Raw genomic sequence first — 56761 nt, 5'->3', positions numbered from 1 at the left:
GACTGATCGGCGCGGCGGCTGCTCATTCGTCTGCGTGCGTCCCGTGAGCCCCGTGGGCTTCGACGTCGGGGAAGACGTAGTCAGCCGCGCGTGCGGCCCACGCCGAGCCGGCGGCCACCAGGACGAACCCGAGCGCGGCGACCCACGGCCCGAACGTGACTGACGCGCCGGTCGGGAGGCCGGACAGGGTCGGTTCGTCGTTTCCGGTGGAGGACATGAGTGTCCACACGAAGGCGAGATGAGCGGCGAGCACCACCAACGAGACGACGGCGCCCGCGGCGGCGAAAGCCCCGAGCCGCGTCACGGCGGTGACCCCCACCAGGAACAACAGCACGACGAGGCCGAGGAAGAGCACCGGGGCGACACTGCGCACGTCGATGATCTCCGTGATGCCCAGTGCGGTGATCTGGTCACCGCCGTCCGTGTGCAACCACGGCAGGTAGAGGCTGACCAGTGCGAGGGCGAGGCCGGCGACGGCGATGAGGGCGCCGACGCGGTTCCTCACGTGCGGAACGACCTTCGTCCGGGACGGGGTCCGGGTGGGCAGCGGGGAGCGGTGTGGGGAGGGGGGCGTATACGCGGTCACTGTTATCACCCTTCCGGCGCGGATCGCGTGTGTGGTGCCCATCACATATTAACCGGGAAACCGCTGGAGAGCCACCTCGCGCGGGGTCAGCGGCGCCGGTTGGTGCGCCGCGTCGGCTCGGCCGTCATCGGGTCCTCCGGCCACGGGTGCCGCGGATAACGGCCGCGCATCTCGGCCCGGACCGCTGGGTAGGCCTCCCGCCAGAAGAACCCGAGGTCGCGCGTCACCGCGAGCGGCCGTCCGGCGGGCGAGAGCAGGTGGACCGTCACCGGGATGCGGCCGTCGCAGATGCGCGGCGAGGTGGTCCAGCCGAAGCACTCCTGCAGCTTCACCGCGAGCACCGGCGGGTCGTCGGTCCCGACGGCGGGGTAGTCGACGCGGTACGACGACGAGGAGGGCACCTCCAGGCGGTCGGGCACGAGCTCGTCGAGCCGACCGGCCTCGGGCCACGGCAGCAGGCGTCGCAGGGCCGGGCCGAGGTCCCGTCCCGCGAAGCGGGAGCCATGGGCGAGGGCGTCGATCTCCGGGGCGAGCCAGTCGTCCAGCCGGCCGGCGAGTCCCGCCGCGGACACGTCCGGCCACGGCGCGCCGAGCTCGCGGCGTACCAGCGCGAGGCGGCACCACAGGCGGACGGCGTCGTCGTCGGGATCCAGTGCGGCGAACCCGCGGGCCCGGATCGCCGCCGACACCGCCTCCCGGGCGGCCGCGGGGGAGGGCCGCACCGGAGTGGAGGAGAGTTCGATCGCCCCGAGCCGGCGGATGCGTCGACCCGTGACCGCACCCCGGTCGAAGACGGCCGTCTCGTCGTCGTCGAGGAGGTGCGAGGCCGCACGCTCAGCGCCCTCCCGGTCAATCGGGGCGGCGGCGCGGATCACCGCGCCGGCCTCGCCGGCCGCGCGCCCGGCCGCACGTCCCACCTCGGCGACGGCGAGCCAGTCGTGGCCCGCCAGCCCGGAACCCGGCGGCAACACCGCGCCGGTCCCGGAAGTGAAGGTGTACTGGTCGCCGCGTCGGCGCGCGATGCGGTCCGGGTGGGCGAGCGCCACGACCGTCCCGACGGCGTCGTCCGACTCCATCCCGGCCGGGTCCGCGCCGCCGGATCGTCCGCTGACCATCCGCTCCAGTCGCCGGGCCTCGCGCTCCCACGTCGCCGCGTCCGGCGCCCGCCCCGCGCGCAGCGCACGCAGATCCGCCGTCAGGTCGCCGCCGGGGGAACGGCGACCAGACGCGAGCAGCGCGACCACCTCGGCGGCCACCTCCGCACCGACGAGTCCCGCGCCGTCCAGCAGTGCGCGGGCGTGACGGGGATCGGCGGGCACCCGCGCGAGGTCGCGCCCGCGGTCCGTGGCGCGTCCGTCGGCGTCGAGCGCCCCGAGCCCGCGCAACACGCTCTCGGCGCGGGTGATCTCCCCGGCCGGCGGCTGATCGGGCAGCGCCAGGCCCTCCGCCCGGGGCGCGCCCCAGCAGGCCACGTCCAGCGCGAAGGTCGTCAGGTCCGACGTCGCGATCGCCGCCGTGCGGTGGGCGGCCAGTCCCGCGTACTCCTGCTCGGTCAGGCAGCGCACCGCGAGCCCGGGGCCGAGGCGGGCGGCGCGGCCCGCGCGCTGCACGCACGAGTCGCGCGACGCCGACACCGTCACCAGCCCCGTCATGTCCCGTGCGATGTCTCGCCGCGGCTCGCGGCTCAGGCACGCGTCCACCACCAGCCGCACCCCGGCCACAGTCAGTGAGGACTCCGCCAGGTCGGTCGACACCACGATCCGCGGCAGCGCCGTGTCGCCTTCGCCGCTCCGGCTCCGGGAACCGGACACCGCCCGGTCCTGGGCGGCGGCGTCCAGCCCGCCGTGCAGAGGTAGAACCTCGACCGCGTCCCCCAGCCGCGCGGCGAGCGACCGCACCACGCGCTCGATCTCGCGCACACCCGGCAGGAACACCAGGGCGTCGACCCCGCTCACGGTCACCTCGTGTGCCGTCACCGCCGCCACGTGATCGAGAAAGCCGTCGGCGACCCCGCGGGCGTCCAGGCGGGCGGTCGGCGGTGGGGCGTACCGGATCTCCAGGGGGTGCGATTCCGCAGGCACGTCGACGACGGGCGCCGCGGAACCCGCCCCGGGCTCCTCGGCCGCGGTCCCGCCGCCGAGCAGCCGGGCGAAGCGTCCCGCCTCGACCGTCGCGGACATCGCCACCACCGGCAGGTCGTCGCGCAGCTGCCGCACCTCACACAGCAGTGCGAAGGCCAGGTCGGACTCGACGTCGCGTTCGTGGACCTCGTCGAGCACCACGGCCCCGACGCCGGGCAGGTCGGGATCGGCGATCAACCGACGCACCAGTACCCCCGGAGTGACGAACTCGACGAGGGTGTCCCTGCCGACGCGCGAGTCCCCACGGACCGTGTAGCCCACCACGCCCCCGGGTCCGGTCCCCGTGAGTGCAGCCAGTCGCCGCGCCGCCGAGCGGGCGGCGACCCGACGGGGCTGGGTGACGATCACCCGTCCCGACACCCCGTCGGCGACGGCGACCGCGGGCGGGACGAGGGTCGTCTTGCCGGTGCCGGGCGGTGCCTGCACCACCGCGGTACCCGCCGTGGCGAGGGCGTCCCGCAGGGCCGGAAGAGCCCGGGCGAACGGCAGACCGCGGCCGATGCGGTCGAGATCGAACGCGCTCACGGGGCCTCGCCGCCGATCGCGTAGCTCATGGAGATGACCCTAGTGGCCGGCGAACCGGCCCGATGCGTGGCGTTCGCTGACGGCGTACACGATCATGCAATCGATCCCCGACCTGCCGCGTTGAACACTGGTGACGGGCCTCGTGCTGCTCCTGCGGTGCAGAGCGCCAGAACCGGCCACTACAGTGGTGAAAAACCGAGGAATGTGAGGTAGCACGATGTTCGAACGGTTTACCGACCGCGCGCGTCGCGTCGTCGTCCTGGCCCAGGAAGAGGCCAGGATGCTCAACCACAATTACATCGGCACCGAGCACATCCTGCTGGGTCTCATCCATGAGGGTGAGGGAGTGGCCGCCAAGGCCCTCGAGTCCCTCGGGATCTCGCTGGAAGCGGTGCGGAGTCAGGTCGAGGAGATCATCGGCCAGGGCCAGCAGGCGCCCAGCGGGCACATCCCGTTCACGCCGCGCGCCAAGAAGGTGCTGGAACTGAGCCTGCGGGAGGCGCTCCAGCTCGGCCACAACTACATCGGCACCGAGCACATCCTGCTCGGCCTGATCCGCGAGGGCGAGGGCGTGGCCGCCCAGGTGCTGGTCAAGCTCGGCGCCGACCTCACGCGGGTCCGCCAGCAGGTCATCCAGCTTCTCTCCGGTTACCAGGGTAAGGAGGCCGAGGCCTCCGGGACACCCGCGGGCACCGGTGGCCGCGAGTCCGGGACCCCGTCCTCGTCGACGGTCCTGGACCAGTTCGGCCGCAACCTCACCCAGGCCGCCATGGAGGGCAAGCTCGACCCGGTCGTCGGTCGCGCCAAGGAGGTGGAGCGCATCATGCAGGTGCTCTCCCGGCGCACCAAGAACAACCCGGTGCTCATCGGTGAGCCCGGCGTCGGTAAGACCGCGGTCGTCGAGGGCCTCGCGCAGGCCATCGTCAACAACGAGGTCCCCGAGACCCTCAAGGACAAGCAGCTCTACTCGCTGGACCTGGGCTCACTCGTGGCCGGTTCCCGCTACCGCGGTGACTTCGAGGAGCGTCTGAAGAAGGTGCTCAAGGAGATCAACCAGCGCGGCGACATCATCCTGTTCATCGACGAGATCCACACGCTCGTCGGCGCGGGAGCCGCGGAGGGCGCGATCGATGCCGCGTCGATCCTCAAGCCCAAGCTGGCCCGCGGTGAGCTGCAGACCATCGGTGCCACCACGCTCGAGGAGTACCGCAAGCACATCGAGAAGGACGCGGCCCTCGAGCGGCGCTTCCAGCCCGTTCAGGTTCCCGAGCCGGGCGTCGAGCTGTCCATCGAGATCCTCAAGGGTCTGCGGGACCGCTACGAGGCGCACCACCGCGTCACGATCACCGACGCGGCGCTGGCCGCCGCCGCCCAGCTCGCGGACCGGTACATCAACGACCGCTTCCTGCCGGACAAGGCGATCGACCTCATCGACGAGGCCGGTGCCCGCATGCGCATCAAGCGGATGACGGCTCCGCCGGACCTGCGCGAGTTCGACGAGAAGATCGCCGAGACCCGCCGCGAGAAGGAGTCCGCGATCGACGCGCAGGACTTCGAGAAGGCCGCCGGCCTGCGCGACACGGAGAAGAAGCTCATCGCCGAGCGCGCCGAGCGCGAGAAGCAGTGGCGCGCCGGTGACATGGACGTGGCCGCCGTGGTGGACGAAGAGCAGATCGCCGAGGTCCTGGGCAACTGGACCGGCATCCCCGTCTTCAAGCTCACCGAGGAGGAGACCACCCGTCTGCTCCGCATGGAGGACGAGCTGCACAAGCGGATCATCGGCCAGGAGGACGCCATCAAGGCCGTCTCCCGGGCGATCCGCCGGACGCGTGCCGGGCTCAAGGATCCCAAGCGTCCCTCGGGCTCGTTCATCTTCGCCGGCCCGTCCGGCGTGGGTAAGACGGAGCTGTCCAAGGCGCTCGCGAACTTCCTGTTCGGTGAGGACGACGCGCTCATCCAGATCGACATGGGCGAGTTCCACGACCGCTTCACCGCCTCGCGGCTCTTCGGTGCGCCCCCCGGGTACGTCGGTTACGAGGAGGGTGGCCAGCTCACGGAGAAGGTGCGGCGCAAGCCGTTCTCGGTCGTCCTGTTCGACGAGATCGAGAAGGCGCACTCCGAGATCTACAACACCCTCCTCCAGGTGCTGGAGGACGGCCGTCTCACCGACGGTCAGGGACGCATGGTGGACTTCAAGAACACCGTGCTGATCTTCACCTCGAACCTCGGGACCAAGGACATCTCCAAGGCCGTCGGGATGGGCTTCCAGTCCTCCGACAACACCGAGGACGCCTACGAGCGGATGAAGCAGAAGGTCAACGACGAGCTGAAGAAGCACTTCCGCCCGGAGTTCCTCAACCGCATCGACGAGATCGTGGTGTTCCACCAGCTCACGCAGGAGCAGATCGTCCAGATGGTCGACCTCATGATCGGCCGTGTCCGGGACGCCCTGAAGACCAAGGACATGGACATCGAGGTCTCCGATCGGGCCAAGAGCCTGCTCGCCAAGCGCGGGTTCGACCCGGTCCTGGGCGCGCGGCCGTTGCGTCGCACGATCCAGCGCGAGATCGAGGACACCCTCTCGGAGAAGATCCTCTTCGGCGAGGTCGCGGCCGGCGAGCTGGTGAAGGTCGACGTCGAGGGCTGGGACGGCGAGTCCGAGCGCACCGAGGACGCCAAGTTCACCTTCACCGGTGCTCCCCGCCCGGACGCCCCGCAGGACCGCCAGGGCGAGGAGATCTCGGCGAGCGTGGCGCCCACCGGCGAGGCCGGCCCGGGCGACTCCCTGCCGCCGAGCTCCGGCTTCGGTGGCGGCGCCACCGGAGGCCCCTCGGGCAGCGGCGGCGGCGCTGCTCCGGCCACCACCTGATCGCCTCCGGCGCCTGACATAGTGAAGGCCCCCGCCACACGGCGGGGGCCTTCCTGCGTCTGCGGGTGTCCACGCCGGTGGCGCGGAACCAGGCGTCCAGCAATCGGGCGATCACCAGCACGTGGTCTCCCGCCTCGAGGACGGCGCCCAGGGCTCGACGAGGAGATCCCCACGTTGAAAGCTCAGCAACGCGGGATCCTCACCGCGGCCGGACAGCTGCAGGACCTCCCGTACGAGAACGAATTCTCCACCTTCGTCTTCCTCCAGCCCGCCGAGGCGGGTTCGGCCTTCGCGCGCGGCGACGCCGACGCGTGGGCGATCTGGGATCCCTACACCGCGATCGCACAGACGACGTCCGAGACGAGGACGCTCGCGTCCGCGGCGGGCGCGGGCAACGGCTTCTGGTTCAGCCTGGCCTCGCATGACGCGCTCGGCGACTCCCGCCGCCAGACGGCGATAGCGGACCCGCTCGTCCGCCTCGCCGAGGCGGGCACGTGGACCGCCGAGCACCCGCAGGAGTGGGCGCGGTTCTACGGCGAGGCGGTGGGCCTGACCCCGGAGGCGGCGGAGTTGTCCCAGGGCCGCAGCACGCGACAGCCGGTGGCGCTCGCGGACACGCTCGCCCGCTAGCAGGAACTCGCGGACGTGTTCACCGAGGACGGTCAGATCGATCCGGTGGACGTCGCGGCACTCGCTGACGACCGCTTGGCCGAGGACCTCGCTCCGGTGGTCGGACCGCTGCCCTGAGCCCGCCGCCGCACCGGCCGCCGCACCCGCCGCACATCCGCGGGCCCGGTCAGGCGGTGACGCGGTGCCAGAGGGGGGCGATCGCTGCCCAGCCGACCATGCCGACGGTGGAATACAGCAGGGCCCACAGCACGCACCCGACGGTGACTGCGGGCAGGTACCTCCGCAGTGGCATCACGGTGAAGCCGGCGCTGAAGTTGATGGCGGTCTGCACTCCCACCGTGAGGAAGGACAGTGGTACCGCGAGTACGCCGTAGCGGGCGGACAGCCGCTGGGCGCGCTGCATGGTCGGTCCCTCGAGCCGGTGGGCGAACCGCCCGCTGAGCCGGCCGCCGCGGAGCGCGCCCCGGCCGAGCCAGTAGGTGGCGTTGGCGCGCAGCATGACGATCACGAACAGCGTGCTGAACGCGAGGGCGAAGGGCTGCTCGGCGATCCGGTCCATACGAGGGATGCGCGGCGTGCGGTGCGGGAGGCGCGGCTGGTATCAGGCGGAGGCGGAGGGCTTGACGTCCATCACGACGTCGAACTCCAGCAGGTTGGCACCCTCGGCGACGGGCTCGCCCCGCTGGCCGGCGTGGGCGGCGCGGGCGTCCCCGTCGCGCCAGGCGGCGAACGATTCGTCGTCCTCCCACATGGTCACCACGAAGTAGCGGGTCTCCCCGCCGGTGGGACGCAGCAGCTGGAAGCCGAGGAAACCGGGGGAGTTCTCCACCGTGTGGGCGCGCTCGGAGAAGCGGCGCTCGAGCTCGGCACCGGCCTGCGGCGGGACGTTGAGGGCGTTGATCTTCACGACGGCCATGCAGGTGAGCCTACCCTCAGTCGGCTACGCGGGCAGTGAGTACCGTTCCCCGGTCCGCACCACGAGTCCGTCGGCCAACAGGGAGTCCAGCGCGCGGTCGCGTTGGACCGTGTCCGGCCACACGGCGACCAGACGCGCGGCGGTGGCGGTGCCGTCGCCGTCGCGCAGCACGTCCAGCAGTAGGCCGCGCACCTGCCGGTCGGTGCCCGCGTACGTCTGCGCCTTGCGGCGGGGCCCGTCCCACGCGGGTCTGCCGGCGGCGACCCACGCGCACGATGCGGCGAGCGGACAGGCGTCGCAGTCGGGGCTCCGCGCGGTGCACACGAGCGCGCCCAGTTCCATCATCGCGACCGAGAACGTCACCGCCTCCTGGCATTCGTCGGGGAGCAGCGCCTCCACGGCGGCGAGGTCGCGCCGGATCGACGGCGGCCCGGCCTCGGCGACCCCGTTGACCGCCCGGGCGACGACGCGCCGCACGTTGGTGTCGACCACCGGTACCGCCTGCCCGTGGGCGAAGCAGGCGACGGCGCGCGCGGTGTAGTCGCCGACACCGGGGAGCGTGAGGAGGTCTTCGACCTCGGTGGGGACCTCGCCGTGGAACTTCTCGACGACGACGGCAGCGCACTCCCGCAGTCGCAACGCCCGCCGCGGGTAGCCGAGTTTGCCCCACATGCGGATCACGTCCGCGGGGGCGGCGGCGGCGAGTTCGGCCGGGCCCGGCCACCGCGCGAGCCAGTCGCGCCAGACCGGCTCGACCCGGGCGACGGGCGTCTGCTGACTCATCACCTCACACAACAGGATCTCCCAGGCGCTCACGCCGTCCTCGCGCCAAGGCAGGGGACGGCCGGCACCGGAGAACCAGGAGAGCAGGGAGGGAGTGTCGATGCCGTGGGCCCCGGGGGAGGTCACCGATGATCCCTCCGGAAGGTACGTGCACAATGTGAGACATGCCTCATACCAACCCGATCAGTGCCTGGGCCTCGCTGCGCGACGGCAACCACCGGTTCGTCGAGGGCCAGATGCGTCATCCGAGTCAGAATACCGAGCGGCGCGAGAAGCTCGTCGCCGCGCAGCACCCCAAGGCGGTGCTGTTCGGGTGCTCCGACTCGCGGGTGGCGGCCGAGATCATCTTCGACCAGGGTCTCGGTGACCTGTTCGTCATCCGCACGGCGGGTCACATCATCGACACCGCGGTGCTCGGGTCCATCGAGTACGCCGTGTACGTGCTCGACACCCCTCTGATCGTCGTGCTGGGCCACGACAGCTGTGGCGCGGTGAAGGCCACCACGGACGCGTTGGCGACCGGGGAGATCCCGCCCGGTTTCCTGCGTGACGTGGTCGAGAAGGTGTCGCCGTCGATCCTCAACGGCCGTCGCGAGGGACTGAGCACGACAGACGACTTCGAGGCGCGCCACGTGCTGGAGACGGGCGAACTGCTCAAGCAGCGGTCCAAGATCATCAGCGACCGGATCGACGAGGGCCGCCTGGCGATCGTCGGGGTCACCTACAAGCTCTCCGACGGTCACGCGTACCTCCGCAGCGCCATCGGAGACGTCCAGGACGTCCCGCACGGCCCGGGCGAGGAGATGGTCGCGGTCTAGCGGCCACCCACCGGCGGTGCCGTCTGGGGGACACGCCGCGCCGCAGGTCCGACGGGGCGCGGGCTCGGCTCTAGAGTTGGGCACGTGCACGAACCCCAGGGCCCCCTTCCGCGTGAAGTCTATGTGCGTCGCCGCGTCGCCGCGGTGGTCGTCGCGGTCGTCGCCGCCCTGGTCGTGGTGCTCGCGCTCTTCCTCGCCTCGCGGGACACCGGCACGGACACCCAGGAGACCGCCACCGGCGACGCGGGCTCCACTGAGCCGGTGGCCACTTCGGAGACGTCGACCACCGAGACCTCGTCGCGCGACGACGACGGTGGTGCCTCGCGGGGCCGGTGCGCGGACGAGGACCTGCGCCTGGACGTCTGGCCCGCCGAGCCGAACGTGGCGGTGGGGCAGGACGTGCGGTTCTTCGTGAACATCGTCAACGTCTCGGACACCACCTGCGACCGCGATCTGGCGGAGGCGCCGCTGTCGTTCGAGGTGTACCGCCTGGACGACAACTCCAAGGTGTGGTCGAGCATCGACTGCACGACCCCGCGCGACGAGGACGAGGTCGAGTTGCGTCCCGACGAGCCCGAGCCGCGGCAGATCGACTGGACCGGCCGCCGCTCGGCGGAGGGCGCGTGCTCCGAGGCAGACCGCACGCCCGTGGAGGTGGGCGCGTACCAGGTGTACGCGCTGGTCGGGAACGTCTTCAGCCCGGCGGCCACGTTCAACGTCGTCGAGGCCCCCGAGTCCTGAGCCGCGCCCGGGTCAGACGATGCCCAGGCCCGTGAGGCGCTGGTGGACGTGCCGCGCCCACAGCGCGCCGACGCCCTCGACGTCCGCGAAGTCCGACTGCTCGGCCGAGAGCAGCGCCGGGACCGAGCCGAAGCGCTCGACGAGGGCCGTGATCTGCACCGGCCGCAGGCGCGGGATGTGCGTCAGCATGCGGTACCCCCGGGCGGTCACGTGGTCGTCGAGATCCTCGGGCTCGGCCGGCAGCCCCAGGCAGCGCGCCACCGGAGCGGGCAGGAGGAGGTCGGCGTCGGAGAGTGCGGCCAGCCGCTCGAGCCCGACCTCGATCTGCTCGGCGGTCGGGACGGGGCGGCGATCACCGTCGACGGGCTCGACCCGCAGGTGGTCGGCCACGAGACCCCGCAGTTCATCCGGGGTGTCGGAGAGCAGCTCCTCCAGCTGGAGAGCGGTCTGCCGGCCGTACTCGCCCATCTCCACGGTGAGCTCGGCGAGCTCGGCGCCCAGGCGCTCGAGGCGGAGCAATCGCTGGGCCATGGCCACCACGTCGCGGACGGAGGCGTAGTCGCCCATCTCCGCCCGGTCGAGTCGGGCGCGGGCGCGGGCGGCGTGGGCACCGTGACGCTCCATGGTCGCGACCGTCTGGTCGGCGCGCGCGAGCAGCACGACCGGGTCCGCGAGCACGCGGGCCAGACCGCCAGCGTAGACGGTGACCGTGGTCATCGACGCCGAAACGGCGACGGTGGGCACGCCGGTGTGCGCGGCCGTCCGCTCCGCGGCGCGGTGTCGGGTGCCCGTCTCGACGGCGGGCAGCGAAGGATCCGGCACGAGATGGACGTTGGCACGGGTGATGCGGGAACCATCGGTGGAGAGCACGACCGCGCCGTCCATCTTGCTCAGTTCTCGCAGGCGGGCCGGGGTGAACTCGACGTCGAGTTCCACGCCGCCGTCGCAGACGGCCCGGACGACCGGGTCGTCGCCGAGCACCACGAGGCCACCGGTGCCGCTGCGACGGATCCGGTCGAGTGCGTCACGCAGCGCCGTGCCCGGGGCGAGACGGCGCAGCACGGCGCGCATCTCGGGGTCGACCGACGAACCGTCAGCCGAGCGGGCGGAGAGGGCGGACGTGTCAGTGCCCCTCGGACTCGCCGACGAACTCCGCCGGACGGGTGTACTCGCCAGCCTCGAGGATCTCACCGACGACGGCGGCCCTGGTCTCGATGCGGTCGCCGTTCGAGAAGGAGACGGTGGCGGGCACCGAGGTGCCGATGTGCAGGTCCTCCGCCGACGGCAGGGTGGCGGTGGTCTGCTCGACGCACACGCCCTCGACCGGGACGGGCTCGGCGTTCTCGCGGGCGTCGACCACGATCGAGCAGCCACGCTCGAGCGGCTGAGTCTCACCGAGTTGGACGGGGGTCCCGTCGATCTGGACGCTGTCCAGGGAGACGGGCTCACCCAGGCCGTGGCCGCTGAAGGAGGCGACGAAACCGACGCGGGCCTCCCCGCCGTTCTCGGGGACGACCACCTGCAGGTCGTTGACCGCGAGGTCGCCGGCCTCACCGCGTCCACCGTCGACCGCGGCGACCTGGTTGGCCGTCTGCGAGACCTGGCCGGCGCTGCAGGCCGACGCCCCGAGGGCGGCGCCCACGGCCAGGACTACGAGCGCGGTGCGGCGCAGGCCGGTGTTCGGTGAAGTCACGTCAGGCTCCTCGGGGATGGTCGTCTCTCAGGCCGGTCTCATCGTAGTCCACTGCGGGTCCGGACCTGCGGCAGAGTATCCCGTTCCCGCCCCCGCGAACGTGCCGTCACGCCCGGCAGGTTGCTGACCTGCGCAAACGGAAAACGCCTGCACTGAGGGCGTGCTAAGATAGGTAAGTCGAAAGGGGAAAGCCACTCATGGAGTTCAAGGTCGGCGACACCGTCGTCTACCCGCATCACGGCGCCGCCACCATTCAGGCGATCGAGATGCGGACGGTCAAGGGCACCGAGAAGGAATACCTCGTCCTCAAGGTCTCACAGGGCGACCTCACGGTGAAGGTACCGGCCGAGAACGCCGAGTACGTGGGCGTGCGCGACGTCGTGGACCAGGCGGGTCTCGACAAGGTCTTCGAGGTCCTGCGCACCGAGCACGCGGAGGAGCCCACCAACTGGTCCCGCCGCTACAAGGCCAACGGCGAGAAGCTCGCCTCCGGCGACGTCAACAAGGTGGCCGAGGTCGTCCGTGACCTCTGGCACCGCGACCTCGACCGCGGCCTGTCCGCCGGCGAGAAGCGGATGCTCGCCAAGGCGCGCCAGGTGCTCGTCGGTGAGCTGGCGCTCGCCGAGCGCTCCGACGAGGAGCGTGCGGACGCCCTCCTCGACGAGGTGCTGGGCTCCGCCGCCCCGGCGTGACACCCGCCGCCCACCAGACGGCATGACGGGTCAGCGCACGCCCGGGGACGCGCCCGGACACGGTATCGACGGCCACCCCGCCCGCACGGGCAGGGTGGCCGCCGTCGTCCCCGCGGCCGGATCCGGCGTCCGGCTCGGAGCAGGACTGCCCAAGGCGTTCGTCGAGCTACACGGTCGCACCATGCTCGAGCGGGCCGTCGCCGGCCTGCTGACCTCCGGTGCCGTCGACGACGTCGTCGCCGTGGTCCCCGCGGACCGCGTCGCACAGGCCGAGTCGGAGCTGGCCCACCTCCGGGACGACGACCACCTCGTCGTCGTCACCACCGGGGGCGCGGAGCGCACCGACTCGGTGCGCAACGGTCTCGCGGCGCTGACCGCCCACCGACGCCGCCCCCGCGCGGCGGTCTACGACGTCCTGCTCGTGCACGACGCGGCGCGCTGCCTCACGCCCCCCGACGCGATCCGGCGCGTGGTGACGGCCGTTCGCGGCGGCGCGGTCGCGGTGGTCCCCGTCCTCCCGGTCGTCGACACCGTCAAGCAGGTCGACGCTGACGGCTACGTCGTCGGCACTCCCGACCGTGCCGCCCTCCGCGCCGTTCAGACGCCCCAGGGCTTCGCGCCCGACGTCCTGCTCGCCGCCTACGACGCCGCCGGGGACGTGACCACCGACGACGCAGGACTCGTCGAGCGGACCGGCGACCGCGTCGCCACGGTCCCCGGCGACCCGCTCGCGTTCAAGATCACCACCGCCGATGACCACGCCCGGGCCCTCGCCGAACTCGACCCCGGTGCGCCCGCCCCCGGCGCGCTCGTCCACGTCGGCCCCCAGGAGGAGAAATGACCGGACCCGTCATCCCCCGAGTCGGGATCGGCACCGACGCCCACCGCGTCGAACCGGGCAAGCCCTGCATGATGGCCTGCCTGCACTTCCCCGACGACCACGGCTGCGAGGGGCACTCCGACGGCGACGTCGTGGCCCACTCCCTGATCGACGCCCTGCTGTCGGCCGCCGGGCTCGGCGACCTCGGTGCTCTCGTCGGAACCGGGCGGCCCGAGTACGACGACGTCTCCGGCGAACGACTGCTGCGCGAGGCGTGCGACGAACTGGCTCGGCACGGATGGATCATCGGCAACGCCGCCGTCCAGATGGTCGGCAACCGCCCCAAGATGGGCCCCCGACGCGTCGAGGCCGAACGACGGCTCGGTGAGATCATCGGCGCACCCGTCTCCGTCTCCGCCACCACCACTGACGGAATGGGCTTCACGGGACGCGGCGAGGGGGTCTCCGCCGCCGCCACGGCGCTGGTCTACCGGGCCTGACGCGGGCGCACCGGTAGACTCGGGCCCCGTGACGCTCCATCTCTACGACACCGCCACCCGCTCCCTCCGGGAGTTCACCCCCGTCCGGGAAGGGCACGCGTCGGTCTACCTCTGTGGAGCCACCCCCCAGGCCGTCCCCCACATCGGCCACGTCCGCTCCGGTGTCGCGTTCGACATCCTGCGCCGCTGGCTGCTGTCGACCGGCTACGACGTCGCGTTCGTGCGCAACGTCACCGACATCGACGACAAGATCCTCACCAAGGCCGCCGAGAACGGACGCCCCTGGTGGGAGTGGGCCGCCACCCACGAACGCGAGTTCACCCGCGCCTACGACGCGCTCGGCGTGCTACCGCCGTCCACCGAACCCCGCGCCACCGGGCACATGACCCAGATGATCGAGTACATGGAACGCCTCATCGAGCGCGGGTACGCCTACCCGGCCGAGGGCAGCGTCTACTTCGACGTCGCGGCGTGGTCGGCCGCGCCCGAGGGCGACTACGGGCACCTGTCCGGCCACCGGCTCGACGAGGTCGACCAGGGCGAGTCCGCCGACCTTCGCGGCAAGCGGGACCCCCGCGACTTCGCCCTGTGGAAGGCCGCCAAGCCCGGCGAACCCAGCTGGCCCACCCCCTGGGGCGACGGTCGGCCCGGCTGGCACCTCGAGTGCTCGGCCATGGCCACCTGGTACCTGGGCGGCACTTTCGACATCCACGGCGGCGGGCTCGACCTGCAGTTCCCGCACCACGAGAACGAGGCCGCGCAGTCCCACGCCGCCGGCGACGGATTCGCCCGCTACTGGCTGCACAACGGCTGGGTGACGATGGCCGGCGAGAAGATGAGCAAGTCGCTCGGCAACGTGCTCAGCGTGCCGAACATCCTCACCGCCGTCCGGCCGGTGGAACTCCGCTACTACCTCGGAAGTGCGCATTACCGCTCGATGCTGGAATACTCTCCCGAAGCACTGCAGGAGGCGGCCGCCGCGTACCGGCGGATCGAGGCGTTCGTGCAGCGGGTGGACGAGGCCGTCAAGTCGGGCACGGGGCCGGACGCCGGGGTGCCCGTCGGTGAGTGGACGGAGGCGTTCGCCGCCGCGATGGACGACGATCTGGGGGTGCCCGCCGCGCTGGCGGAGATCCACGGTCGGGTGCGGGCCGGCAACACCGCGCTGTCGGCGGGAGACACGGAAGCGGCGCTTACCGCGGCCTCGTCCGTCCGGGCGATGACCGCGGTACTCGGTGTCGACCCGCTCGACCCGCAGTGGACCTCCGCCGCGGGCGGCGATGACGCCGCCCTCACCGCCCTCGACCTCCTCGTCCGCGCGGAGCTCGAGGCCCGCGCTCAGGCACGGGCCGACAAGGATTTCGCCACCGCCGACGCCATCCGTGACCGACTGGTCGCGGCGGGTATCGAGGTGGCCGACACCGCGGACGGCCAGAAGTGGTCGCTCGCCCACCGGAAGGACTGACATGGCAGGTAACTCGAGTCGGCGCGGAGCCATCCGCAAGTCCGGCACCAAGAAGGGCCAGGTCGTCGGGTCGGGCGGCCAACGGCGCCGAGGACTGGAGGCGCGTGGCGCCACCCCCAAGGCGGAGGACCGGACCTACCACCCAGCACACCGCCGGGCCAAGGCCGCCAACCGCAAGGCCGAGGGCGCGCAGCAGCGCCGCCGCCAGGCACAGAAGCAGGCCGACGGCCCCGAGTACGTGGTGGGCCGCAATCCGGTGCTGGAATGCCTCCGAGCCGGCGTTCCCGCGACCGCGCTGTACGTCGCGATCGGCTCGGACGCTGACGAGCGGCTGACCGAGGCCGTCCACCTCGCCGCCGGCAAGGGCATCTCCATCCTCGAGGTGCCGCGCACCGACCTCGACCGCATGGTGTCGAACGGCATGCACCAGGGCGTCGGCCTCCAGGTGCCGCCTTACCAGTACACCGACCCCGCTGACCTGCTGGACATGGCGATGGGTTCCTCCGAGCCCGCGCTGCTCGTGGCCCTGGACAACATCACGGATACGCGCAACCTCGGCGCCGTCATCCGCTCGGTCGCGGCCTTCGGCGGGCACGGGGTCCTCATCCCCGAGCGTCGCAGTGCCTCCATCACGGCCGTCGCGTGGCGGACCTCCGCCGGCGCCGCCGCCCGGCTCCCCGTCGCCAGGGCGACCAACCTCAACCGGACGCTGCTCGACTGGGCCAAGGCCGGGGTGCAGCTCGTCGGCCTCGACGCCGGCGGTGACGTCTCGCTGGACGACTACGACGGCACCGGGCCCACGGTCATCGTGGTGGGCTCCGAGGGCAAGGGTCTGTCCCGGTTGGTGCGTGAGAACTGCGATTCGATCCTGTCGATCCCGATCGCCTCGGAGGTGGAGAGCCTCAACGCCTCCGTCGCGGCGGGCGTGGTGCTGTCGGAGTTCGCGCGGCAGCGGCGCGTCAAGGGCTGACGGCGGCTGGCCGGCTGACCGGACTCGCGGTCGCCGGCTGACCGGTGCGCTCGGACCCTCCACTTCGGTTCACGGGCAGCCGCGCCTGTACATGTCACCCCGCCCGTCGGCATGGCGTCTCGCGTCCGCGGATGTCACGCGGCCCGTCGACATGGCGTCTCGCTCGGGCATCGGGGCTGGCGAGACGCCATGCCGACGCGCGGCTGTGTTCTGGCCGGGCAGTTTCGGGTGCGAGACGCCATGTCGGGGAGCGGCTGCCCACGGGGCCGGGCAGTTTCGGGTGCGAGACGCCATGTCGGGGAGCGGCTGCGAGTGGCGCGGGCCCTGTTTCGTGCTCAGGCCCGCGGGCGGTGGGGTGACCGGCAGCGGTCGAACGCCGCGCGCGCGTACTCCCACGTCTCGACCCCGTAGTAGAGGTGGCCCGCGATCATGTAGAGCGCGGCGAGTCGCTGGTACGTCCACGCCCGGTCGAGAAAGGTGTCGTCGACCCGGCCGACGTACCGGGCCAGGACGCCCTCGACGAAGCGCGGGCCGTATTCGTACAGTTCGGCGAAGTCCACGGCCGGGTCTCCCAGGCACATGTCGGTGAAGTCGATGAGCCCCAGCTGGCCGGGGGCGGAGTCCCGGTCCCAGTACAGGTGGCGCGAGTAGACGTCGTTGTGGAGGAACACCCGCGGCAGCAGGGTGGACTGTAACGCGCCGACCTCGTCGCAGATCTCGTGGGCGGTGCGCATCTCGTCGGGGGTGAACACCGACGGCAGGTCGTGGGCGACGATGCCGCGCACGAAGTCCAGGTTCTCGGGTTGGTAGGAGTACGGGACCCGGTCGAGCGGCGGGCCCGAGACGTCCTGGATGTGCAGCGCGGACAGGAGTGCGCCCAGCTGGCCCGCGATGACCGTCTTCTCAGGGTGGGGCAGGCTGTGCAGCAGTTCCGGGGTGAGGCGCTGACCGCGCACCAGCGGGTAGCCGGCGAACCGCCCGTGTTCGGGAGCGTGCGAGTAGCGGGGGAGTGCCGCCTCCACACGCCCGGCGAGGTGCTCCAGGACCGCGATCTCGGTGGGCAGCTGGGTGAGCGCCTGCTCGTCGTCGGGGAAACGGAAGACCAGATCGCGGTGCCCGAGGGCGTCGTCTCCGTGGCAGCCGTGGCAGATCACCACGACGTGGTCCCAGCCCTCGTCGACCCGCTCGGCGCGGTCCCAGCTCAGTGTGGGGTAGTCGGCGCGGATGGCCGCGAGCCCGGCGGCGGCGGGATGAGCACCGGGGCCACCATCAGGATGAGCACCCGGGCCGGTAACCGGAGAGCCGGCGCCCGCGGGGCCACCATCGGGGTGAGCACTGTGGTCGCTGTTCACGGCTCACACGCTAGTACCGGGGGTCAGCGCCGGACCGCCGCCACCGCGCGACATGCCAGGTAGATGACGAACGAGACGGTGGTGACGAACACCGAGACGGGCACGCCGGGGGCGAGCGAGAGCAACATCCCGCCCACGGCGGCGAGCTCGGCGAAGAGGATCGTCAGCCCGATGGCCTTCGCGGGGCTGGAGGTGACGGCGGCCGCCGCGGCGGCGGGGGTGATGAGCAGGGAGAGCACGAGCAGCGCGCCCACCACCTGTACGGCCTGCGCCGCCGCGAGCCCCACGAGCACGGCGAAGATCATGTTGAGCGCCCGCACGGGCACACCGCGCGCCGCGGCCACCTCGGGGTCGGCGGAGGAGAACACGAGCGGCCGGTACAGCGCGATGAGCGCCACGCAGATGATTGCCGCGACCACCGCCATCTGCACGAGGCCGTTCTCGGAGACACCGACGATCTGCCCGGTGAGCAGGGAGAAACTGGTGCCGGACCGCCCGGGATAGAGGTGGATGAACAGCACCGCGAGCCCGAGGCCGAACGCCAGCACGACCCCGATCGAGGAGTCTCGTTGGGAGGCCCGCGAGCCCATGATCCCGAACATCAGCGCCGCGATCACCGACCCCACGATGGCCCCCAGGCCGAGGTTGAGCCCGAACAGCAGCGCGGCGGCGGCACCGGTCAAGGCGAGCTCGCTGGCGCCGTGGACGGAGAACGACATCTGCCGCATGATGATGAACGGTCCGATCGCGCCGGAGAGCAGGCCGAGCAGCGCGATCGCGGCGAGACCGAAGATCACGAAGTCCTGCTGCAGCAGGTAGGCGGTGGTCTCGGTGTCGGCGATGGACTCGACGATCTCGAGCAGGCGGTCCATCAGTGCGCTCCGTCCCCGGTGTGGTCGTGGTGGTGTCCCGTGGTCCAGGGCTCGGTACACAGGTGCTGGGTGTCGCCCACCACGATGATCTGTCCGCGCACGCGCAACACCTCGACGGGGGAGGAGTACAGCTCGGACAGGACCTCGCTGGTGAACACCTCGTCGGGAGTGCCGATGCGGTGCCGCCCGTCGACGAGGTAGACGATCCGGTCGACCATCGGCAGGACCGGGTTGATCTCGTGGGTGACGAACACGACCGCCGTGTCGTGCTCGCGGCGTCGGTGATCGAGGACGGAGGCGACGGTGCGCTGACCGGTGAGGTCCAGGCTGAGCAGCGGTTCGTCGCAGAGCATGACACACGGGTCGGCGGCGATGGCCTGGGCGACGCGCACACGCTGTTGTTCGCCTCCGGACATCCGCCCGAGCGGCTTGTCGGACAATGTCGTGGCCTCGAGGCGGGCGAGGGAGTCGGCGACGATGCGGCGCTTGTCGGCGCGCCGGGACGGCCGGCCGGGTCCCCAGCGGGTGCCGTCGATCCCGAGGGCGACGAGGTCGCGGCCGCGCAGGGTGATGCCGGGGTCGAACGCGCGTTGCTGCGGGACGTAGCCGAGGTGGGTGGCGCGGTCGCCCGGCGGCCGGCCGTCGACGAGGACGCTTCCGGCGTCGGGGCGGTGCTCGCCGAGCAGGACTTTGAGCAGGGTGGTCTTGCCGGCGCCGTTGGGCCCGAGGACGGCGACGAACTCGCCGGGCCGCACATCGAGGTCGAGGTCGCGGATGAGGGTGCGGCCGCCGCGCGAGACGGTGACGCCCCGCAAGGAGACGACCGGACCGGGCCCGGGGGCGCCGCGCTCGTGGTCGGCGGACGGGTCGGCGGCGGGGTCGGCGGCGGGGTCGGTGCCCGTCGGGTCGGTCTCCATCCGATCAGTGCCCGACGTCGGCCACAGGGGCGGCGTCGGCGAGCGCGCCGGCCACCCGGTCGACGATCCCGGTTATCCAGCTCAGGTAGTCGGTGCCCTCGGGGAGGGTCTCGGTGAGGTCGACGACGACGAGGTCCGCCTCCTCCGCGGCGTCGCGGACGCGGGCGGTCACGGAGGTCTCGGTCTGGGTGTTGAAGGCCAGGAAGGCGACCCGTCGCTCGGCGAGCAGATCGAGCAGGGCGGCGAGGTCGACGGCGGACGGGTCGGTGTCGTTCTCGACGGAGGCGAGGAACCCGCGCGGCGTCAGGTCGGTCAGGTGTGCGGCGTCGAACAGGTGCGCGCCGACCCGCTCGGTCTGGGCGTACGGGAAGTGGCCGCGGTCGTGGATCTCCTCGAGCTCGGCCTCGAGTGGCCCCAGGGCGTCGGCGAAGGCGCGGGCGTTGGCGCGGTACTCCTCGGCGTGCTCGGCGTCGATCGCGGCGAGTTCCTCGCCGACGCGCTCGGCGACGGCCGCGACGGTGGGCAGGCTGAACCACACGTGCTCGTTCTCGTCGGCGCCACCGTGCTCGTGGCCCCCTTCTCCGTGGTCGTCGCCGTGCTCCTCGCCGGCGTGCTCGTCGTCGGAGTGGTCGTGGCCGGCGTGGTTGTGGCCGGCGTGGTCGTGGCCGGCAACGACGCCCCCGGTGACGCGCGTGAACTCGTCGACGGCCCGCACGACCGGCACGTCGTCGGCGTTCTCGAGCGCGAGGTCCACGAATCCGTCGTATCCGGCGCCGTTGTAGATCACCAGGTCGGCGGTGCCGACGGACGCCGCGTCCGCCGGGCTGGCCTCGTAGGAGTGGGGATCGGCCGCCGGGTCGGAGATGACGGACTCCACCGTCGCGTTGTCGCCGGCCACCTGCTCGGCGATGTCGGCGTACACGGTCGTCGAGGCGACCACCTGGGGGCGGTCGCCGTCGTCGGTGGCGGCCTGACCGTCGGCGCCGCAGGCGGCGAGCGTGCCCGCGCCGAGCAGGGTCACCGCGAGCGCGGCCAGCGCTCGGCGTGGGGGGATGCGCTTCTGGCGGGGGGTCGACGACACGAGCACCACTCTCGTAGTAATGGGAACCGTTGTCGTTAAGTGTAGAACCGCGGAGGCCGCGGCGTGTGAATCCGGGGGTGCGAGACGCGTGTGGGCCGGTGCGTGACGGGACGTCGTCGACGCCTGCGGCGAGGGCGGCCGCGCACGCCGCGATGTCAGCTGCGCAGGTCGGCGAGGGTACCGAGCAGCTCGACGACCGCGGGGATGTCGGCCACGCGGTGGGCGGCCGCGGTCTCGCCTTCCCCGACCTTGATGCCCACGTCCTGCGGGCGTAGGCGTGCGAAACCGCGCTCGTCCGTGACGTCGTCGCCGATGAACAGCGCGACCTCGGCGCCGGTCTGCTCGACCATCTTCTCGATGGCCGCGCCCTTGCTCGCCTCGCGGACGGCGATCTCGACCACGTTCTTGCCCTCGGTGACGAACACCCCGTCGAGAGCGGCCGGCCCGGCCATGGCCTCGGACTGCGCACGGTCGCGAGCAGCGGGATCCGGCACCGGCCGGACGTGCAGGACGGCGGCGGTGGGCTTGGTCTCGACGTGGGCGCCGGGGGTGCGGGAGACGATGTCCTCCAGCTCGGAGCGCACCCGCTCGAGCAGCGCCACCTCGTCGTCGTCGAGGGGCGAGTCGAAACCGCCCTCCCACTCCGACCCGTGGCTCCCCACCAGCACCACCGGCGCGCCCGCGCCGCTCACCTCGGACAGTGCGGCGCGGTTGCGGCCCGACAGCAGCGCCACCGTCGTGCGGGGCAGGTCCGCGAGGCGCGCCAGCGCGTCCACGGCACCGGGCGCGGGCACAGCGCTGGTGGGGTCGTCGACGAACGGCGCGAGCGTGCCGTCGTAGTCGCACGCCACCACCAGGGTGGGCGCCGCGGCAGCGCGTCGGAGGGCCTCGTCGAGCGTCTCGGGTGGCGTCATGTGGCTCAGGATAGGCGCGGTGGCGAAGCGAAAAACCCTCTACTGGCGATGTGACGCGTGCTACGTTAAGAAAACCCATAGGAACCACCAGTCGGGCGTGGCGATCACGCACCGGAGAGCGCACGAGGATTCGGGCACACGGGTGAGCCTGGTGTCCGACCGCGATCGGAAGGTTGAAGACCATGGCACCATCAGCGCTGAGAACATCCGTCCGCCGTCGTTCGAAGGGCGTGGTCGCCGCCGTCGTGGTGGCCGGGCTGGCGCTCACGGGGTGTACCTCGACGAACACCGATGACGACTCCAGCCTGCTGCAGACGCTGCAGGAGCGCGGCAGCGTGACCGTCGGCTTCGCAGGGGAGGCACCGTACTCGTTCATGGAGAACGGAGAGCTGACCGGCGCCACCGTCGCGCTGCACCGGGAGATCTTCGGCAACCTGGGCATCGAGACCGTCGAGGGCGTGAACGCCGACTTCGGCGCCCTGATCCCCGGCCTGCAGGCCAACCGCTTCGACGTGGTCAGCGCGGGGATGTCGATCCTGCCGGAGCGCTGCGAGCAGGCCGCGTTCAGCGAGCCGGAGTTCAACTACACCACCGCGCTCATGGTCGAGGAGGGCAACCCGATGAACCTCACCGACATGCAGTCGGTGGCGGACAGCGGGGCGCGGCTGGCGACCATGACGGGCGCGATCGAGTCCGACTACGCGACCGAGCTGGGCATCGACTCGATGCAGGTCGCCACGCCGCAGGACGGGATGGACGCGGTGACGTCCGGGCGCGCCGACGTCTTCGCGCTGACCGGGATCTCGCTCAACTGGATGAAGAACAACAACCCCGACGCGCCCGTCGAGGTCACCCAGTCGTTCGTCGCCGAGATCAACGGGGTGCCGCAGGTCGGCGCCGGCGGCACCGTGTTCCGCACCGACGACAAGGACCTGCTGGACGCCTACAACGAGGAACTGGCGAAGATCACCTCCGACCCGGAGAAGTACCTCTCCATCGTGGGCGAGTTCGGCTTCACGGAGGAGGAGCTGCCCGATCCCGAACTGACGACCGCCGACCTGTGCGCCGGGGCCGAGTAGCCGGCGGTGGACAGTAATATCGATTCCTTCCTGGAGGCGTGGCCGCGTCTCCAGGAAGGGATCGTCACCACCATCTATCTCACTCTCGGTGGCGCGGCCCTGGCGTTCGCGCTGGCGCTCGTGCTGGGTGTGGCGGCGGGCTCCCGTTTCATGCTCATCCGCGGGGTGTCGAGGACTATCGTCGAGTTCTTCCGCGGAACCTCCCTTTTGGTGCAGCTGTTCTGGCTGTTCTTCGTCCTGCCGCTGCTCGGCTACGAGCTCGACCCGCTGTTCTGCGGGATCCTGGCGCTGGGGCTCAACTACGGGGCGTACGCGGCCGAGGTCGTCCGCGGGTCGCTGGCCGCCGTGCCGGCCCCGCAGTGGGAGGCCGCACTGGCATTGAACTTCACGTCGTGGCAACGCCTGTACCGGATCGTCTTCCCGCAGGCGTGGGTGCAGATGATCCCGCCGCTCAATAACCTGCTGATCCAGCTGCTCAAGGGCAGCGCACTGGCCAGCTTCATCCTGCTCCAGGACCTGACCTTCCATATCGGCGAGCTGCGGCGGGTCACCGGTGACACCGTCTTCGCCTTCGGGATCGGTCTGGTGCTGTACTTCCTCATCGCCTACGTCCTCACCCTGTTCATGAACATGCTCGAGGTCGGCGCGAAGTCCCGACTCGGTGTCGGGCCGTCGATGCGTGAGGTCCTGAGTCTGCGTCCCGAACGGGTCGACGAGGCAGTGGGGGTCGGACGATGAGTGTCGACTGGAGTTGGGAACGCGCCGCCGAGGCCGTGCCCGTCCTGCTCGAGGGCTTCAGGATCACGCTGCTCGCCACCGTGGTCGGATTCCTCATCGCCGCCGCACTGGGACTGGTCGTGGCGGTGCTCCGTCGGGCCGCGCCCGCGGTGATCACGGTGCCCCTGCGGATGGTGACCGAGTTCATCCGGCTCACCCCGCTCGTGGTTCAGCTGCTGTTCGCCTACTTCCTGCTCCCACAGTTCACCGCGCTGCAGATCGGCATCGGCGTGATCGGCGTGCATTACGCGACCTACATGGCCGAGGTGTACCGCGCGGGCATCGACGCCGTGCCGCGGGGGCAGTGGGAGGCCGCGCAGGCGCTGTCCCTGCCCGCGGGCCGGACGTGGCGGGCGGTCGTGCTCCCGCAGGCGATCCGCAACACCGTCCCGGCGCTCGGCAACTATGCGATCTCGCTGTTCAAGGACACCCCGTTCCTCTTCGCCATCACCGTGGTGGAGATGGTCACGGCAGCGCAGCAGTACGGCGCCCGGAACTTCCAGTACCTCGAGCCGATCACGCTCGCCGGCGTGATCTTCCTGCTCGCGAGCTACCCGACATCGATTCTCATCCGGAGACTGGAGAAGTCCCTTGCCTACTGACGACACCACCCCGGCCGGCGACGCCGCCCCCGCCGGTCACACGCCATCGGCCGGGCCGGGGTCCACGGGCGCCGACGACGCCCCGATGGTGGTGTTCGAGAAGGTGGTCAAGAAGTTCGGCGGCCACACCGTCCTGGACCACCTCGACTTCACCGTGCGGCGCGGCGAGCGCGTGGCACTGATCGGACCGAGCGGATCGGGCAAGACGACGATCCTGCGGCTGCTGATGACGATCGAGTCGGTGGACGACGGCGTGATCTGGGTGGAGGGCGAGCCGCTGACCCACCAGCTCAGGGACGGCAAGCTGGTCAAGCCCTCTCAGAAGCATCTGCGCGCCGTCCGATCGAAGATCGGCATGGTGTTCCAGCAGTTCAACCTGTTCCCCAACATGACGGTGCTGAGGAACATCACCGAGGCGCCCATCCACGTCCTGGGCAGATCGAAGGAGGAGGCGGAGGCGCGGGCGCGGGAACTCCTGGCCACCGTGGGGCTCTCGGACAAGGAGAACGCCCACCCCACCACGCTCTCGGGCGGCCAGCAGCAGCGGGTCGCCATCGCCCGCGCGCTCGCGATGGACCCGGACATCCTGTTGCTCGACGAGGTCACCTCGGCCCTCGACCCGGAGCTGGTCGCGGACGTGCTCGGGGTCCTCCGGATGATCGCCGAGTCCACCGACATCACGATGCTCATCGTCACCCACGAGATGGGCTTCGCCCGCGACGTCGCCGACCGCGTCCTCGTGTTCGACAAGGGCAAGATCGTCGAGGAGGGGACGCCGGAAGCGATCTTCACGGACCCGCAGCAGGAGCGGACCCGCACGTTCCTCAAGGCCGTCCTCGACCGCTGAGTCCCGCGGGCCGACCGGACCTTGACCGGGCGCCGCCGCACTGTACGATTGTCGACAATCAGACGGTTCGGTGGAAGGTGCCCGCATGACAGTCACCCTGACGGCGCTTGAGCTCGCCGAGTGTTTCCGGGACGGCGCGTACTCCCCGGTGGAGTCGGCCGAGGAGGCGCTCGACGCCATCGAGCGGGTGGACGGGAGGATCAACGCCTTCTGCCACGTCGACCGCGAGGCGACCCTCGCCGAGGCCCGTCGTTCCGAGGAGCGGTACAGGAGCGGCGCGCCGCTCGGTCCGCTCGACGGGGTACCCACGTCGATCAAGGACATTTTCTACACCCGGGGCGTCCCGACCCTGCGGGGCTCCCACCTGCTGGCCGACAAACCGGGCGCCACCGATCCGGCGTCCTGGCCCGACGACGCCCCGGTGACCTCCGCGGTCCACGAGGCCGGATGCGTGGTGATCGGCAAGACCACGACCCCGGAGTTCGCGTGGAAGGGCGTCACCGACAACACGCTCACCGGGATCACCCGCAACCCGCATGACCCGGCCCTGACCCCGGGCGGTTCGAGCGGTGGGGCGGCGTCGGCGGTCGCCGCCGGGCTCGGGCAGCTCGCACTGGGCACCGACGGCGGCGGCTCGGTCCGGATCCCCGCCGCGTTCTGCGCGATCGTCGCGCTCAAGCCCACCTACGGGGTCATCCCGATGTTCCCGTCGAGCCCGTTCGGCACGCTCGCGCACGCCGGGCCGATGACCCGCACGGTGTCCGACACCGCCGCGTTCATGGACGCTCTTCTGCGTCCCGACCCGCGGGACTGGTCCGCCGTCCCCGCGCGCGCCACCACGCCCGGCCCGGGCGGGTATCTGGCCGCGGCGACCGAGGGGACGCGGGGCGACCGCCCGCTCGAGGGCCTGCGGGTCGCCTACAGTCCCACGCTGGGCTTCGGTCGGAACGATGCCGACGTCGAGCGCGAGGTCACCCGCGCGGTCGGCGTCCTCTCCGAGCTCGGGGCGCACGTCGACACCGCCGACCCGGGCGTGACCGACCCCGTCGACGCGTTCCACGTCCTGTGGTTCGCGGGCCTGGCCGCGGTCCTCGCGCCGCACGGGCCGGACGCGATCGAGCGCGTGGACCCGTCGATGCGCGAGGCCCTGGGCCGGTATCACGACTACTCCGCCGCCGACTATCTCGACGCGGTCGCCGTCCGCATGGCGCTGGGGGCGAGGATGGCCGATTTTCACCAGCGGTACGACATCCTCATCACGCCCACCACCCCGATCCCGGCCTTCGCCGCGGGGTCGGACGTGCCGCCGGGCTGGCACAGCCCGGACTGGACCTCGTGGACGCCCTACACCTATCCGTTCAACATGACCCAGCAGCCGGCGCTGAGTGTCCCGTGCGGGATGACCGACGCCGGGCTGCCGGTGGGCCTGCAGGTGGTGGGGGCCCGCTTCGAGGACCGGCTCGTCGTCCGCGTCGGCGCCGCCCTCGAGGCCGCGCTGGGCAGGGTGGTGCCGACGCCCCGGGTCCACGCCGGCGGTGCCGGGGGCGATGACCGATGACGACACCCGTCCCGGAGTCGGCCACCGGGCCGGCCGCAGCATCCGCCACCGGGCCGGCCGCAGCACCCGCCGCGGAGTCCGCCCCGGGCCTGGCCCCCGTCGTCCGCGAGTCGACTCCGTCGCTCATCGCGCGCACGCTCCGTCGTGCGATCTCCGACGGCACGTTCGGCCCGGGCACCCAGCTCGGCGAGGCCGCGTTGGCGCGTTCGCTCGGCGTGAGCCGCGGCCCCCTGCGCGAGGCCATGCAGCGGTTGACGCAGGAGGGCCTCCTGGTCTCCCACCGCAACCGCGGGCTGTTCGTCGCCGACCTGACCCCCGAGGCCGTCGAGGACATGTACCTGCTGCGCACGACGGTGGAGACGGCCGCCCTCGACCGCGTACTCGACCTGGGACTGGGGGCCGACACGGCCGACGCGCTCGACGCCGCCGTCGACGCGATGGCCGCCCTCGCCGCCGAGCCGCGATCGGCGGCCATGGTCGCGGCGGATCTGGACTTCCACCACGCCCTCGTCGAGGCCGCGCGGAGCCCGCGACTGTCGCGCGTGCACGAGACGGTGCTGGTCGAGACGAGCATGTGCCTACACGCCATGCGGGGTACCTATTCGGACGCCGCGTCGCGGCTCGCCGAGCATCGCGCGATCGCCGACGCGGTACGCGCGGCCGACCCGGGCCCGGCCCGCGCGCTGCTGGTCGACCACATGAGGGACGGTCTCGCGCGGGTCCTCGGATCCGGCCAGGCCGTCTGACCACCCCCGGCGCGCGGCCGTCTGACGCGCACCTCGACACCGGCGATGACCAGCGGAAAGGCGTTGATGGCCGTGATCGTCACGCGCATGAAGGAACTTTAGCGGTGCCGACCCATCCCACCCGTGGGGGTGTGCCGAATCACCTCCGATGTGACGGAAGCTGGAACGGACGGTGGGAGGGAAAGATGCAGCACAGCGTGTTGACCAAGACCGACGAGCAGTGGGCGTGGGCAGATCTCGGTCGGTGTCGGGACATTCCGGACCTGTTCTACAACGGGGAGGATGAGGCCAAGGCGACGCGGCGCCGCAAGCAGACCGCGGCCAAGAAGCTCTGCGCGCAATGCCCCGTCATCGACGCCTGCCGCCGCCACGCCACGTACAACCGTGAGCTGTACGGCGTGTGGGGCGGGATGACCGAGGCCGAGCGCCACCGCCAGGCCGGCCGGGTGCGCACCGGCTAGACCCTCCCTGTGTTCGCGCGACACCCGAAATTCGCTACTCGGACGCCTGATCCGCTACCCCTGTGGAGGTAGCGGATCCGGTGCCGGGGTAGCGGATTTTCTTCGCTCTCGCCCCCGGTCGCCCTGTCAGCGCACGGGGATCGCGACGAGCTTGGTCTCGAGGAATTCCTCGATCCCCGTCGTCCCGCCCTCGCGGCCGAGCCCGGACTGCTTGATCCCGCCGAACGGCGCTGCCGGGTTGGAGACGACGCCCACGTTGATGCCGACCATGCCGGCCTGGAGCCGCTCGGACATCGTCATCGCGCGGTCGAGATTCTCGGTCATGACGTACGAGACCAGCCCGTACTCGGTGTCGTTGGCCAGCGCGACGGCCTCGTCATCGGTGTCGAACGGCACGAGCGCGGCGACGGGGCCGAAGATCTCGGTGGACATCAACCTGGCGTCCGGGGTGACGCCGGTGAGGACGGTGGGCGGGTAGAAGAAGCCGGGGCCCTCGCCGCGGGTGCCGCCGGTAAGCACCGCGGCACCGCGGCTCACGGCGTCGTCGACCAGCTCGGCGACCTTGTCGACGGCCTTTTCCTCGACCAGCGGTCCCACGTCGGTGCCCTCGGCGGTGCCGTCGCCCACGGTGAGGGAGGCCATCCGCTCGGTCAGTCGGCGACCGAACTCGTCCAGCACCGACCGGTGCACGAGGATCCGGTTGGCGGACGTGCACGCCTCGCCCATGTTGCGCATCTTGGCGGCCATGGCGGCGTCGACGGCGGTGTCCATGTCCGCGTCCTCGCAGACCACGAACGGGGCGTTCCCGCCGAGCTCCATGGAGGTGCGCAGCACGCCGCGCGAGCACTGCTCGAGCAGCTTCCGGCCTACGGGTGTGGAGCCGGTGAAGGAGAGCTTGCGGGCGATCCCGGAGTCGATCCACGGCTCCACCACGCCGCCGGCGTCGGTCGTGCACACCACGTTGAGCACGCCCTCGGGCAGACCGGCCTCGCGCAGGACGTCCACCACGTACAGGGAGGTCAGCGGCGTGAGGTTGGCGGGTTTGAACACCATGGTGCAGCCGGCGGCCACGGCCGGGCCGATCTTGCGGGTGGCCATGGCCAGAGGGAAGTTCCACGGGGTGATGAGGATGGACGGGCCCACCGGCTCCTGCGTCACCATGAGTCGGGTCTTGCCGTCGGGGGAGCGGCGGGCGTCGCCGTGGATGCGGGAGGCCTCCTCGGAGAACCAGCGGAAGAATTCGGCGCCGTAGCTGACCTCGCCGCGCGCCTCGGCCAGCGGCTTGCCCATCTCGGTGGTCATGAGGAGGGCGATCTCGTCGGCGCGGTACACCAGCAGCTCGTAGGCCCGGCGCAGGATCTCGGCGCGCTCGCGCGCGGGGACGGCGGCCCAGCTCTCCTGCGCCCGCCCGGCAGCGGAGATCGCGGCGGTGGCGTCGTCGGCCCCGCCGTCGGCGAGGGTGGCGATGGCCTCGCCGGTGGCCGGGTTGACCACGTCGAACGTGGCGCCGGAGGCGGCGTCGCGCCACTGCCCGTTCACGTACACGCCGGTGCCGAGTCCGGCGATGATGTCGGTGACGGAGCGGGTCATTAGGGCCTCCTGGTGGTGGGCGGGATGGTGGCGTCGGGATCGGGGCTGGAGGGGTCGGAATCGGCGGGATCGGGATCGAGGAGTTCGAAGAGGTGTCGCCCGGTGCGGCCGAGTTCACCGGTCTGGGTGGCGCACGAGAACCCGTCGGTGAGGACAGGCGCGTCGGGGTCGGCGCGCAGGGCGGGTGCGAGGGCCTGTTCGGCGACGGCGGCGGTGACGGCCTCGTGGCCGGCGGTGAAGCCGAAGTCGCCGGCGACGCCGCAGCAGCCGGTGGCTTCGCGGACCGAGCCCACGCCGAGGGCGGCGAGCGTCGCGCGTTGCACGCGGTTGCCGAACGTCGCGTATTCGTGGCAGTGGGTCTGCACGGTGACGCGGTCGGGCGCGGTGCCGCCGGGCCAGGCGGGCGCCCGGCCCTCGGAGGCGAGGCGGCCGAGGTGGTCGGCCGACGAGCGGATCCGCGCCGCGACGCGCCGGGCCGCGTCGGCGTCGGGGGTGTCGGCGAGGAGGTGGGGGAGGTCGCCGCGCAGCGTGGCCGCGCAGGACGGTTCGACGACGACGACGGGCACTTCCGCCCCGTCCGGCCCGCGGATCGCGTCGAGGTGACGCGTGGTCGCGCGCATGGTGCGTCGGGCGGCGTCCAGTCGGCCGGTCGTGACGTGGGTGAGGCCGCAGCAGTGGCCGGCCGAGCAGGCGACGGAGGTGTGCGAGCCGCCCAGGACGCGGGCGGCGGCGCCGGCGACGTGCGGGCGCAGTCCCCGGGTGAACGAGTCGAGGAACAGCACGACCTCGGCCGAGGTCCGCGCAACCGCCCGGCCGCCCGAACCGGCGACCGCGCCCGTACCGGCAGCGGATCCCTTGCCCGATCGCCGGGCCAGGTCGCGCACGTGCCACACGCTGGCCGGGACCCGGGCGAGCTCGTCGCGGAGCTGCCGGGCCGAGGCGAACCGCGGCAGCGCGCGCTCGCCGGTGATTCCGCCGAGCCGGGCGCCGGCCCGCCCGAGCGGGGTGGCGAGCAGGGCGTTGAGCGGCCCCGCGGCGCGGGTGGTCCCGCGCAGCCACAGCGGGAGCAGGCCGAGGGAGTAGTGGACGCGCGGCCGGACGCGTCGGCGATAGCGGCGGTGCAGCGCCTCGGCCTTGAACGTGGCCATGTCGACGCCGGTGGGGCAGTCCGAGGAGCACGCCTTGCAGGCCAGACACAGCTCGAGCGACTCCTCGACAGCCGGGTCGTCCACGCCGATCGTGCCACGCACGACCTCCTGCAGGACGCGGGCCCGACCGCGGGTGGAGTCCTTCTCGTCGCCGGTCGCGCGGAAGGACGGACACATCACGCCGCCGGTCGACGTGCGGCAGCGGCCGACCCCGATGCAGGCCTGCACGGGGTGAGCACCGTCGGCGGAGGTGAGCAGTCCCAGGTCACGCCGGCCGATCCCGGGCCCGACGCCGGCCAGGGCGAGGTCGGCGTCGATCGGCCGGGTGGCGGTGAGGCCACCGGGTGCGAGCAGCCCCGCGGGGTCCCAGATGCGCGCGAAACCCTCGAACGCGCCCAGCATCTCCGGCGAGTACATCAGCGGCAGCAGTTCCGAACGGGCGCGGCCGTCCCCGTGTTCACCGGACAGGGAGCCGCCGTGGCGCACGGCGAGGTGGGCGGCGTCGGTGCAGAAGGCGCGGAAGACCGCCCGCCCGGCGTCCGAGCGCAGGTCGAAGGTGATCCGGATGTGCATGCATCCGGCGCCGAAATGGCCGTACATCACGCCGGCGAGCCCGTGCCGTGCGAGCAGTTCGCGGAACTCGGCCAGGTAGTCGGCCAGCCTCTCGGGCGGCACGGCCGAGTCCTCCCAGCCGGGCCAGGACTCGATGGTGGCGCCGGTGGCGGGATCGGTGAGCCGGGAGCTCAGGCCGGCGCCGTCCTCGCGGACCCGCCACAGGTCGGCGCGGGTCACCGGATCCGTCACGACGAGGGCCTCGAGGGCGTGACCGTCCCGGGCCAGCTCGTCGGCCACGCGCGTCATCCGGGCCCCGAGCCCACCACCGGCGCCGCCCGCCTCGTCGTCGAGCTCGTCGTCGTCGTTCCCGTCGTCGTCGAGTTCCACGAACAGCCACGCGCGCCCGGAGGGCAGATCGGCCACGGCGTCGGCGCCGCGGCGCTGCCGCATGGTCGCCACGATCACCTCGTCGATCCCCTCCACCGCCGTGGGGCGGTGGCGCAGGATCGCCGGGACGTCGCGGGCGGCGTCCACGACGTCGGCGTACCCCACTACCAGCAGGCCGGTGCGCGCGGCCCGGGGCACGGCGCGCATGGTCGCGGCGGTGACGATCGCGCATGTGCCCTCGGAGCCGACCAGCGCGCGGGCCACGTCGAAGCCCTCCTCCGGCAGCAGGTGCCGCAGGTGGTAGCCGGAGACCTGGCGGGGGATGCGGCCGAGCTCGGTGCGGATCGCGGCCAGATGAGCGGCGGCCAGGTCGCGCAGCTCGGCCGTGAGGTACTCGGCGCGCGCGGCGGCGGCCGCGTCCCCGGCGTCGGTGGCCTCGACGCCTCGGCGCGTGGCGGTGAGGCGCAGGCCGTCGGCGGTGACCAGGCGCAGCGCCTCGACGTGGTCGGCGGTCCGGCCGTGACGCACGGAGTGGTTCCCGCACGCGTCGTTGCCGATCGCCCCGCCCAGGCACGCCCGCGACTGGCTCGAGGGATCGGGGGCGAAGGTCAGTCGCGAGTCGGTCGCGGCGTGAACCGCGGCGCGCAGGGCGGTGAGGACGGTGCCGGCCTCGGCGGTGACCGTCCGCGCAGCCTCGTCCACGGCCAGCACCCGGTGCATGTGCCGCGACAGGTCCAGCACCAGCCCGGTGCCGACGGAGTTGCCGGCCATCGAGGTACCGCCGCCGCGGGCGGTCGCGGGTACGCCGAGGCGGTGGCACACGGCGAGCGCGGTGGCGACCTCGGCCTCCGAGCGGGGGAAGAGCACCGCGGCCGGGGTGACCCGGTAGTTGGAGGCGTCGTAGGAGTACTCGGCGACCCGGCGGCGATCGGCCTCCGGGGCCAAACCCGCGGCGGTGAGCGCGTCGACCAGCTCGTCAACCGTCACCGTGGACCCGCCGGACCCGCCGGCGCGGCCGGGCGCGGTCGCGTCGACGCGGGCGGTCACGCCGCCCCGTCGCGCACCCGGTGCACGGCCCGGGTGAAGCGCTCGACGCCGGCGTCGACCTCGGCCTCGGTCACCACGAGCGCCGGGATGAGGCGCACCACCGACCCGGTCGGCCCACACGTCAGGGTGAGCAGCTCCTCGTCCACGCACGCCTGCTGGACGGCCGCCGCCAGGCGCGCGGCCTCGAGCGCCCCGGCGCTGCCGGCGGGCGCGCCTGCGTCGCCGAACTCGACACCCAGCATGAGCCCGGTCCCGCGGATGTCGCAGATCTCGCTCACGTCCGCCAGGCTACGCCGCAGACCCGCGAGCAGCTGGGATCCGCGGTCTGCCGCGCACTGGACGAGGTTCTCGCGCTCGACCACGCCGAGCGTGGCGACCCCGGCCGCGGCCGCCACGGCGTTGCCGCCGTAGGTGCCGCCCTGGGATCCGGGCCAGGCCTTGGCCATGAGGTCGGTGGACGCCGCGATCGCGGAGATGGGGAAGCCCGACGCGATGCCCTTGGCGGTGATGATGACGTCCGGGACCAGGCCCTCGGTGTGCTGGTGGCCCCAGAACCGGCCGGTGCGCCCGATGCCGGCCTGGACCTCGTCGAGGACCAGAAGCGCACCTGCCGCGTCGGCGCGCTCACGCAGACCCTGGAGGTAGCGCGGGGGAGTGGCCATGTACCCGCCGTCGCCGAGGACGGGTTCGATGAGCAACGCCGCGATCTCGCGGGCGTCGACGCGGGTGGCCATGAGGTAGTCCAGCTCGGCCAGCGCGAAGTCCACGGCGTCGTCGGTGGTCCAGCCGTGGCGCAGCGCGTGGGGGAACGGGGTCATCACCACGCCGCCCATGAGCGGGGAGAAGCCGGCGGAGAAGCGGGTCCCGGCGGTGGTGAGGCTCGCGGCGGCCACCGTGCGGCCGTGGAAGCCGCCCTGGACGGTGACGATGTTCGGCCGGCCCGTGGCCATCCGCGCCAGCCGCACGGCGGCCTCGACGGCCTCGGAACCCGAGTTGGCGTAGAACACCGAGTCGATGCCGGCCGGCAGGTGCTCGCCGAGCTTGGCGGTGAGCTCGAGCAGCGGCTGGTGCATGACGGTCGTGTACTGCGCGTGGATGATCTTCCCGCACTGCTCCCGCGCGGCCGCCACGACGTCGGGGTGGCAGTGGCCGGTGCTGGTCACGCCGATGCCGGTGGTGAAGTCCAGGTAGTCGCGGCCGTCGGTGCCGTGGATCCACGAGCCGAGGGCGTGGTCCACGACGACGGGCGTGGCCTGCTTGAGAAGGGGCGACAGGTGCGCGGTCATGCGGTCAGTGTGTGGCCGCGCCCGGTCGATTGTCAACAATCCGACGATTGCGGATTCCCGCCGCGCGGCCGCGTTACGGTGTCCCCATGACGCCGCATCCCGATCCCGACCGCGCCGCCCGCCCGACCGTCGTCGTCCTCACCGCCAACGGCGTCGCCCCGCCCTCCACCCTCGAGGAGATCCGCGACCTCGCCGACGTGCGCGAGTGCACGGCCGACACCCTCGCCGACGCGCTCCCGGGCGCCGAGGTGTTACTCCTGTGGGACTTCTTCTCGGAGGCGCTGGCCTCCGCCTGGCACGCCGCCGACTCGCTGCGCTGGGTGCACGTGGCCGCCGCCGGCGTCGACAAGCTGCTCTTCGACGAACTCCGCGACTCGGACGTGCTGGTCACCAACGCCCGCGGAGTGTTCGACGAGCCGATCGCCGAGTACGTCCTGGCCTGCGTCCTGGCGCACGACAAGCTCCTGCACCAGACCGAGGCCCTGCAGCGCTCGGGGGTGTGGCACCGCCGGGAGACCACGCGAGTGGCGGGCCGGCGCGCCCTGGTCGTGGGCACCGGCGGGATCGGCCGGGCCACCGCGCGGCTCCTCCGGGCGGTCGGGCTCGACGTGGCCGGGGCGGGACGTCGACCACGCGACGACGACGAGGACTTCGGCCGCGTCCTGGACTCGGCCCGCCTGGTCGACCATCTCGGCGACGTGGACCATCTCGTCATGGTGGCGCCGCTGACGGAGGCGACCCGGGGGATGCTCGGGCCCGCGGAGCTGGCCGCCCTTCCCGACGGCGCACACGTGGTGAACGTGGGTCGCGGACAGCTGGTCGATCAGGACGCTCTCACGGCCGAGATCGTGTCGGGCAGGCTCTCCGCGCATCTGGACGTCCTCGTCGTCGAACCTCTCCCCGAGGGCGACCCGCTCTGGACGTTGGGGGGCGTGCACATCAGCCCGCACATGTCCGGCGACGTCGTGGGCTGGCGCGACACGCTCTCCGCACAATTCCGCGATCACCTGCGCACGTGGCTCGCCGGCGGCGAGCCAGGTCCCGCCGTGGACAAGAGTCGAGGATACGTCAGCGGCTGAGAGTTGTCCGAGATCGTCGCCACGGATACGGTCGGCCCCACGAGGGCGGCACCCCTCGTTTTCCCGAGTCAGCCGGGGTTTTCAGGCTGAGGAGAGAAAGGAGTCGTAGTGACCATTGCCGTTGATGACTACCAGACCCGCGTGGCCGGGCGCCCGGAGATCGTCGAGCGCCGGGACCCCGTCATCTGGGGGAGCGGCCAGGATCCCGAGGTGCTCGAGTTCGAGGAGAAGGGATACGTCCAGCGCGAGGGCGCCCTGGACCAGAGCCGGATCGACGCCTGCTGGGAGGAGCTCCGACGGTTCGGGGACGACCCCGCGATGAAGGACGATCCCCGCATCATCCGCGAGGAGGGCGGCCGGGCCGTCCGGTCGATCTTCGACGTGCACGAGCTCAGTGAGGTCGTGTGGGAGGCCGTCGAGCAGTCCGGCGCGATCGATCTGGCCCGCCAGATCCTCGGATCCGATGTGTACGTTCACCAGAGCCGGCTCAACTACAAGCCCGGCTTCGCCGGCGGCGCGTTCTACTGGCACTCGGACTTCGAGACGTGGCACGCCGAGGACGGCATGCCCAAGCCGCGCGCCTGCAGCGCCTCGATCGCGCTCACGCCCAACGAGACCTACAACGGTCCGCTGATGATCATGCCGGGCACGCACAAGTACTACGTCCAGTGCGCCGGTGAGACGCCCGAGGACTACTACAAGGAGTCGCTCGTGACGACCGCGCCGAAGGTGGGCGTTCCGTCCGAGGAGCACATCACCGAGATGTACCGCGAGCACGGACTCGACGTCCTCACCGGCGGCGCGGGCTCCATGACGATGTTCGACTGCAACGCGCTGCACGCCTCGGGTGGCAACATCACCCCGCTGCCGCGCGCCAACGTGTTCATCGTGTTCAACAGCGTCGAGAACGAGCTCGCCGAGCCGTTCGCGGGCACGCCGCCGCGCCCGGACTTCCTCGCGCGTCGGCCCTGAGGTCTCACGCCCCGCCCGGGGGGTCCAGGCCGACCTCCCGGGCGGCGGCCGTGAACGCCGCGACGAACGCCTGGAGCGGGCGCCTCCGGGCGTCGCGGCGGCGATGGGTGATCGACACCGTCCTGGTGAGCCCGTCCCTCAGCGGCAGAACGTCCACGTCGGCCGCGAACGTGGTCAGGCCGAGATCGGAGGCGAGCGTGACGCCGAGGCCGGCGGCGACCAGGGCCAATGCCGTGGACTGCTCGCCCGCCTCGTGGCGCACCTCCGGCTCGAAGCCCGCGTCCCCGCACGCGATCCGCACCGCCCGGCCGAAGTGCGAGCGCGGGTGCGCGACCACCCACGGCGCCCCCGCGAGGTCGGACAACGACACCTGCGCGGTCGGCATCGACCCGCGCGGCACCACCGCGTGCAGGGCCTCCCGCGCGATCGGCAGCCGCACGAGGTCCGGCACGTCCGCCATCGCATAGCTCGAGTAGTCCAGCACGAACGACAGGTCCAGCGAGCCGTCGCGGACCGCGCCCGTCGTGTCCTCCGGGGCCAGTTCGCGGCTGCGCACGACGATTCCCGGATGGTCGCGGGACAGGATCGCGATCCCGGCCGGCAGCAGCGTGGTGGCCACCGACGCCCATACCCCGGCCGTGAGCGTCGTCCCGACGCCCGCCCTCGCCGACTCCATCGCGTGGCCCGCGTCCTCCACCGCGGACAGGATCGTGCGCGCGTGCTCCGCCAACACGAGTCCCGCCTCCGTCAACGCGAGACCACGACCCCGCTTCTCGAACAGGGGCGTCCCCGCCTCGCGCTCGAGCAGCGACAGCTGCTGCGACACGGCCGAGACGGTGTACCCCAGGCCCGCGGCGACCGCGGTGACGGTGCCCCGTCGCTCCAGTTCGTGGAGCAACCGCAGGCGGTGCAGGGACGGCTCCATGCCCCGAGAGTAGGAGCCCCCGGGTCGAACGTGCAGGAAAAGTGAACGGTCGGGTCCACGAAGTCTCGCTGGACCCGCCCGGGGACGCGGACCCATGCTGGGGACACCCCCGCCGGACCCGCCGACGGACGAGGTCGCCGAGGAGGCGAGCACCATGACATCCATCGAGATCCCGGGCACGACCGGCCACACGGGGGCCGGCCCGCAGACCGGGCCCGCCGCACAGGCCGTCTCCGCACCGGCCACGGCTCCGGCCCTGACCCCGGCCACGGCCCCGGCCCCGGCCGAGACGTCGAGTACCCGCCGCGAACCCTACTTGCGCCTGCACTGGGAGGACGATCAGACCTGCGCCCGCGGCTATCTCGTCGTGGACACGCTCGTCGGCGGCCTGGCCACCGGCGGCACCCGCATGCGCGCCGGATGCACCCTCCGCGAGGTAGAGGACCTGGCGCGCGGAATGACCCGCAAGACCGCGGCCTTCGACTTACCCGTCGGTGGGGCCAAGGGCGGAATCGACTTCGACCCCAAGGACCCGCGAGCCGTCGAGGTGCTCGGCCGCTTCTGCGAGGCGATGCGCCCGTTCCTCGACCGGCACTGGGTGACCGCCGAGGACCTGGGCGTGCCGCAGCACCTCATCGACGAGGTCTTCGGCCGCCTCGGCATGAGGCAGTCGTACCACGCGGCGATCGAGCGGTCCGCTGACCCCGCGGCCACGGCCGATCGGATCTTCCGCGGGCTCAACGCCGAGGTCCCGGGTGGGCTCCTGGGCGACGTGATCGGTGGCTACGGCGTCGCGCAGGCGTGCCTCGCGGCAGCGCACGTGCGCGGCTGGGACATCGAGCGCACGTCGGTCGCGATCCAGGGCGTCGGCACCATGGGCGGTGGCGCCGCCTGGTATCTGCACGAGGCCGGGATGCGGGTGGTCGCGCTCGCCGACGCCGCCGGCACACTCTACGACCCCGCCGGCCTCGACGTCCCGGCGCTGCTGGCGACCCGCGACCGCTTCGGCGAGATCGACCGCGCCGCCGTACCCGCCCGGGTGCAGCGTCTGGACCGCGACAGCATCCTCGGCATGGACGTCGACGTCCTGGTTCCCGCCGCCGTGTCGTACGCGATCACCGCCGAGAACTGCGCGCAGGTCACGGCGCCGATCGTCGTGGAGGCCGCGAACGCCGCCACGACCGCCGATGCGGAACTCGACCTCACGACCCGCGGTATCGCGGTGCTGCCGGACTTCATGGCCAACGCCGGCGCCGTCGCCTGGGCGTGGTGGCTCATCCTCGGCGAGGTCGACGACCGGCCCGAGACGTCGTTCCTACGTCTCGGACGGGAGATGACGGCGAAGGTGGCGGACCTGCTCGCCGGCTGGGACCCGACCAGCGGCCCGCTGCGGTGGGCGGCCGACGTCTCCGGCGCGATCCGGACGGTGCCGCCGGTCGTCGTGCCCTGACCGCGGGCCCGGGCTCCCGCCCCCGAGGCGCCCGGGCCCCGCACCCGCCGCAGCCCGCACGGCCAGGCTCCCCGTTCCCGGGACCCCCGCAGCGCACCCGCCGCAGCCCGCACGGCCAGGCTCCCGGTTCCCGCGACCGCCGCAGTGCACTCGCCGCAGCCCGCACAGCCGCACGTCTCTATGGCGTCTCGCTCGCCCCGAAGGGTGGGCGAGACGCCATCGTCAGGCGCGGCTGCGGTTCAGGCGTACAGGCGCGGGAGCGAGACGCCAAGAGCGGGAGCGGCTGCGTGGACACGCGCGGGAGCGCGACGCCAGGCGCAGGAGCGAGACTCCAAGTTGAGGAGCGGGCCGCCGGGCGGGGGAGCGGCTGGGCAGACACGCACAGGAGCGAGACGCCATCGTCAGGAGCGGCTGCGTGGAAACGCGTACGGGCCCCGCCACATAACGCGCTGTCAGACTGTGCGGCCCTATCCGGTGGCGGAGTCGGCTTCACCGGCCTCGTTGCCGTTCCCGTTTCCGATCGCCGTGTGCAGGCGCGCGCGGCGGGGCGAATCGTCGGTGCCCAGCAGCAGGTCGATCGTCAGCGCCAGTCGGGCGGCGACGTCCGCGGCCGACGACCGCCGGGTGAGCCACGAGACAAGGTTGGACATCCACACGTCCGAGACCACGCGCGCGATCGAGAGTTGGAGTTCGTCCGGTTCGCCCTGTGCCAGCGCGCGGGCGATGATGCGGTCCATGAGGAAGCCGACCTCCTCGACCTCGTTGGCCACAGTGGCGTCGGCGAACATGAAGGCCCGCGTCATGGCCTCGGTGAGGTTCGGGTCGCGCTGCATCGACTTGGTGATCATTTCCACCACGACCTTCATCCGCTCCTGCGCGGTGTCGCCGGGCGGCGCCGAACGCTCCGTGCGCTGATCGAGCCGGCGGAACTCGCGGGCGAGCGCCGAGACCAGCAGGTGCACCTTCGACGGGAAGTACCGGTAGAGGGTGCCCACGGCGACCTCGGCCTTCTCTGCCACGGCGCGCATCTGCACGGCCTCGTACCCGCCCTTGGCGGCCAGGGCCAACGTGGCGTCCAGGATCCGGCGACGGCGCTCGCGTTGCGACGACGTACTGGGCTCGTCGGCTCTGGTAGCGGCGGCGGACGCGGCGGCGGAGCCGGTCTCGGTCGAGCTCTTGGTCATGGCAACGAACCTTCTGCGCTGGTCGGATCGGGACTGCTGATCGGGCTGGCGGTCTCGGGTTGGCGTACCGGGCGGGGACCCGGGTGTACCGATCGGACCCTACTGGTGCATTCTAGAACACGTTACCTAGAACACGTTCTATTGTAGGCGTGTACGCGCGGGCCCTCGCGTCCCGCGCCGGGTACGCGTCCCCCGCCCGAGTCGAGGAGCCTGCAGTGAGTATCGCCACCACACCGGACCAGACCGAGATCCAGAGTTCGATCAAGGCCTGGGCGAAGTCCGCCGATCCCGTGGCTACGGTACGCGTTCAGGAGGAGGATCCGGAAGCCTGGAAGGCGGTGTGGCCCCGACTCGCCGAGCTGGGGCTGTTCGGTGTCGCGATCGCCGAAGAGCACGGCGGTGCCGGCGCGGAGATCGTCGACCTGGCCTGCATGCTCGAGACCGCAGCCGCCCACATGGCGCCGGGCCCGGTGCTGTCCACAGCCCTGACCGGGGTGCTGGTCTCCCGTGCGGGCGGGGCCGTGGCGCAGGCGCTGGGGGAGACCCTCGCAGAGGGCGGCCTGCCGGTGGGCGTGTGCCTGGGCATCGACACCGCGACGCTGGACGGCTCGGGTGAGGTCACCGGCGACCCCGGCATCGCCTACGGCGGCACCCCCGACGGAGGACTGCTCTTGCCCGTCGAGATCGACGGCGCCACGCGCTGGGCGCTGCTCGAGGCGGGCACCGCGGGCGTGACGGTCACCCCGTCGACGCCATACGACATCTCGGCCTCGATCGGCCGCGTTCGCCTGGAGGGCGTGACGATCCCGGCCGACCGGATCCTCGAGGGCATCACCACCGAGCACGTCCACCAGCTGTTCGTCACGCTGGCCGCGGCGGAGGCGGCGGGCGTCGCCGACTACACGCTCGCCACCGCCGTGGACTACGCCAAGATCCGCGAGCAGTTCGGCCGCACCATCGGCTCGTTCCAGTCCATCAAGCATCTCGCCGCCGACATGCTCTGCCGCACCGAGCAGGTCCGCGCGATGGCGTGGGACGCCGCCGTCGCGGCGGAGGACCTCACCTCCTCCGACTCCGAGCTGCCCGTCGCCGCCGCGGTCGCCGGGGCGCTGGCCTTCGACAACGCCGTGCGCAACTCCCAGGACTGCATCCAGATCCTCGGCGGTATCGGCTTCACCTTCGAGCACGAGGCCCATTTCTACATGCGGCGCGCGAGCGCGCTGCGCCAGATCATCGGCGGCTCCGCGCGCTGGCGACGCAGCCTGGCCGAGCTCACCCTCGCCGGCAGGCGCCGTCACCTCGACATCGACCTGTCCGAGATCGACGGGCTGGACGCCAAGCGCGAGGAGATCCGCGCCCTGGTGGCGAAGGTCGCGGCCGTGGAGGGCGACGAGCGCAAGCAGGCCCTGGCCGACACCGGCCTGTTCATGCCGCACCTGCCCGAGCCGTGGGGCCTGGGCGCGGGCCCGGCCGAGCAGCTGCTCATCGACTCCGAACTCGAGTCCGCCGGCGTCACCCGCCACGACATCACGATCGGCGGCTGGGCGGTGCCGACCATCCTGCAGGCCGCCCCCGAGCACGCCGATCTGCTGGTGCCGGGCACCATGGCCGGCAAGATCAGGTGGTGCCAGTTGTTCTCCGAGCCCGGCGCCGGCTCCGACCTCGCCGCTCTGCGCACCACCGCCGAGAAGGTCGACGGCGGCTGGAAGCTCAACGGCCAGAAAGTGTGGACGTCGCTGGCCCGCGAGGCCGACTGGGCCATGTGCCTGGCCCGTACGGACTCCGGCGCGCCCAAGCACAAGGGCATCACCTACTTCCTGGTGGACATGCGCTCAGAGGGCATCCGGACCCGGCCGCTGCGCGAGATCACCGGCGAGGCCCTGTTCAACGAGGTCTACCTCGAGGACCTGTTCGTGCCCGACGAGTTCCAGATCGGGACGGTCAACGACGGCTGGAAGATCGCCCGCACGACACTCGCCAACGAGCGCGTGGCCATGGGCGGCGGCTCCTCCCTCGGTGACGCCGCGGAGGAGATCATCGGCCTCATCAACGCGGCCGGGGTCTCAGGCGACGCGCTGGTTCTGGACGAGTTCGGCAAGCACGTCGCCGACGGCGTCGTGGGCAACCTGCTGGACCTGCGCACCGCGCTGCGCAGCCTCGCCGGTTCCGGGCCGGGCGCCGAGTCGAGCGTCCGCAAGATCGTCGGCGTGCGCCATCGCCAGGACATCGCCGAGTTCGGCCTGGAGCTCACCGGCACCGGCGGCGTCGAGTTCACCGAGCAGGGCCGCAAGTTCCTCATGGTCCGCTGCCTGTCGATCGCGGGCGGCACCGAGCAGGTGCTGCTCAACGTGGTCGGCGAGCGCATCCTCGGCCTGCCCCGAGACTGACCACCGCCTGCCACCCCCGCCCCGTTCTCCGCCCCCGTATCCGAACAGGACTGATCGTGGACTTCACGCGTACCGAGACCCAGGCCGCCGTCGCCGAGGCGGTGGCCGGCGCGCTGTCGACGGCCGCCCCGGCCGAGGAACTGCTCACCGCGCTGCCCAGCCGCAGTGTCGACGACGCCGGCTTCGACGAGCGCCTCTGGTCGGCGTTCGCCACCTCCGGGTTGCTCTCGCTCGGCCTGCCCGCAGCGCTCGGCGGCGACGACCTCACGCCCGCCGACATCGCCGTGGTTCTCGAGGAGGTCGGCCGTGCGGGCGTGGTGATCCCCGCCCTGGAGACGCTGGGCCTGGGCGTGCTGCCGATCGTCACCCTCGGCACCGCGGACCAGCAGAAGCGACTGCTCTCCGGCATCGAGGACGGACGTATCCTCACCGCCGCCGTCGCCGAGCCCGGCAGCCCCCTGCCGCTCGAGCCCACCGTACGGCTCGAGGGCGGGAAGCTCACCGGGACCGCGACATCGGTGCGGTACGCGGCCCAGGCACGTCACGTGCTCGTGCCGGCGACCACGCCCGAGGGTGCCGTCCTCGTCGTCGTCGCCCCCGACGCCCCCGGCGTCACCCTCACCCCCACCCTCGGCTCCCTGGGCGTGCCCGAGTACGCGATGCGGTTGGACGGCGTGCAGGTCGACGACGACGACGTGCTCCGCGGCTCGGGATCGGAGTCGGTCCTCGAGGAGTTCCGGCGTCTCGTCCTGGCCGCCTGTATCGCCCACGGCGACGGCCTCGTGGCCGGCGCGCTCGACATGACGGCCGACTACCTCAAGGAGCGGGTGCAGTTCGGTAAGCCGCTCGGCTCGTTCCAGGCGGTGCAGCAGGAACTGGCGGACGTCTACATCGTCTCGCAGACGCTGCACGTGATCGCGCAGTCGGTGGCGTGGCGGATCTCCGAGGGGCTGGCCGGGCCCGGTGACCGCTACGAGACCGATCCCACGATCGGCGCGTACTGGCTGGCGACCGAGGGTCCGCGCGCCGTCCAGCTCCTGCACCACCTCCACGGTGGCGTCGGCGTGGACGTCACGTACCCGATGTTCAAGTACTCCTCTGCGGTCAAGGACCTCGCCCGCTTCGTCGGCGGCGCGCAGCTGCACCTCGACGCGCTGGGCGCGGCGATCGCCGCCGACCCGGTGGGGCAGGTGGCGCCCGCCTCCGGCGACGCGGACGCCGCCGACGCCGAGGGCGCGTTCATCGACCTCACCGCCGAGCAGCGCGCGCTGCAGGACGAGCTGCGCGAGTACTTCTCCACCCTCATCTCGCCGGAGGAGGCCGCGGACATCGCGACCACGCGTCACGGCGACACCTACGCGGAGATCATCACGCGGATGGGCCGCGACGGCTGGCTGGGCGTGGGCTGGCCCACCGAGTACGGCGGCAAGGGCTTCGGCCACATCGAGCAGCAGATCTTCACCAACGAGGCCACCCGCGCCGACGTGCCGCTGCCCTCGGTGACGCTGCAGACCGTCGGCCCGACTCTGCAGAAGTACGGCACCGAGAAGCAGAAGGAGAAGTTCCTCCCGGGGATCCTCGACGGGACGATCCACTTCGCGATCGGGTACTCCGAGCCCGACGCCGGCACCGACCTCGCCGCGTTGCGCACCACGGCGCGCAAGGACGAGGCGACCGGCGACTGGATCATCAACGGGCAGAAGATGTGGACCACCGGCGGGCACCACGCCGACTACATCTGGCTCGCCGCCCGCACCGGCACCCCCGATTCCCGGCACCGCGGGCTGACGATCTTCATCGTGGACACCACCGACCCCGGCTTTTCGTTCACGCCGATCATCACCTGCGACGGCGCCCACCACGTCAACGCGACCTACTACTCGGACGTGCGCGTCCCGGCGGACATGGTCGTGGGCGAGGTCGACGGGGGCTGGAAGATGCTCACCACGCAGCTCAACCACGAGCGCGTCATGCTCGCCCCGTCGGGCCGGCCGGGCGGGTACTACGACGAGCTCGCCGCCTGGGCCCGCGGCACCGGCGTCGACGGCGTCCGCCACCTGGACCGGCCCGAGGTACGGCGCGGTCTCGCGGAGATCTTCGCGATCGTCCGACTCAACGAGCTGCTCAACTGGCAGGTCTCGTCGACTGGGGACAATCCGTCGATGGGCGACTCCGCCGCGTCGAAGGTGTTCTCCACGGAGAAGATCCAGCACGTCGGCCGGATCGTCGAGGAGCTGCTCGGCCGCTTCGGCGACCCCACCGATCCCGACACGGCGGCGCTGCAGCGCTGGTTCGACATGATGAACAAACGCAACGTCGTGATCACCTTCGGCGGCGGCGTCAACGAGGTCATGCGCGAGCTGGTCTGCATGGGCGGCCTCGGCATGCCCCGCACGGCGCGCTGACACCGACCCCGTCCGCCAGCGCAGCCCCGCTGCGCACCCCACCCCGACGAGAAGGCACCCATGAGTGACGACACGGTGTTCGACGACACGGTGACCGACGAGCGCGCCGCGCGCATCCTCGCCGCGGCCGACGAGGTCAAGGCCTCCGGCGGCAGCGCCCGCCGCGCGGGCCGCGACCCCATCAACCTGCCGATGATCCGCAACTGGACCGAGGCGATCGGCGACACCAACCCGATCTACGAGACCGAGGAGGCGGCCGTCGCGGCCGGCCACGGCGGACTCGTCGCCCCGCCCGCGATGGCGCAGGTGTGGACGATGCGCGGACTCGGCAAGACCCGCGAGGCCGACGACCCGCTCGGCCGCATGACCGACATCCTCGACGCCGAGGGATTCACCTCGGTCGTCGCGACCAACTGCGACTCGGTCTACCACCGCTACACCCGCCCGGGCGAGGAGGTGACCATCGAGTCCGTGCTGGTGGACGTGGTGGGCCCCAAGACCACGGGCCTGGGCGAGGGCTGGTTCTTCACCACCCGCAACTACTGGCGCGTCGGCGATGAGGTCGTGGCCGAGATGGACTTCCGGATCCTCAAGTTCCGGCCGCCGGCCAAGACCGCGGAGCCGGCCGGCTCGGCTTCGTCGGAGGAGCGGATCGTCGCCAGCTCCGGCTCGGCCACCGACGACCTGGTGGTGGGCGAGGTCCTGCGCCCGTCGGTCTCCCACGACACGCGGTTCTTCTGGGACGGCGTCGCCGCCCGCGAGCTGCGCATCCAGAAGCGCGAGGACGGCTCCCTGCAGCACCCGCCCGTGCCGGCGCTGTGGAAGGAGAGGTCCGAGCAGACCGACTACGTCGTGTCCTCCGGCCGCGGCACGGTGTTCAGCTTCGTGGTCCACCACGCGCCGCGGGTGCCGGGCCGGACGAAGTTCCCGTTCGTCATCGCGCTGATCGAGCTGGAGGAGGGTGTGCGCATGCTCGGCGAGCTGCGTGACGTCGACCCGGCGGAGGTCCGCATCGGCATGGAGGTCGAGGTGGAGTTCCTCGACATGCCGGGAGATGAGTCCGAGGACGCGGCCTTCGGCACCGAGCCGTGGACCCTCTACGCGTGGCGCCCCGCTGGCACTGCGCCGATCGACCGTCAGATGCCCGAGGTCAAGGAAGGTGGCGGCAAATGAGCGAGAACAGTGCGGTGACCGACGTGATCTGCCCCGCCGAACCGCCCGCCGCCACGGTGGGGGACCGGCTGCCCGAGCTGACCATCGAGGGGACGCCGACGTTCATCGTGGCCTCCGCCCTGGCGACGCGGGACTTCCAGGACGTGCACCACGACCGCGACCTGGCCCACGCCAAGGGCTCGAAGGACATCTTCGTCAACATCCTCACCGACACCGGCCTCGTGCAGCGGTACGTGACGGACTGGGCGGGCCAGCGCGCGCGCATCACCTCGATCAAGCTGCGCCTCGGCGTGCCCTGGTACGCGTACGACTCCCTGACCCTCACGGGTGAGGTCACGGGGATCGATGGCGACGGGCTGGTCACGCTGAAGATCGTCGGCACGGACTCGCTGGGCGCGCATGTCACCTCGACCGCGACCCTCTACATGAACGGAGGCCCGCAGTGAGCTCCCTCGCGGACAAGGCGTCGATCGTCGGCATCGGCGCGACCGATTTCTCCAAGGACTCCGGCCGGTCCGAGCTCCGGCTGGCCGCCGAGGCCGTCCGCGCGGCGGTGGCCGACGCCGGTCTGCAGCCGTCGGACGTCGACGGCCTGGTGTCGTTCACGATGGACACCAACACCGAGATCGCCGTGGCCCGCGCCGCCGGTATCGGCGGTCTCAACTTCTTCTCGCGCATCCACTACGGCGGCGGCGCGGCGTGCGCAACGGTCCAGCAGGCGGCGATGGCCGTGGCGACCGGCGTCGCGGAGGTCGTGGTCTGCTACCGCGCGTTCAACGAGCGCTCGGGGATGCGCTTCGGCCAGGTCAACTCGGCGCTCGTGCACCAGGTGAACTCCTCGGGCACGGACAACGCGTTCTCCTACCCGCACGGGCTGTCCACCCCGGCCGGGTTCGTCGCGATGGTCGCGCAGCGCTACATGCACGAGTACGGCGCCACGAGCGAGGATTTCGGCCGGGTCGCGGTGGTGGACCGCAAGCACGCCGCGGCCAACCCGGCGGCGTTCTTCTATGGCAAGCCCATCACGCTGGAGGAGCACCAGGCCTCGCGCTACATCGCCGAGCCCCTGCACCTGCTGGACTGCTGCCAGGAGTCGGACGGCGGCCAGGCGATCGTCGTGACCACGCCCGAGCGGGCCCGCGACCTGCCGCACGAGCCGGTCTCGATCGCGGCGGCGGCCTCGGGCTCCGGGCCGGACCAATACATCATGACCTCGTATTACCGCCCCGAGCTCGCGGGTCTGCCCGAGATGGGGATCGTCGGCGACCAGCTGTGGTCCCAGTCGGGCCTGCGGCCCGAGGACATGGACATGGCGGTGCTGTACGACCACTTCACGCCGTACGTGCTCATGCAGCTCGAGGAGCTCGGCTTCTGCGGGCGCGGCGAGGCCAAGGACTTCGTCCGCGAGCCGGGTGCCCTCGAAGTGGGCGGCCGGCTGCCGCTCAACACCCACGGCGGCCAGCTCGGCGAGGCGTACATCCACGGTATGAACGGCATCGCCGAGGGCGTGCGTCAACTCCGCGGGGAGTCGGTCAACCAGGTCGCCGGCGCCGAGAAGCTCGTCGTCACCGCAGGGACCGGCGTGCCCACCTCGGGACTCGTCCTCACCGCGCAGCCCTGACACGCGCCAGCGCCGCCGGCTCAGCGGCGCAGGCACCCCCGGACGAACGAGCCGATGTCGCGGACCGCGACCCGCGCCTCCGGGACGAGCGGGTGGAAGACCTGGAACACGTGGAACTGGTCCGGCCACAGCTGGAACTCGTGGCGCACGCCGTGCTCGGCGAAGTTCTCTGCCATGCGCTCGATCCCGCCCCGGAAGATCTCCTGGCCGCCAGCCTGGATGAGGAACGGCGGCCAGTCCGGGGACGGCTCGTAGTTGATCGGGGAGATGGCCGGATCGTCCGGGTCCACCCCGGGCGCGTACTGCCGTCGGCACAGTTCGGCGAGCCCCAGGGCGAGGAACGGGTCCTTGCGCGCCCGGTCCCGCTCGGTCATGTCCGTGAAGTCCAGGTCGACCCAGGGGGAGAGCAGCACGACGCCTGCAGGCATCGGCGCCCGCGTCCTCTCGAGGTGGGCCACCAGCTGCAGGGCGAGGTTGCCTCCGGCCGAGTCGCCGGCGACCACGATGTTCGCGGCCGGGAACCCCATCTCGATCAGCCACTCCCAGCCGGCGATGGTGTCCTCGGTGGCCGCCGGGTGCGGATGTTCGGGCGCGAGCCGGTAATCCGGTAGGAAGACCGGGACGCCGGTCTCGCTGGCGATCCGGGACGCGAGCGCCTTGTGTGACCACGGGGATCCGAACGCGAAGCCGCCACCGTGGACGTGGTAGATCACCTTGTCGGAGTCGAAGAACCGCTTGCGGCCCACCCACAGGCCGGGCACCGGCCCGTCCCACGACCAGTCGTTGGTGCTCTCCAGCGCGGCGGCGCGGCCCGCTCCCGAGGTGAGGGCCCGCAGCCGCCCGAGCGAGGCGTCGGTCGCGGGCATCCGGTCCAGGGCGGGGCGCACGATCAGGCGCAGGGCCTCGGCGAGGCCCCGCGAGCGGAGCGTCCCCTGTTCGGCGGGCCCCTGGAGGACGGGCCCGCGTCGGGACGGCCGGTCGGCCTCGCGGTCGGACGAACGGCGGCCGTCCTGGGGGACGTCGCCGGACCCGGTCGAGCGTGGCAGTCGGAGGCCGCCGTCGTACGGCGGGCCGGGATGTCGGGGCCGTGATCCGCTCATGTGCGCAATGTAGACGCTCGACTGACGGTGGTCACCCGTAACCATGCCCGGAGGTTCGTCGCGAGGTGGAACCTGTTGCAGTAATGCCCGATTGTCGCTGCTCAGTACCGGGTCTGGACATGAGAACAAGTTCAGGCCACAATGTGAGAGAAGACACACAGCCCCCGCTCTTAAGGACCTGCCCCGATGACCGACGCAGTTGCCGATCAGTCCACCGATCCCCTCGCCGGAACCAACCCGGACATGAACGAAGCCGCCGTGTTCGAGGCCGTGGCCGACAGGATCCCGGACAACCCGCTGCTCACCATGGACGGTGTCGACTACACGTACCGGCAGATCGATGAGCTCGCCAACCGAATGGGTCACCTCCTGAAGGCCCACGGTGCGGAGCCGCTCAGCCACGTCGCGCTGTACATGAAGAACAGCGCCGAGCACATGGCCGCCATCGTGGCGTCCATGAAGATCCGCGTGGCCGGGATCAACGTCAACTACCGCTACACCCCGGCCGAGCTCGTCTACCTGTTCAACGACTCGCAGTCGGTCGCCGTGATGGTCGACGCCGAGTTCGCCGAGACGATGGCCGCCGCGGTGCCGCAACTGACCAGCACGCGCACGATCCTCGCCGTCGGCGGGACGCCTCAGGTCCTCGCGGACGCGTGTGCTGCCGCCGGCCTCACCCTGGTCGACGTCGACGCCGAGCTGCCCCAGCAATCGGCGGAGCGCGGGTTCGAGCCGGCCCGCGGTGACGACCACTGGATCGTCTACACCGGCGGCACCACCGGGTTCCCCAAGGGCGTCCAGTGGACGATGTCGGACTACTACTACGCCTGCCTGTCCGGCGGTAACCCCTACGGAGACAAGCGGCACAGCCCGCAGGAGGTCGCGGACAACGTCTCGCCCGACGGCGGATTCCGCGTCGTCATCTCAGCCCCGCTCATGCACGGCGCCGGACTGTTCACGCTGCTGACCTTCGTCAACATGGGTGGCCACCTGATCCTGTTCCGCGACTTCGACGCGGAGGTCATCGTGGACGCGACCGCCGAGCACAAGGCCGGCCTGTTGATGTTCGTCGGCGACGGCATGGCCGTGCCGATCACCGACGCCCTGCTCGAGGCCAAGAAAACCAAGGACTTCAGCTCGATGTTCATGGTCGCCTCCGGCGGCGGCATCTGGTCCAAGTCCTCGCGTGACCGCCTGCACGAAGAGTTCCCGAACGTCATAATCCGCGACAACTTCGGCGCCTCCGAGACCGGCAACGACGGCGAGCTGAACCTCAACGAGGACGGCGAGATGGTCCTGGCGCCGACCCCGCGCCTCGGGCTGATCGACGAGTCCAACCAGCCGGTCGCCCCCGGATCAGACGTGGTGGGCTACATCGTGCGCCGCGGTCACGTCCCGCTCGGCTACTGGAACGACCCGGAGAAGACCGCCAAAACCTTCCCCGTGGTCGACGGTCAGCGGGTCGCGGTGCTCGGCGACATGGGCCGGATCCGCGAGGACGGCTCCATCGTGTTCCTGGGCCGCGGCTCGGGCTGCATCAACACGGGCGGGGAGAAGGTCTTCCCCGAGGAGGTCGAGCAGGCGCTCAAGGCCCACCCGGCCGTGCACGACGCGCTGGTCGCCGGCGCCCCCGACCCGCGCTTCGGACAGAAGGTCGCCGCAGTCGTGTCCTTCCGCGAGGGCACGTCGGCCGAGCCGGAGGAGCTCTCCGCATTCCTGCGTGAGTCCCTGGCCAACTACAAAGTGCCCAAGGTGATCGTCGTCGTGCCCGAGATCCGCCGCTCGCCCGCGGGCAAAGCCGACTACAAGTGGGCCAAGGAGCAGATCTCCACCAAGTGACGCACGAGCAGTGACGCACGAGCAGTGACCACCCCGGCCGGGCCCGTACCAGCGGCCGGGCCGCGGTGCGTCGCATGGAGCGTGCTTCGCGGGGTGCGTAGCCGGTCAGCCGGCGGCGAGGATCCGCTCGACCGCACCCATCGGCACCGGGACCCACCCGGGTCGATTACGTGACTCGTAGACCACCTCGTACAGGGCCTTGTCCAGTGTGTACGCCCGCAGCAGCGCTCCGGAGTCGCGAGGATCGGCGTCGCTGACCTCGGCGTACCCCGAGCAGAAGGCGTCGACGTTGCGGTCACGCCACTCGCGGGCCCGGAAGCGCAGCTGCCGGTCCTCCACGCCGACGAGCGTGTGCTGGGCCGCGTAGTCGAGACTGCGCAGGATGCCCGCCACGTCGCGGGCAGGCGAGTCCGGCACCCGGCGCTCGGCGAGGGGTGCGGCCGGCTCCCCCTCGAAGTCGATGACGATCCAGCGGTCCGGTGCCCGGAGGGTCTGGCCGAGGTGCAGGTCGCCGTGGATGCGGTGCACGCGTACCGGGCCGGAGCCGGCGACCTCGTCGAACACCGCCCGCGCGGCGTCCGCGAACTCCGCCAGCGCCGGTACCTCGGCCACCGCCGCGTCCAGCCGCGCCCGCATCGACGCCACGAGGTCCGTACCGTCGCGCGTCGCCACTCCGGTCGCGGCCGCCAGGTCCTCGTGCACCTGCGCCACGGCCGCCCCGAGCCGGCCGGCCTCGTCGGCGAAGTCGGTGCCCACCTCCTCGGCCAGCAGATCGGCCTCGGCGAACAGGTCTCGGACGCTCGCCGTGGCCATCGCCCACCCGTCGGCCGCGCCCGCCATGAACTCCTGGGCCATCGCCAGGGTCGTGGGCCCGTTTCCGGTGTCGCCCCCCTCGCCGTCGTCCCCGTCGCCGCTCAGTTCCACCCATCCCCGCAGCGCCGCCACCGCCGGGCACTCCCGGTCGGCCAGCGCGGCGTGCAGCTCCACGTCGGGGTTCACGCCCGGCTGGACCAGCCGGAACACCTTGACCATGAGGTCGTCGCCGTACACCAGCGACGAGTTGGACTGCTCACCCTCCAGCAGCCGCCCCCACGTGGGCTCGGGCAGCGTGGCGCCGGGGACCAGTCGGAACCGCAGCCCGCCGACCTCGTCCTGCCCGGCCAGGTGGCGGAGCAGGGACTCGGTGCCGCGGGGGTCGCGCAGTCCGTCGTAGATCACGGGGGAGGCGCCCTCCGGGGTCAACGGGAACGCCCGTCGGTCACCCGGCAACTCGGCCGCGGTCGCGATCGGCACCTGGTAGCGCTGGGGCCGACCGTCCACCTCGAGATCCACCAGCAGGTGCTCGACCAGCACCTCCGGATCGTCCAGGAACACCTCGCGCCGGGTGATCCGCACTCCGGTGAGTTCCAGCCCCTTGCCGGCGAACCACCGCTGCTCGGGTAGCCAGTCGGTGAGCAGTCGGGCCAGGGTGTCGTCGTCGACCGGGGAGATACTCATCTCGGTCCCTCCTCCGGGCTGCGCAGTTCGAGCCAGTAGAAGCCGTACCCGGGCAGCGTGAGCTGGTACGGGTCGGCGTCGATCTCCGGGAACGGCACCCCGCCGGTGAGCTCGACGGGCTGACGACCAGCGTGCTCCGCCAGGTCCAGGCGCACCGCCTGCGGGAACCGCGACAGGTTGTTGACGCACAGGATCACGTCGGTGCCCGTGCCGTCGGAATCCAGCGAGCGCAGGTAGGACAGGATCGACGGGTTGGACCCGCCGAGGTCGGTGAACTCGCCCAGCCCGAATGCCGGGTGGCTCTTGCGGACGTGGATCATGCGCCGCGTCCAGTGCAGCAGGCTGGCGGTGGAGTTCATCTGCGCCTCCACGTTGACGCCCTGGTAGCCATACAGGGGGTCCATGATCGCGGGCAGGTACAACCGGCCCGGGTCGCAGCGGGAGAACCCGGCGTTGCGGTCGGGGCTCCACTGCATGGGCGTGCGGACGGCGTCGCGGTCGCCGAGCCAGATGTTGTCGCCCATCCCGATCTCGTCGCCGTAATACAGCATCGGCGAGCCGGGCAGGCTGAGCAGCAGCGCCGTGAACAGCTCGAGCTGGTTGGTGTCACCGTCGAGCAGGGGGGCCAGGCGCCGGCGGATGCCGATGTTGGCCTTCATCCGCGGGTCCTTGGCGTATTCCGCGTACATGTAGTCACGTTCCTCGTCGGTGACCATCTCGAGCGTGAGCTCGTCGTGGTTACGCAGGAAGATCGCCCACTGCGCCGAGGACGGGATGTCGGGGGTGTGGGCGAGGATCTCGGTGACGGGGAAGCGGGACTGCCGCCGCACGGCCATGAAGATCCGCGGCATGAGCGGGAAGTGGAACGCCATGTGGCACTCGTCGCCCACCTCGGGCTCGCCGTAGTAGTCCACCACGTCGTCGGGCCACTGGTTGGCCTCGGCGAGCAGCACACGCCCCGGGTACTCTTCCTCGACCACGGCGCGGCACTTGCGCAGGAACTCGTGGGTCTCGGGCAGGTTCTCGCAGTTGGTGCCGTCGCGCTCGAACAGGTACGGCACGGCGTCCAGGCGGAACCCGTCGATGCCCAGGTCCAGCCAGAACCTCAGGACGTCGATCATCGCCTCCTGGACCTCGGGGTTGTCGTAGTTGAGATCGGGCTGGTGGGAGAAGAAGCGGTGCCAGTAGAACTGCCCGCGTACGGGGTCGTAGGTCCAGTTGGAGGACTCGGTGTCGACGAAGATGATGCGGGCCTCGGGGTACCGCGTGTCGTCGTCGGACCACACGTAGAAGTCGCCGTACGGGCCCTCCGGGTCGGCGCGGGACTCGGTGAACCAGGCGTGGGTGTCGGAGGTGTGGTTCATGACCAGGTCGGTGATGACCCGGATGCCGCGGCTGTGCGCCTGCTCGAGGAGTTCCACGAAGTCCTCGACGGTGCCGAACTCCGGCAGCACGGTGCGGAAATCGCGGATGTCGTACCCGCCGTCGCGCAGCGGCGAGTCGTAGAACGGCGGCAGCCACAGGCAGTCGACGCCCAGCCACTCGAGGTAGTCGAGCTTCTCGATGAGACCACGGAGGTCGCCGGTGCCGTTGCCGTCCGAGTCGTAGAAGGCCCGGACCAGGACCTCGTAGAACACCGCGGACTTGTACCAGTCGTGGTTGATCTCGAGTTCGGTGGCGTGACGGTAGTCGTCCGCGCTGGGCTCGACGACGTGCCCGTCGTCGGTGAGCTCGGGGTCGGCCGGCCGCGGGTCGGCGGCGCGTGAATCGACGGGGCGGGACTCGGACTGCAGGCGCGGCTTGGGTGCCATGTCGGCGAGCCTACGGCCCCGTACGATCCGGTGCATGCGGAAAATCGACCCGACCGAGCGGGTCCGCGGCGTGGTGCGGGCCTTCCGGGGCCGGCACGGCCGGCGCGCCCGTGCGCTCGCCGTGCGGTTGGACGGCGACGACGACGAGGTGGTCCTCCGCCCGTGGGAGCTGCGGTTGCCGAGGGTGGTCGTCCACGCGGCGGCCCGGTCCAGGGGCTGGGAAACCGTCGGGGGCGCGCGGGCGCTCGTCCAGCGGGGCCCGTGGCTCGAGCCGATGCACTTCGTCCGCGGCGGGGACGCCCATCCGACCGGTGACCTGCGGTGAGCCCCGGCTGGGTGCTCACGGTCCTGGCACTGCTCCCGCTGCTCGCGTGGGTGATCGCCGCCGCGGTGATCGCCGCCCGCCGGTGGTGGCGGCGTCGGGGGGATGACCGTGCGCGCCGGCTGCGGTTGGCCCGGATGTTGCGCGGTGGCGAGCTCGTCGTCGTCCCCACCTCGGACATCGACCTCCCCGAGGCCACCGTCCTCGCCGTCGCGGCGGATGCCGGGTACCGACTCGTGGGCTACGAACGCGCGGACACGCCCCTGTGCCGCCGGATCGGGGTGTTCGTGCGCATAGGCGGGGAGGTCGACGCGGTGATCAGAGGCGTGCCCGCACCCCGGTAGCGTGACGCGCATGCGCATCGGGATGGCTCTGAACTACAGCGGCGGGTTCGCCGAGACGGCCGCGGAGGCCGCGGACCTCGAGAGGGCGGGACTGGACATCGCGTTCGTCCCGGAGGCGTACTCGTTCGACGCCGTGAGCCAGCTCGGCTACCTCGCGGCCAAGACGTCCACCATGGAGCTGGCGTCGGGGATCCTGCAGATCTACACCCGGACGCCCACGCTCACCGCCATGACCGCGGCCGGGCTGGACTTCGTCTCCGACGGCCGGTTCGTGCTGGGCCTGGGCGCCTCGGGCCCGCAGGTCGTGGAGGGCTTCCATGGCGTGAAGTACGACGCGCCGCTGGCCCGCACGCGCGAGGTGATCGAGATCTGCCGCAAGGTGTGGCGCCGCGAGAAGGTCGTCCACGACGGGAAGAAGTACCAGATCCCGCTGCCCGCCGACCAGGGCACCGGGCTGGGCAAGCCGCTCAAGCTCATCAACCATCCGGTGCGCTCGACCATCCCGATCGTCCTGGCCGCGCTCGGGCCCAAGAACGTCGAACTGGCCGCCGAGGTCGCGAACGGCTGGCAGCCGCTGTTCTTCCACCCGGAGAAGGCGCACCTCGCGTGGGGTGACGCCCTGGCGGCGGGCAGGGCGAAGCGCGACCCGTCGCTCGGCGAGCTCGACGTCTACGCCGGCCCCGCCCTGGCGATCTGCGACGAGGCCGAGGTGCCCTTCTACCTCGACCTCGTCCGGCCGCACCTGGCCCTCTACATCGGTGGCATGGGCGCGCGCGGTAAGAACTTCTACAACGAGCTCGCGTGCCGCTACGGCTACGAGGACGAGGCCGCCCGCATCCAGGACCTCTACCTGGACGGCAAGAAGGAAGAGGCTGCAGCGGCGGTCCCCGACGAGCTGGTCCGCTCGGTCTCCCTCATCGGGCCCGCCGGATACGTCGCCGAGCGGGTCGAGGCGTTCCGCGAGGCGGGCGCCACCACGCTCACCGTGGTCCCCATGGCCCTCGACGCGCCCGGCCGACTGCGCCTCGTGGAGCAGTTCCGCGAGATGTGCTGACCTGCGCTGGGCGCCGGTCAGGCGAGCTCGACCACCACGTTCTTCAACACGGGGGCGTCGTCGCGCTCCGCGACGGTGGCCGCCACGAGCAGGCGCGAGCCCTCCTCCCACACGCGGACGCGCATGGTCTCGCCGGGGAAGAAGATGCCGCCGAAGGTGACGCCGTACCCGCTGACGCGGGAGACGTCGCCGCCCAGCACCTCGTCGACTACCGCACGCAGGACCACCCCGTACGAGCACAGGCCGTGCAGGATCGGACGCGGGAACCCGGCGGCCTCGGCGAACGCGGGGTCCGAGTGCAACGGGTTGCGGTCACCACACAGGCGGTAGAACAGCGCCTGCTGGGGGAGCGTGGCCACCTCGATGGTGTGGTCGGCGTCCCGCTCGGGGTACTCGACCTTCTCCGACGTTCCGCGCTCGCCGCCGAAGCCGCCCTCGCCCTTCGCGAAGATGCCGGACCGGGAGGTCCACAGCTTCTCGCCGTCGGCGGAGACCGTCTCGGACTCCTGGATGATCACCGCGGCCGACCCCTTGTCCTGGATCTCGGCGATCTTCGTGGTGGTCACGGCGGTGCCGGCGGCCGGGATGGGGCGGTGCAGCGTCACGGACTGGCTGCCGTGGACGACCTTCGCCAGGTCGATCTCCACACCCGGGAACGACACCTTCGGCGCCTCGGTGACGTTCATCGTCGCCGCGACGGTGGCGAACGACGGCAGCACCTTGGGCGCGGAGTCGTGGACATACTCCAGCCCTGTGGTGTCCGTGGGGTCGGCGGCCGCGCCCACGGACAGTGCGTAGAGCGCCACGTCGGAGGCGGTCCAGGAGAATTCCTGGGAGGGCAGCTGTGCCCCGAGGGCTGTGTCGAGATCGATCGGCACGTCAGACTCCCGTCTTCTGGGTGGAGGGGGTGGAGGCGAGCATGTGCTCGACGGCGAGGTAACCGAACACCATGGCGGGTCCGATGGTGGCGCCCGGGCCGGCGTAGGTGTGGCCCATGACCGGCGAGGACGCGTTGCCCGCGGCGTAGAGTCCCTCGATCACGGAGCCGTCCTCACGCAGCACACGGCCGTGGACGTCCGTGTTGGCGCCGCCCTTGGTGCCGAGGTCGCCGGGCACCATCGTGGCCGCGTAGAACGGGGCCTTGCGGACGGGGCCGAGGCTCGGGTTGGGCTTGTTGGTCGGGTCCCCGTAGTAGTGGTCGTAGCCCGACTGACCGCGCTGGAAGTCCTCGTCGCGGCCCTTCTCGGCGAAACCGTTGAAGCGCTCGGCGGTGCGCTCGAGGGCGTCGGCCGGTACGCCGATGAGTTCGGCGAGCTCGGCGAGGGTGTCCGCCTTGTGGAAGTTCTCCGTCGCCAGCCACTTCCTGGGCAGCGGCTGCTTGGCCTGCAGACCGGCGAAGAGGTACCGGTTCTTGTACTCCTGGTCGAAGATGATCCAGGCTGGCAGGTTCTCGGCCGGGCCCTCACCCTGGCCGTACTCGCCGCCGTACATCCTGTGGCCTGCCTCGACATAGGGCAGCGACTCGTTCATGAAGCGCTCACCGCGCGGGTTGACCATGAACGAGCAGGGCAGAGACCTCTCGGCCAGCGCGAACCACGGACCACGCGGGAGCATGATGGTGGGACCCCACCAGGCGTCCTCCATGAAGGACAGCTCGGCGCCGACCTGCTCCATGGCCTCGATGCCCTCACCGGTGTTGGCGGCCGCACCCACGGTCCAGTCGGTGGGGATGGGCTGACGCTGGTACTTGTCCCGCATCTCCTGGTTGTGCTCGAATCCACCGGAGCCCATCACCACGCCGAGGCGCGCGCGCAGCGTGACCTCCTCACCGTTCCGCATCGCGGTGATGCCGACGACCCGCTCCTCGTTGCCGGAACCCTCGGTGACCAGACCGGTCATGGGCGTCTCGAGCCACACCGGCACGCCCGCGTCGAGCAGGCCCTTGCGCAGGCCGGCGATGAGCGCCCGGCCCATGCCCACTGAGTTCTGCCCCCGGGCCTTCGCGAGGAACATCCGCAGCGACACCTTGATCGAGCGGCGGATGCCCTTGGTGGTCGGCCGCTGCAGCAGGTTGAGCCACCGGTAGTCGGACTGCATGACCACCATGTTCGCCGGGGCCTTGGCGTAACCGGGCTCGAGCTTGTCGGCTTCGGACCCCAGTTGTCGTAGGTCGAACGGCTTCGGCTCGACGGACCGGCCTCCGAGGCGACCGCCGGGAGCCTCGGGGTAG

At 71.7% G+C, this 56761-nt stretch carries 50 protein-coding genes and 2 pseudogenes (2 of these 52 only partly in view); 30 read left to right on the top strand and 22 right to left on the bottom strand.

The genetic code is table 11. The features are described 5' to 3' along the window. Positions 1-6 carry the end of a lysine--tRNA ligase gene (gene lysS / locus DCI01S_RS00540; RefSeq protein WP_061227470.1) on the top strand. The gene continues 1629 nt to the left of window position 1, outside the view, so 6 of the gene's 1635 nt are visible here — the last part of the coding sequence; its start codon lies off the left edge, out of view; its stop codon occupies positions 4-6. A gap of 16 nt (positions 7-22) precedes the next feature. Here the strand turns inward: lysS and DCI01S_RS00535 are convergent, their stop codons facing one another. Next, a complete protein-coding gene (locus DCI01S_RS00535) occupies positions 23-505 on the bottom strand; it encodes a hypothetical protein (RefSeq protein WP_082767559.1) in 483 nt (160 codons plus the stop codon). Positions 506-672: 167 nt separating this feature from the next. Next, a complete protein-coding gene (gene hrpB / locus DCI01S_RS00530) occupies positions 673-3252 on the bottom strand; it encodes an ATP-dependent helicase HrpB (protein WP_061227468.1) in 2580 nt (859 codons plus the stop codon). Between the two features lie 217 nt (positions 3253-3469). On the opposite strand from hrpB, the gene DCI01S_RS00525 reads away from it, so the two are divergent. Together DCI01S_RS00525 and DCI01S_RS00520 are read left to right on the top strand one after the other, a co-directional pair. Continuing rightward, positions 3470-6121 (top strand): ATP-dependent Clp protease ATP-binding subunit, encoded by a 2652-nt coding sequence (locus DCI01S_RS00525; RefSeq protein WP_061227467.1) that lies wholly within the window; start codon positions 3470-3472, stop codon positions 6119-6121. A 174-nt stretch (positions 6122-6295) separates the two neighbouring features. After that, positions 6296-6751, top strand: coding sequence for a type 2 periplasmic-binding domain-containing protein (locus DCI01S_RS00520; RefSeq protein WP_244881615.1), 456 nt, complete (start codon positions 6296-6298; stop codon positions 6749-6751). 166 nt (positions 6752-6917) lie between these two features. On the opposite strand, the gene DCI01S_RS00515 is transcribed toward DCI01S_RS00520, so the two are convergent. The 3 genes from DCI01S_RS00515 to DCI01S_RS00505 are packed head-to-tail and all read right to left on the bottom strand — an operon-like array spanning position 6918 to position 8576. After that, the gene (locus DCI01S_RS00515) at positions 6918-7310 is read right to left on the bottom strand and encodes a DedA family protein (protein WP_061227466.1); all 393 of its coding nucleotides are present in this window, start codon (positions 7308-7310) and stop codon (positions 6918-6920) included. Between the two features lie 42 nt (positions 7311-7352). After that, positions 7353-7667, bottom strand: a complete 315-nt coding sequence (locus tag DCI01S_RS00510) for an antibiotic biosynthesis monooxygenase family protein (RefSeq protein ID WP_061227465.1) — start codon at positions 7665-7667, stop codon at positions 7353-7355. A 24-nt stretch (positions 7668-7691) separates the two neighbouring features. After that, a complete protein-coding gene (locus tag DCI01S_RS00505) occupies positions 7692-8576 on the bottom strand; it encodes an iron-sulfur binding domain-containing protein (protein WP_274532671.1) in 885 nt (294 codons plus the stop codon). Positions 8577-8614: 38 nt separating this feature from the next. On the opposite strand from DCI01S_RS00505, the gene DCI01S_RS00500 reads away from it, so the two are divergent. Both DCI01S_RS00500 and DCI01S_RS00495 read left to right on the top strand, forming a co-directional pair. Then, a complete protein-coding gene (locus DCI01S_RS00500; RefSeq protein ID WP_061227464.1) occupies positions 8615-9268 on the top strand; it encodes a carbonic anhydrase in 654 nt (217 codons plus the stop codon). An 84-nt stretch (positions 9269-9352) separates the two neighbouring features. Beyond that, complete coding sequence (locus tag DCI01S_RS00495) at positions 9353-10009, top strand: hypothetical protein (RefSeq protein WP_061227463.1); 657 nt, start codon at positions 9353-9355, stop codon at positions 10007-10009. Between the two features lie 12 nt (positions 10010-10021). On the opposite strand, the gene disA is transcribed toward DCI01S_RS00495, so the two are convergent. Both disA and DCI01S_RS00485 read right to left on the bottom strand, forming a co-directional pair. Beyond that, positions 10022-11080, bottom strand: coding sequence for a DNA integrity scanning diadenylate cyclase DisA (disA, locus tag DCI01S_RS00490; protein WP_061227462.1), 1059 nt, complete (start codon positions 11078-11080; stop codon positions 10022-10024). A 52-nt stretch (positions 11081-11132) separates the two neighbouring features. Next, a complete protein-coding gene (locus tag DCI01S_RS00485; RefSeq protein ID WP_061227461.1) occupies positions 11133-11702 on the bottom strand; it encodes a hypothetical protein in 570 nt (189 codons plus the stop codon). Positions 11703-11899: 197 nt separating this feature from the next. Here DCI01S_RS00485 and DCI01S_RS00480 point away from each other — a divergent pair, with 197 nt between their 5' ends. Genes DCI01S_RS00480 through rlmB form a run of 5 tightly spaced genes read left to right on the top strand, consistent with a single transcriptional unit; the run spans position 11900 to position 16149 of the window. Further along, complete coding sequence (locus tag DCI01S_RS00480; protein WP_061227460.1) at positions 11900-12394, top strand: CarD family transcriptional regulator; 495 nt, start codon at positions 11900-11902, stop codon at positions 12392-12394. A gap of 22 nt (positions 12395-12416) precedes the next feature. Next, the gene (ispD, locus tag DCI01S_RS00475) at positions 12417-13235 is read left to right on the top strand and encodes a 2-C-methyl-D-erythritol 4-phosphate cytidylyltransferase (RefSeq protein ID WP_244881614.1); all 819 of its coding nucleotides are present in this window, start codon (positions 12417-12419) and stop codon (positions 13233-13235) included. Further along, positions 13232-13714 carry a 2-C-methyl-D-erythritol 2,4-cyclodiphosphate synthase gene (ispF, locus tag DCI01S_RS00470; protein ID WP_061227459.1) on the top strand — a complete coding sequence of 161 codons (483 nt, stop codon included), beginning with the start codon at positions 13232-13234 and terminating at the stop codon, positions 13712-13714. Before ispD ends, ispF begins: the two co-directional genes overlap by 4 nt. 28 nt (positions 13715-13742) lie before the next feature. Then, positions 13743-15179 (top strand): cysteine--tRNA ligase, encoded by a 1437-nt coding sequence (cysS, locus tag DCI01S_RS00465; RefSeq protein WP_061227458.1) that lies wholly within the window; start codon positions 13743-13745, stop codon positions 15177-15179. Position 15180: 1 nt separating this feature from the next. After that, complete coding sequence (gene rlmB / locus DCI01S_RS00460) at positions 15181-16149, top strand: 23S rRNA (guanosine(2251)-2'-O)-methyltransferase RlmB (protein WP_061227457.1); 969 nt, start codon at positions 15181-15183, stop codon at positions 16147-16149. A 335-nt stretch (positions 16150-16484) separates the two neighbouring features. Here rlmB and DCI01S_RS00455 read toward each other — a convergent pair whose 3' ends face one another. From DCI01S_RS00455 to otsB, 5 genes and pseudogenes are all read right to left on the bottom strand, one after another. Then, on the bottom strand, positions 16485-17501 hold the full coding sequence (locus tag DCI01S_RS00455; protein ID WP_232303121.1) for an aminoglycoside phosphotransferase family protein: 1017 nt from the start codon (positions 17499-17501) through the stop codon (positions 16485-16487). A gap of 23 nt (positions 17502-17524) precedes the next feature. After that, positions 17525-18373 carry a metal ABC transporter permease gene (locus tag DCI01S_RS00450; protein ID WP_061227456.1) on the bottom strand — a complete coding sequence of 283 codons (849 nt, stop codon included), beginning with the start codon at positions 18371-18373 and terminating at the stop codon, positions 17525-17527. Beyond that, positions 18373-19134: pseudogene (locus DCI01S_RS00445) on the bottom strand (metal ABC transporter ATP-binding protein); the annotation flags it as partial. The gene DCI01S_RS00450 and the pseudogene DCI01S_RS00445, both read right to left, overlap by 1 nt. A 160-nt stretch (positions 19135-19294) precedes the next feature. Further along, positions 19295-20371: a metal ABC transporter solute-binding protein, Zn/Mn family gene (locus DCI01S_RS00440; protein WP_232303122.1), complete on the bottom strand. Its 1077-nt coding sequence runs from the start codon at positions 20369-20371 to the stop codon at positions 19295-19297. Positions 20372-20526: 155 nt separating this feature from the next. Further along, complete coding sequence (gene otsB, locus DCI01S_RS00435) at positions 20527-21285, bottom strand: trehalose-phosphatase (protein WP_061227453.1); 759 nt, start codon at positions 21283-21285, stop codon at positions 20527-20529. 182 nt (positions 21286-21467) lie between these two features. On the opposite strand from otsB, the gene ehuB reads away from it, so the two are divergent. The 7 genes from ehuB (at position 21468) to DCI01S_RS00400 (ending at position 27355) form a co-directional block, all read left to right on the top strand. Beyond that, a complete protein-coding gene (gene ehuB / locus DCI01S_RS00430) occupies positions 21468-22364 on the top strand; it encodes an ectoine/hydroxyectoine ABC transporter substrate-binding protein EhuB (RefSeq protein ID WP_061227452.1) in 897 nt (298 codons plus the stop codon). Between the two features lie 6 nt (positions 22365-22370). Continuing rightward, entirely contained in the window at positions 22371-23102 is a 732-nt protein-coding gene (gene ehuC, locus DCI01S_RS00425) for an ectoine/hydroxyectoine ABC transporter permease subunit EhuC (RefSeq protein ID WP_061227451.1), read from the top strand. Beyond that, entirely contained in the window at positions 23099-23743 is a 645-nt protein-coding gene (ehuD, locus tag DCI01S_RS00420; RefSeq protein ID WP_007628425.1) for an ectoine/hydroxyectoine ABC transporter permease subunit EhuD, read from the top strand. Before ehuC ends, ehuD begins: the two co-directional genes overlap by 4 nt. A gap of 85 nt (positions 23744-23828) precedes the next feature. Next, entirely contained in the window at positions 23829-24590 is a 762-nt protein-coding gene (gene ehuA / locus DCI01S_RS00415) for an ectoine/hydroxyectoine ABC transporter ATP-binding protein EhuA (RefSeq protein ID WP_061227450.1), read from the top strand. 85 nt (positions 24591-24675) lie between these two features. After that, complete coding sequence (locus DCI01S_RS00410) at positions 24676-26148, top strand: amidase (RefSeq protein WP_061227449.1); 1473 nt, start codon at positions 24676-24678, stop codon at positions 26146-26148. Continuing rightward, entirely contained in the window at positions 26145-26894 is a 750-nt protein-coding gene (locus tag DCI01S_RS00405; RefSeq protein WP_082767558.1) for a GntR family transcriptional regulator, read from the top strand. The genes DCI01S_RS00410 and DCI01S_RS00405 overlap by 4 nt, the downstream gene beginning before the upstream one ends. A 185-nt stretch (positions 26895-27079) precedes the next feature. Next, positions 27080-27355, top strand: coding sequence for a WhiB family transcriptional regulator (locus DCI01S_RS00400; protein ID WP_061227448.1), 276 nt, complete (start codon positions 27080-27082; stop codon positions 27353-27355). A gap of 126 nt (positions 27356-27481) precedes the next feature. Here DCI01S_RS00400 and DCI01S_RS00395 read toward each other — a convergent pair whose 3' ends face one another. From DCI01S_RS00395 to DCI01S_RS00385, 3 genes are read right to left on the bottom strand one after another with little or no spacing between them, the layout of a single operon-like run. Continuing rightward, on the bottom strand, positions 27482-28945 hold the full coding sequence (locus DCI01S_RS00395; RefSeq protein ID WP_061227447.1) for an NAD-dependent succinate-semialdehyde dehydrogenase: 1464 nt from the start codon (positions 28943-28945) through the stop codon (positions 27482-27484). Next, entirely contained in the window at positions 28945-32022 is a 3078-nt protein-coding gene (locus DCI01S_RS00390; RefSeq protein WP_061227562.1) for an FAD-binding and (Fe-S)-binding domain-containing protein, read from the bottom strand. The genes DCI01S_RS00395 and DCI01S_RS00390 overlap by 1 nt, the downstream gene beginning before the upstream one ends. A gap of 56 nt (positions 32023-32078) precedes the next feature. Beyond that, the gene (locus DCI01S_RS00385; protein WP_061227446.1) at positions 32079-33368 is read right to left on the bottom strand and encodes an aspartate aminotransferase family protein; all 1290 of its coding nucleotides are present in this window, start codon (positions 33366-33368) and stop codon (positions 32079-32081) included. A gap of 86 nt (positions 33369-33454) precedes the next feature. Here DCI01S_RS00385 and DCI01S_RS00380 point away from each other — a divergent pair, with 86 nt between their 5' ends. Further along, positions 33455-34447: a D-2-hydroxyacid dehydrogenase gene (locus tag DCI01S_RS00380; protein ID WP_061227445.1), complete on the top strand. Its 993-nt coding sequence runs from the start codon at positions 33455-33457 to the stop codon at positions 34445-34447. Positions 34448-34555: 108 nt separating this feature from the next. Then, positions 34556-35419, top strand: coding sequence for an ectoine hydroxylase (gene thpD, locus DCI01S_RS00375; RefSeq protein ID WP_061227444.1), 864 nt, complete (start codon positions 34556-34558; stop codon positions 35417-35419). A 4-nt stretch (positions 35420-35423) separates the two neighbouring features. On the opposite strand, the gene DCI01S_RS00370 is transcribed toward thpD, so the two are convergent. Beyond that, on the bottom strand, positions 35424-36344 hold the full coding sequence (locus DCI01S_RS00370) for a LysR family transcriptional regulator (protein WP_061227443.1): 921 nt from the start codon (positions 36342-36344) through the stop codon (positions 35424-35426). 94 nt (positions 36345-36438) lie between these two features. Here DCI01S_RS00370 and DCI01S_RS00365 point away from each other — a divergent pair, with 94 nt between their 5' ends. After that, entirely contained in the window at positions 36439-37794 is a 1356-nt protein-coding gene (locus DCI01S_RS00365; RefSeq protein WP_239550080.1) for a Glu/Leu/Phe/Val dehydrogenase dimerization domain-containing protein, read from the top strand. 467 nt (positions 37795-38261) lie between these two features. On the opposite strand, the gene kstR is transcribed toward DCI01S_RS00365, so the two are convergent. Further along, positions 38262-38978: a cholesterol catabolism transcriptional regulator KstR gene (kstR, locus tag DCI01S_RS00360; RefSeq protein ID WP_061227442.1), complete on the bottom strand. Its 717-nt coding sequence runs from the start codon at positions 38976-38978 to the stop codon at positions 38262-38264. A 215-nt stretch (positions 38979-39193) separates the two neighbouring features. Between kstR and DCI01S_RS00355 the strand changes: the two genes are divergently transcribed. The 6 genes and pseudogenes from DCI01S_RS00355 to DCI01S_RS00335 all read left to right on the top strand — a co-directional run bounded on the left by DCI01S_RS00355 (position 39194) and on the right by DCI01S_RS00335 (position 46564). Next, positions 39194-41365, top strand: coding sequence for an acyl-CoA dehydrogenase family protein (locus DCI01S_RS00355; protein ID WP_061227441.1), 2172 nt, complete (start codon positions 39194-39196; stop codon positions 41363-41365). A gap of 56 nt (positions 41366-41421) precedes the next feature. Beyond that, a pseudogene (locus DCI01S_RS18105) lies at positions 41422-42462 on the top strand (acyl-CoA dehydrogenase family protein); the annotation flags it as partial. Positions 42463-42555: 93 nt separating this feature from the next. Beyond that, entirely contained in the window at positions 42556-43770 is a 1215-nt protein-coding gene (locus DCI01S_RS18100) for an acyl-CoA dehydrogenase family protein (protein WP_311199382.1), read from the top strand. A gap of 60 nt (positions 43771-43830) precedes the next feature. Further along, a complete protein-coding gene (locus DCI01S_RS00345; RefSeq protein ID WP_061227439.1) occupies positions 43831-44943 on the top strand; it encodes a bifunctional MaoC family dehydratase N-terminal/OB-fold nucleic acid binding domain-containing protein in 1113 nt (370 codons plus the stop codon). Further along, the gene (locus DCI01S_RS00340; RefSeq protein ID WP_061227438.1) at positions 44940-45389 is read left to right on the top strand and encodes a MaoC family dehydratase; all 450 of its coding nucleotides are present in this window, start codon (positions 44940-44942) and stop codon (positions 45387-45389) included. Before DCI01S_RS00345 ends, DCI01S_RS00340 begins: the two co-directional genes overlap by 4 nt. After that, positions 45386-46564 (top strand): lipid-transfer protein, encoded by a 1179-nt coding sequence (locus DCI01S_RS00335; protein ID WP_061227437.1) that lies wholly within the window; start codon positions 45386-45388, stop codon positions 46562-46564. The genes DCI01S_RS00340 and DCI01S_RS00335 overlap by 4 nt, the downstream gene beginning before the upstream one ends. 20 nt (positions 46565-46584) lie before the next feature. Here the strand turns inward: DCI01S_RS00335 and DCI01S_RS00330 are convergent, their stop codons facing one another. Continuing rightward, positions 46585-47664: an alpha/beta hydrolase gene (locus tag DCI01S_RS00330; RefSeq protein ID WP_061227436.1), complete on the bottom strand. Its 1080-nt coding sequence runs from the start codon at positions 47662-47664 to the stop codon at positions 46585-46587. A gap of 186 nt (positions 47665-47850) precedes the next feature. On the opposite strand from DCI01S_RS00330, the gene DCI01S_RS00325 reads away from it, so the two are divergent. Continuing rightward, positions 47851-49503: an AMP-binding protein gene (locus tag DCI01S_RS00325; RefSeq protein WP_061227435.1), complete on the top strand. Its 1653-nt coding sequence runs from the start codon at positions 47851-47853 to the stop codon at positions 49501-49503. 105 nt (positions 49504-49608) lie between these two features. Here DCI01S_RS00325 and DCI01S_RS00320 read toward each other — a convergent pair whose 3' ends face one another. Both DCI01S_RS00320 and treS read right to left on the bottom strand, forming a co-directional pair. Beyond that, entirely contained in the window at positions 49609-51000 is a 1392-nt protein-coding gene (locus DCI01S_RS00320) for a maltokinase N-terminal cap-like domain-containing protein (RefSeq protein WP_061227434.1), read from the bottom strand. Next, positions 50997-52811 carry a maltose alpha-D-glucosyltransferase gene (gene treS, locus DCI01S_RS00315; protein ID WP_244881613.1) on the bottom strand — a complete coding sequence of 605 codons (1815 nt, stop codon included), beginning with the start codon at positions 52809-52811 and terminating at the stop codon, positions 50997-50999. The genes DCI01S_RS00320 and treS overlap by 4 nt, the downstream gene beginning before the upstream one ends. A gap of 34 nt (positions 52812-52845) precedes the next feature. Between treS and DCI01S_RS00310 the strand changes: the two genes are divergently transcribed. From DCI01S_RS00310 to DCI01S_RS00300, 3 genes are read left to right on the top strand one after another with little or no spacing between them, the layout of a single operon-like run. Next, the gene (locus DCI01S_RS00310; protein WP_061227433.1) at positions 52846-53136 is read left to right on the top strand and encodes a hypothetical protein; all 291 of its coding nucleotides are present in this window, start codon (positions 52846-52848) and stop codon (positions 53134-53136) included. Next, on the top strand, positions 53133-53477 hold the full coding sequence (locus tag DCI01S_RS00305; RefSeq protein ID WP_061227432.1) for a hypothetical protein: 345 nt from the start codon (positions 53133-53135) through the stop codon (positions 53475-53477). The genes DCI01S_RS00310 and DCI01S_RS00305 overlap by 4 nt, the downstream gene beginning before the upstream one ends. 10 nt (positions 53478-53487) lie before the next feature. Next, entirely contained in the window at positions 53488-54531 is a 1044-nt protein-coding gene (locus DCI01S_RS00300) for an LLM class F420-dependent oxidoreductase (protein WP_061227559.1), read from the top strand. 17 nt (positions 54532-54548) lie between these two features. Here DCI01S_RS00300 and chsH3 read toward each other — a convergent pair whose 3' ends face one another. Both chsH3 and kstD read right to left on the bottom strand, forming a co-directional pair. Continuing rightward, positions 54549-55409, bottom strand: a complete 861-nt coding sequence (gene chsH3 / locus DCI01S_RS00295; protein WP_061227431.1) for an enoyl-CoA hydratase ChsH3 — start codon at positions 55407-55409, stop codon at positions 54549-54551. 1 nt (position 55410) lies between these two features. Next, positions 55411-56761, bottom strand: partial view of a 3-oxosteroid 1-dehydrogenase gene (gene kstD / locus DCI01S_RS00290; protein ID WP_061227558.1) — the 3' portion only. The gene runs 356 nt beyond the window's last position; the window shows 1351 of its 1707 coding nt (coding positions 357-1707); its start codon lies off the right edge, out of view — the gene reads right to left on this strand; it ends in the stop codon at positions 55411-55413.

This window comes from Dietzia cinnamea NBRC 102147, from assembly GCF_001571065.1.
GTDB classification, from domain to species: Bacteria; Actinomycetota; Actinomycetes; order Mycobacteriales; family Mycobacteriaceae; genus Dietzia; species Dietzia cinnamea.
This window is presented reverse-complemented; position numbering and strand designations above follow the sequence as displayed.

Bases quoted from the DNA above. Each gene is read 5' to 3' on its own strand.
- DCI01S_RS00525 (WP_061227467.1), top strand. From the start codon at position 3,470: ATGTTCGAACGGTTTACCGACCGCGCGCGTCGCGTCGTCGTCCTGGCC.
- DCI01S_RS00515 (WP_061227466.1), bottom strand. From the start codon at position 7,310: ATGGACCGGATCGCCGAGCAGCCCTTCGCCCTCGCGTTCAGCACGCTG.
- DCI01S_RS00510 (WP_061227465.1), bottom strand. From the start codon at position 7,667: ATGGCCGTCGTGAAGATCAACGCCCTCAACGTCCCGCCGCAGGCCGGT.
- DCI01S_RS00500 (WP_061227464.1), top strand. From the start codon at position 8,615: ATGCCTCATACCAACCCGATCAGTGCCTGGGCCTCGCTGCGCGACGGC.
- disA (WP_061227462.1), bottom strand. From the start codon at position 11,080: ATGCGCGCCGTGCTGCGCCGTCTCGCCCCGGGCACGGCGCTGCGTGAC.
- DCI01S_RS00480 (WP_061227460.1), top strand. From the start codon at position 11,900: ATGGAGTTCAAGGTCGGCGACACCGTCGTCTACCCGCATCACGGCGCC.
- ispD (WP_244881614.1), top strand. From the start codon at position 12,417: ATGACGGGTCAGCGCACGCCCGGGGACGCGCCCGGACACGGTATCGAC.
- ispF (WP_061227459.1), top strand. From the start codon at position 13,232: ATGACCGGACCCGTCATCCCCCGAGTCGGGATCGGCACCGACGCCCAC.
- rlmB (WP_061227457.1), top strand. From the start codon at position 15,181: ATGGCAGGTAACTCGAGTCGGCGCGGAGCCATCCGCAAGTCCGGCACC.
- DCI01S_RS00450 (WP_061227456.1), bottom strand. From the start codon at position 18,373: ATGGACCGCCTGCTCGAGATCGTCGAGTCCATCGCCGACACCGAGACC.
- otsB (WP_061227453.1), bottom strand. From the start codon at position 21,285: ATGACGCCACCCGAGACGCTCGACGAGGCCCTCCGACGCGCTGCCGCG.
- ehuB (WP_061227452.1), top strand. From the start codon at position 21,468: ATGGCACCATCAGCGCTGAGAACATCCGTCCGCCGTCGTTCGAAGGGC.
- ehuD (WP_007628425.1), top strand. From the start codon at position 23,099: ATGAGTGTCGACTGGAGTTGGGAACGCGCCGCCGAGGCCGTGCCCGTC.
- ehuA (WP_061227450.1), top strand. From the start codon at position 23,829: ATGGTGGTGTTCGAGAAGGTGGTCAAGAAGTTCGGCGGCCACACCGTC.
- DCI01S_RS00410 (WP_061227449.1), top strand. From the start codon at position 24,676: ATGACAGTCACCCTGACGGCGCTTGAGCTCGCCGAGTGTTTCCGGGAC.
- DCI01S_RS00405 (WP_082767558.1), top strand. From the start codon at position 26,145: ATGACGACACCCGTCCCGGAGTCGGCCACCGGGCCGGCCGCAGCATCC.
- DCI01S_RS00400 (WP_061227448.1), top strand. From the start codon at position 27,080: ATGCAGCACAGCGTGTTGACCAAGACCGACGAGCAGTGGGCGTGGGCA.
- DCI01S_RS00395 (WP_061227447.1), bottom strand. From the start codon at position 28,945: ATGACCCGCTCCGTCACCGACATCATCGCCGGACTCGGCACCGGCGTG.
- DCI01S_RS00385 (WP_061227446.1), bottom strand. From the start codon at position 33,368: ATGACCGCGCACCTGTCGCCCCTTCTCAAGCAGGCCACGCCCGTCGTC.
- DCI01S_RS00380 (WP_061227445.1), top strand. From the start codon at position 33,455: ATGACGCCGCATCCCGATCCCGACCGCGCCGCCCGCCCGACCGTCGTC.
- DCI01S_RS00370 (WP_061227443.1), bottom strand. From the start codon at position 36,344: ATGGAGCCGTCCCTGCACCGCCTGCGGTTGCTCCACGAACTGGAGCGA.
- DCI01S_RS00365 (WP_239550080.1), top strand. From the start codon at position 36,439: ATGCTGGGGACACCCCCGCCGGACCCGCCGACGGACGAGGTCGCCGAG.
- kstR (WP_061227442.1), bottom strand. From the start codon at position 38,978: ATGACCAAGAGCTCGACCGAGACCGGCTCCGCCGCCGCGTCCGCCGCC.
- DCI01S_RS00345 (WP_061227439.1), top strand. From the start codon at position 43,831: ATGAGTGACGACACGGTGTTCGACGACACGGTGACCGACGAGCGCGCC.
- DCI01S_RS00340 (WP_061227438.1), top strand. From the start codon at position 44,940: ATGAGCGAGAACAGTGCGGTGACCGACGTGATCTGCCCCGCCGAACCG.
- DCI01S_RS00330 (WP_061227436.1), bottom strand. From the start codon at position 47,664: ATGAGCGGATCACGGCCCCGACATCCCGGCCCGCCGTACGACGGCGGC.
- DCI01S_RS00325 (WP_061227435.1), top strand. From the start codon at position 47,851: ATGACCGACGCAGTTGCCGATCAGTCCACCGATCCCCTCGCCGGAACC.
- DCI01S_RS00320 (WP_061227434.1), bottom strand. From the start codon at position 51,000: ATGAGTATCTCCCCGGTCGACGACGACACCCTGGCCCGACTGCTCACC.
- treS (WP_244881613.1), bottom strand. From the start codon at position 52,811: ATGGCACCCAAGCCGCGCCTGCAGTCCGAGTCCCGCCCCGTCGATTCA.
- DCI01S_RS00310 (WP_061227433.1), top strand. From the start codon at position 52,846: ATGCGGAAAATCGACCCGACCGAGCGGGTCCGCGGCGTGGTGCGGGCC.
- DCI01S_RS00300 (WP_061227559.1), top strand. From the start codon at position 53,488: ATGCGCATCGGGATGGCTCTGAACTACAGCGGCGGGTTCGCCGAGACG.